The following is a 56808-nucleotide window of genomic DNA, read 5'->3' on the forward strand; positions in this document are numbered from 1 at the left end:
GATACCCGCGTTCCAGTAGCCCTTACCCTGTCGCTGGCACTTTTTCCAGCCCAACGATATGAGTTCTTTTGCAATCAGTCTGTTCATCACTCCATGCCCCATCAGTAACACCGGGCCGTTTGATTCTTTTGCATACGCCACAAGGATTCTCGCCGCCTGAAAGGCACGGTGTTTCGCTACTTCCAGAGGCTCCGCGTTACGGGATATGCCCAATAGCCACATGACACGGAAAAAAGCAGCCCAGAGGGTTGGATATAATCTTAAAATGGGCATGTGAAATATCGGCAATCCCGCTTCCCTGAATACCTCATCTACGCATTCAGGCTCACGGCCCAATGCGTTCAAAGAAGAAAGTGCTCTGGGAAGATTGCTGCTTAAAATCCGATGCGCGCTGGACGCTATGGCTAAACTGGACTCTGACGGAATATCGTTGCCCGTATCAGAGAGATCATATCCTGCGATCCAATCGGCCATTTCATGGCTCGTTACTTTCGAAGAGCCAGTAAAAGCAGGCCTTCCATGACGCATTAAAATAATTTCCATGCAACGCTTCTTGTTAATAAGTCTTCAAATGCAGGCAGACTACGCTATCAAGACAGCGTGCACTACCACCCTATTTAGGGTTGACTACAGGGTTGAAATATCTCATCAAGTGAATAACGCAGAACCGATCAATTGACTCAAAGAGCGCAAAGCAACGTTAATTGCGGCTTTTGATTTTGACTTACATCCTCAAAACAATGTTAGCGAACCCTTATTTCCAGCGTTTATGTGTCAGGGCGAGAATTAACAGGAGAAGAGATACCCAAACTGATTTAAACGCAGGGACGCTTCAGGCAAAATTTGGTGGGTAATGGGGATGCTGGTCGTTTCGATACAGCACCCCGTGTGATACCTGAAACAAAGTCAGGAGGTCGTCACTGTAGACTGCAAAGAGCGAATGTTACTTTCGAGATACTGGCTGAGCGGTTTACTACACGCTTCGCTTAACCAGGTATCCACTGCGATCCGCATAGCACCCACGCCTGTCATAGCAGCGATCTTAAGCGCCTGCACTCTCTCCGTTTCTGGCCAGAGTACGCAGAGAGCAGCATGAGCGGCCTCCTCCATTTTGAGAAACTTCATCTGGTTTCCCAGACGCAACTGTTCTGTCGACTGAGTGATCCTCGCAATCAGTATCGCCACGTCAGGAGACATATTGATTGTCATCGTCATCAGGGCTTCGCTGACAAGCCCGAACGGCGTTACCGTTTTACCTCGTCTGAGAATTTCGGCATACAGGGCGTCAGGCAGACCATTCTGCCAGGCAAGAATGATCTCTTCTTTAGAGCTGAAATAGTTAAAGAATGTGCGCCGTGCGATACCCGCGTGACTGGCGATATCATCAAGGGTGGTCGCCTCAAACCCTTTTTCGGAAAACAATTTCAGCCCTGTTTCAGTCAGGTGCTGGTACATTTCCCGGCGCTTCCTCTCACGCAGGCCTTCATGCGGTGATGACGATTCTGACACGATACCTTCCCGTCCTTATTGAAATAATGCACTCAGTGCAATATATTGAATTGCACCGGGTGCAATTTTATCCCGGTCAGGCTGGCCTTAACAAGCCATAAAATTTATTCGCCACTCACCCCCTCCATGATCAGGATAATCCTATGAAAACTCACCTCGCTGACGATATTTTCACACCCACCGGAACCCGTCTTAGCCTCAGGAGGATGGGTTATGGCACCATGCAACTACCCGGGCCGCACGTATGGGGGCCGCCGCGCGATAAAGAGGCGGCAATTGCCGTGCTCAGAGAGGCGGTAGAGAGAGGGGTAAATCATATCGATACAGCCCAGTTTTATGGCCCGGACGTTGCGAATCAGCTGATACGCGAGGCACTGGCCCCCTATCCAGACAGCCTGACCCTGGTCACCAAAGTAGGTTTTGTCCGGGGAGCCGATGCCTCCTGGCAAATTGCCCGGCGTCCAGAAGAGCTTGAACGCGCAGTGTATGAGAATCTTAATACGCTGGGACTCAGTACGCTTGATATCGTCAACCTGAGACTGGGGAATGCCAACGGCCCTCAGGATGCGCCTTTCGCTGACTCACTTGAGGCGCTTGTCCGCTTACAGCAGAGAGGATTAATCCGCCATATCGGGCTGAGCAATGTGACTCACAAGCAGTTTACGGAGGCTAAAGCTATCGCTGACATTGTTTGTGTACAGAATCAGTACAACCTCGTCAGTCGCACCGATGACGCGTTTATCGACGCGCTTGCAGATGAAGGGGTGGCCTACGTACCCTTTTTCCCGCTTGGGGGGTTTACGCCGTTACAGTCCTCGCTGCTTAACGAGATTGCAGAAGAAGCCAGTGCGACACCAAAGCAGATAGCACTTGCCTGGCTGCTTCAGCGATCGCCCAATATTCTGGTTATAGCGGGCACTTCCTCGGTGGCGCACCTGCGCGAGAACCTTGCAGCAGCCAGTTTGTCGCTCTCGGCAGATCAGGTCCGTCGCCTTAACGAAATGACTGAAAATAAATAATAAAAGCCGCCGAAAGGCGGCTTTTACGTTTCAGGCTCGCAGGTGTTCTTGTGCGTCATAGTGCGCCCGGAAACGGACTCTTTACGCCTCGACGCTTTTTGATGACAGCGGTCATAAGCCATTCTGTAAAACGTCCGCTTTTCGCTCAAAGCGGACGAGTATGAAGTTGGGAGCCATCGCAGCGAGTACGGACAAACAATTCAGTGAGCAAGACTACAGTCTGTCGCCAGCTTCGTTCAGGAACATAAGCAATGGTGAAAGGTTGCGACTCACATCAACTGACGTGGCGCTGGTAAAGTGCTACTTTCTCGGCCGAGAAGGGACATATCCTGCTGACCACGCGGCGCGGCTGGGACAAGGGCAATCGCGCCTCCGTTGAATCGCTGCTGAATAAACGCTGCACTAGCCTTACGGCTCCGCCAGCTGACAGCCCTCATCCCGATTTTCTTAGTCGCGCAGCTGCTGCGCGATTGCGCTATACATCAGTGACGCCTCCAGCGGCTGGGCGCTAAACGAGGGTTCCGCCTGCGGCCAGGTCGACCATTGCACAATCACCAGCTGCTCGGCGGGGTTAACCATAATAATCTGGCCATAGATGCCCAGCGCCCAGAGCGACCCCTTCAGCGACTGCTGCGGCGTAGGCTCGACGTTTTTCGCGTTCGCCGGTACCTCGTTGTTCCACCACTGGAAGCCGTAAATGCCCTGCGGATGCGCGGCGGAAACCGAGCCCTGTGCCTGCGTCCAGCCAGAGGCGAGCTTCAGCCAGCCGTCCGGCAGCGCTTTATCGCCGTCCGGCAGTCGCCCCTCATGCCGTACAAACTCGCCGAAGCGCCCCCAGTCCTCCAGCGTGGCGTTGAAGCCGTGCGCGCCAACGTCATGTTTGCCGGGCTGATAGGCGTGCCAGACACCGTCACTCGCCATGCCGTAAGGCTGCCAGATGCTCTGCTGCAGATACGCGGCGAGCGACATGCCGGTGGCGCGCTCCAGCACGTCACCCAGCAACCAGGCGCCGCCCGACGAGTAGGACCAGTGCTGGCCTGCCGGATGCGCCTTCTTCAGGCCGGTAATCAGCCCGCGCACGCAATCATAGGTGCCAGCACGCGCCTCGCACTGGGTCAGCTGGGCAAAATCAGAGTCGGGTCTTGTGTAATCTTCATTCCACGCCACGCCGGAGGTGTGGGTAAGCAGCTGTCGCAGCGTCACGTCCTGCCAGGCGGTGCCTTTTAGCTCCGGCTCGTAATCGGTGACCTTGTCATCCAGCGAGTGGATTTTCCCCTGTTTCAGCGCCACGCCGACCAGCGTCGACACCACTGATTTACCCACCGAGCGCGAGGTCCAGAGCGTGCTGTCGTTGTTGCCGTGCGCCAGATATTTGTAGGCGATCTGGCCGTTTTTCAGGACCAACATCCCCGCCACGTTCTGACGCTGCAGGTAGTCCGCCATGCTGTAGCGGTGGCCGTTGACGCGGTAGCTAACCTCACCGAGCTGATGCTTCGCCAGCGGCAGCGGCTGGGCGGTACCGTGATGAAAAACATCGGCGGGATAGTTGCGGTAGTCGTTGCGAAAGCCCACCACGCGATCCTGTTGATCCCAGTTGAGCATGGTTTTGGGATCGGGCAGGTCGCGATCGAACGGCGTCGGACAGACGCTCAGCGGTACGCCGCCGCAAGACTCAGGCTCAGCGGCTGTTGCTGCATACGACAGCAGCGCAGCCGTCGTCAGCGATGCTGCCAGTAGCAGGTTTTTTTTACTTTTCATCACTCTGTTTCCTTCTTAGCAAGCCTTAAAATCGACGAGCCGTAGTATAGATTTGGCCTGCGCTGTGCAAAAATCAGCATATGTGGGGAAATCCCCCCAACCAGTTGCATCAGGGAGCAGATATGGCCTGTCTCAGTTTTTCCTTTGCGCAAATAGAGGCGTTTTCTACCGTCGCCGCGCTCGGCACCGTTTCGCAAGCGGCGAAACAGCTTGGCAAGGATCGCGCCACGGTCAGCGAGCTAATTGAGTTTCTGGAGGCGGCACTGGGCTATGCGCTCTTTTCGCGACAGGGCCGCACGCTGGCGCTGACGCCAGAGGGTCAGCGGCTGAAGCGACAGGCGGCGCTGCTGATGCGCCAGGCGCAGGCGTTCGACGCGGCGGCGCGCCACGTCCGTCATGATATCTCCGACGAAATCAGCCTGGTTTACGATCCCTTTGTGCCACGCCCTTTTCTCTGCCGTCTGATTGAGACGCTGGCGGAAAGCAACATCCGGGTCAGCGCCTGGAGCGCGGCCCGCGAAGAGGCGGAAGCGGCGCTCGCCTGCGGCGCGGTGCAGCTGGCGCTCTGCCAGGCGCGCAACCGCAGTCTGGGCAGCGAGATGGCGTGGCGCTCGGTGGGGGTGGTCGAACTCGATTTTTACGCCGCCGCATCGCTCTTCGCGGACGAGCAGCCGGTATCGCTATTCGAACTCGCCTCGCAGCCGCAACTGGTGATGCATCCGGCGCCCGACGGCGTGGCGGCGAAGCAAGGACGCATCGCCGATCGTACCTTCTACACCAATGACCGGGCGCTGCTGCGCCATATGCTGGAGAGCGGCCAGGGGTGGGCCTTTCTGCCGAAGCATTTTGCCGCCGCCAGCTGGCGTGACGTTAAAGCGATTGACGTGGAGGTGGGCAATCTGGCGCTGAGCCAGATGATCGTGATGCTGTGGAAGCCCGGCATGACGATAGATTTCGCCGTCAGCGAGGCGATAAAGATCATTCCCGATGTCTGGGCGGAGTCAGCCGTAACGCTTGCCGGCCATGCTGGTTAGCGGGTGGGGCTGACGACCTGGCTATATCGGGAAGCCGGAGGAGGCCCACAGGCTGTGAGATTGAATGTCCGCTTTGTGCCAGACGCGGCCACTGGCTCTTACATGATGCCCTGTCGGAATCATCCTGAGAGGCAGGCGTGCCTTTAATGGCGATTTGAGCGCGTTGCGAAGTAGACCACCGCAGCTCCGAGAGCAACGATGAGCGTATCTTCAACCAGGCCACTTTTGGTCTGCCCTATCCCTTCGATGGCTTTTTTGCGTGCCGCCAGCGTGGCATAGGCCAGTGGCACGGCGGCAGAGACAGCGATCGCTGCTCCGGCTTTTTCTTTTCCGCTGGGTGCCAACGCGGCGCCCGCAATCCCTGCACTTGCCACACGGGCTGTCAGGCCCAAAAACACGGTGCGGTCTGGCGCTGACTTCATCTTGTCGCCAAAGAGTTCACCTACCCCCATCGCTAACGCGCCGAATTTAAATAACGGACGGTCGAGCAGAAAAAGATGGCCCGTTGTGTTGCGCCCGGCAATGCGTGCTGCGGCGATGGCCGCCATCGGCGTCATGGAACGGCAGCTGGCAACAACGCCAATTAAGGCGGAATAAACAAATTGGGTTAATTTCATTCATTATCTCCCGGATAGATAAAAGTTTTTATTCTTTAAGCTTTATTGCGGTAGAAGCCAGGAACACTCTTTCTGATTAACGCACTTACACGGTCACGTTATTTACGCTTTTTCATATGAGCACGGTATGTCACTGCAACAGTCAGTATAGATGAACGGCCTGAGACAGCAGGATTGACGGGAATAGCGGGTTGAAGAATGCGGCCGCAATTATTTGCCGGGCCAAACCTCAGCGATAATCCTCCGGCAGTATGGCTTCTACGAACGGCGACGTGCTGACGCCACTAAGTGGATTATTGTTCTTCAGGAAGAACGCATGCCGATCGGTCGCTCCTCGCTTATAGCGAAACAGGCAACGGACTGTGGAGTAAGCGGACATGCTGAGCGTCACCATTAAAAATCGTTGAGCATTAACAGGGGAATGGTAAGGTTGTTGTTTGCTCACTTCCAGAAAGGCCTTCGTTATGAACAATATAATACGGAAGAATTATCCTGAGTTAGGTGAAGTAAAGGCACCTTATGTTCATTCTGTAAAACATGGCAGCACGCTCTATGTTTCAGGATTGACCGCATTTGGCACACCTGCTCAACATAAAGGCATTGTTGAGCAGGCTGAAGAAATATTCAGTCAACTCAGGAAAATTGTCAGGGTAGAAGGCGCGGATTTCTCAACCCTGATCAAAGTGACCATTTTCATTACCTCTTTTGAAGAGATCGCTGCGCTTCGTGAAGTGCTGTACCGAAATTATGGTCATCACTTACCTGCCAGTTCGCTCGTGGAAGTCAGCCGCCTTTTCTCTCCAGACCTCTCAATCGAAATTGAAGCTATTTTTGGGCTTTAATTCATTCCTGACGGCCGGGTAGTGATGGCTATTCGGTTAAATGAACGCTTTATCATTCCCGTATGTCCGCTTTGCGCTTATGGCTGGCTCTAAAGCCGAACTGCAAGCGTCACGGCCTGCGAAATAGCGGCCTGCATCTTCTCAGCCTCGCCCCTCGCCTACAAAAACCCCATTAAAATCAGGTCTTTATAGAAACATTTTTTAACACTAACTGTTTACATTGAAATGAGAATTCATATTATTCCGATAATCACTATCACCTTTAAAGGGTGATTCACGTGCGGTACGGGGCATCAACGCCTCTGACACCTTGAATAATCAGGATGATCACAACAATGAAAGCGCGTCGCTATTGGGCTTTAAACCCTTGTTTATTAATGATGTTAGCCGCTAATGCCTCGGCTGAAGGACAAAAAGAAGAGTCGCTGGTGGTCTCCGCCAGTCGTACAAATCACAGTATGACCGACATGGCACAGACCACCTGGGTCATTGAACAGGCTGACATTGAGCAGCAAGTTCAGGGCGGGAAAGAACTTAAAGAGGTACTGGCGCAGTTGATCCCCGGTATGGATGTCAGCAGCCAGGGGCGTACCAATTACGGTATGAATATGCGCGGTCGTTCCATGATGGTGATGGTTGATGGCGTGCGGTTAAACTCCTCGCGCAGCGACAGCCGTCAGCTGGACTCTATCGATCCGTTTAATATCTCCCGCATTGAAGTGATCTCCGGCGCGACCTCCCTCTACGGCGGCGGCAGTACCGGCGGCTTAATCAATATCGTCACGAAAAAGGGCCAGCCGGAAACGGAAGTCGAGTTCCAGACCGGCGTAAAGTCGGGCTTCAACAGCCATAACGATAATGACGAAAACATTGCGGCGGCAGTCAGCGGCGGCAACGACAACGCCTCGGGGCGGCTGTCAGTGGCGTATCAGCGCTTTGGCGGCTGGTATGACGGCAAGGGTAACGAGGTCAACATTGATAACACCCAGACCGGTTTGCAGTATTCAGACCGTCTGGACGTGATGGGCACCGGCACCCTGAATATCGACGATCATCAGCAGTTGCAGCTCACCACGCAGTATTACAAGAGTGAATCCGACGGTAAGCACGGCCTGTATCTTGGCGAAAACTTCTCGGCCGTGACCGGTTCCGGCAATGCGTACAATAAAAATAATCTCGACTCCGACCGTATCCCTGGCACCGAACGCCATCTTATTAACCTGCAATATTCCAACACCGATTTCTGGGGTCAGGATCTGCTCGCACAAATTTACTACCGCGATGAGAACCTGACGTACTACCCCTTCCCTACGCTTTCAGGTGGCCGGGTCACCAGCATTGGCGCATCCCAGCAAAAAACCGATTTTTATGGCGGCAAACTCACCCTCAACAGTAAACCTCTGGATGCGTTAACGCTGACATGGGGTGTGGATGCCGAGCACGAAACCTTCGATGCCAATCAGCAGTTCTTCGACCTTAACAAAGCGGCGGCCAGCGGCGGCATGAAGCTGGATAACGCCTATAACGTCGGTCGCTATCCGGGCTACAGCATCACTAACCTCGCCCCGTTCCTGCAATCGAGCTATGACTTCTCCGCCATCACCCTGAGCGGCGGCGTGCGTTATCAGTACACCGAAAACAAGGTCGACGATTTTATTGGCTACGCCCAACAACAGGGGATTGCCACGGGCCGAGCCACCTCGGCAGACGCTGTACCGGGCGGGAAAACCGACTACAACAACCTGCTCTTTAACGCCGGTATTCTGGGTCATCTGACCGAACGTCAGCAGCTCTGGTTTAACTTCTCGCAGGGCTTTGAGATCCCGGATTTGGCGAAATACTACGGCTCCGGTACTTATCAGCTGGTGAATGGCCATTACCGCCTGGTCAACAGCGTTAACGTTAACGACTCGAAACTCGACGGTATTAAGGTAGATGCCTACGAGCTGGGCTGGCGCTTTACCGGGGATAACCTGCGCACCCAGATTGCGGGATACTATTCGCTCTCCGACAAAACCATCAACATCAACAAAAGTGACATGACCATCAACGTGGAAGATGATGAGCGTCGCATCTACGGTGTTGAAGGCCAGGTGGATTACTTCTTCACTGACAGTGAGTGGAGCACCGGCACAAACTTTAACGTGATCAAATCGGAAACCCGCGTCGATGGGAAATGGGAAAAGCTAACGGTAGACAGCGCCAGCCCGTCCAAAATGAGCGCATGGGTGACCTGGGCGCCAGGCGACTGGACGCTGCGTGTGCAAAGTACGCAGACCTTTGATTTGTCTGATGAAGCGGGTAAACGCATTGAAGGCTATAACACCGTGGATCTGTTAGGCAGCTACCTTCTGCCGGTGGGCAAGCTGAGCTTTAGCGTTGAAAACGTCCTGGATGAAGACTACACCACGGCATGGGGACAGCGCGCACCGGGTCTGTACAGCCCAACCTATGGGGCGGAGAACCTGTATACCTATAAAGGCCGCGGTCGTACCTTTGGCCTGAACTACTCGGTCCTGTTCTGATAGTAACAACTACCGCCTGCAAGACGGGCGGTAGTTGACAGATATCACTGCTCCGGTAAGAATGCTGTACATTAAAACAGTGTTTTTGGAGATCTGTCATGTTCGTGGAACTGGTTTACGACAAACGAAATGTTGCGGGGCTTGCGGGCGCCAGGGAAATCATCCTGGATGAATTGACCAGACGCGTGCACCGCATCTTTCCGGACGCCGAGGTGAAGGTTAAGCCGATGCAGGCGAACGGTCTGAACAGCGATGCCAGTAAAAGTGATCGGGAAAAACTCAATCGCATGCTGGAGGAGATGTTTGACGAGGCTGATATGTGGCTGGTAGCTGAGTAAGCCTCTCACGCCCTGAGACGGAAACCGCATCTTGCCCCCAGCGTCTATACTCCACAACGCCTGAAAAAAGGGTTCATCTTTGAGGTTTCCGCTATGACGACCTTTCATCAACTTTCTGCCACCAGCTTGCGCGGCCAGCTTATCCCGATGGCCGACTATGCAGGTAAGCTGGTTCTGGTGGTTAATACCGCCAGCCACTGTGGTTTTACACCGCAATACGCCGGCCTGGAAAAGCTTTATAAAAAGTACGCCGACCAGGGGCTGGTGGTGTTGGGTTTTCCCTGCAACCAGTTCGGTAAGCAAGAACCCGGCAATGCCGACGACATCACGCAGACCTGTCAGATCAACTACGGGGTGAGCTTTCCCATATTCGAGAAAGTGGACGTTAACGGCCCAACGGCGCACCCGGTGTTTCGTTACCTGCAAGACGAATTACCCGGCGTGCTGGGTAAGCGGATCAAGTGGAATTTCACTAAGTTCCTGATCGGACGCGACGGCAAACCCATCAAGCGTTTTGCACCGCTCACCACCCCGGAAAAACTGGAAGCCTCTATTCTTGCTGCTCTCGACATCTAGCGGATGTGCCGCAACGCGCGGCAGCACATTTTGGCTGCAACACCCATCAGGAACTGGTATACTGTATATAATTACAGTACGGAGGGCGCATAATGGCTGTTGAAACAAAATTTGTTGTCGTAAGAAAAGGTGAAGAGAAAATGACATTTGCCAGTAAGAAAGAGGCTGACGCTCACGACAAACTGCTCGACCTGGCAGAAGCGTTCACCGACTGGCTGTTGCAAAGCGGTAAGCAGATGGATGAAACGCAGGCTGAAGATCTTGGGCTGTATCTCGCCGAGCAGAAAGAGGCTGTGCAGCATATTCTGCGTACCAGTAAGGTGCCCGATCGCAATGCCACCCCTGCAACAGATAACACCGAGTCAGATGCGGCTGGCAGTAAAAAAATCAGAGCGGTAAAAGCGGCCTGATAGCCAGAACACATCATCACCGATCCTGAACGCCGTAAGCAGAAAACTGCTTGCGGCGTTTTTTTATGTGGAAGTCCATAACGGCTTACTGGACGAGGCTTAAAATCCGCTGTGTGCCAGAAGCAGAGGACAGGCGCTATAGTTTAAGCCCCAGAATTAAAGAGAATCGGGATATGACAGAAACACAATACAGGAGTGCGCTGCACGATATTCTTCACTTCCACACGCAGGCGGCGGTCGAAAAGATCCGCGGCATTAAGGGCATTCTTCCCATAAAAACGCAGGCCGTTGAGGTGGGTATCCATCCCGTCCAGGATGAGGACGGGATGTTTTCAGTCATGATCCATCTCCGGGGTCCAGATTTATACGTGTTAAACAGCGCTATAGCGCCTTACCGAGAGCTTTTCGACGTAAAATTTATCGACGGTAAACTCCAGCCAGACGTGCCCATCTTCGACCCTGAAGAGGTTTCATTTTCGGTCAACGATATTATTGTTGAGGCAGCCATTGGCTGGGTTAAACAGGTCTGGGCCTTGTCCGGCGGTTTAGGCATTCCGGCATACGTATTCGGTGAGGAGTGCGACTGTACAGAAGGGCTTATTCCTCTCGACTAAGAAGATGAATTCTTCGTTTAGGGAGAGAGCCTTCCAGCCACGACGGGTGCGTTTCGCTTGCCCGTCCCACAGAAAACGTCGTGGAACAGCCATCAGCCTGCCGACCTGAGCGTTGTGCGCGGATGTTCAAAGATACCCCGCGCTTTTATCACATTGTCCGCAACCCTCGACATCTCAAAGAAACCGGTGATCGGGATATCTTGCTGGTCGCCCCCTTCCCCCACCAATATTTGCCCTAAACTCCCTGCATACCTGATGTATTGTGATTAACACAAACCACAAAGGACACCTGCGCCATGCTAAAAATCCTCGGCAAAACCACCTCCATCAACGTGCGTAAAGTGCTCTGGACCTGCGAAGAAATTGGTCTGGACTATCTCCAGGAAGATTACGGCAGCGGCTTTGCCTCGACGGAAACCGATGCCTTTCGCGCACTGAACCCGAACGCCATGGTGCCGGTGCTAATCGATGGCGATTTTGTTCTGTGGGAATCCAACGCGATCTGCCGCTATCTGGTGCGCAAAGCCGGGCGTGACGATCTGCTCCCCGGCGATCCGCAGGGGTGTGCTAACGTCGAGCGCTGGATGGACTGGCAGGCAAGCGAATTTAACAACGCCTGGCGCTATGTCTTCCCGGCGCTGGGGCGTAAAAACCCGGACTTTAACGATCCTGAACGCATTGCGGCGGGGATTAAGGAGTGGAACCACCATATCGCGATCCTTAATCAGCAGCTGCAACGCACCGGGGCATGGGTGGCGGGCGAGACCTTTACCCTGGCCGACGTGGTGCTGGGGCTGTCGGTGAACCGCTGGAAAATGACGCCCTTTGACCGCCCGTCGTTCCCTGCTATTGAGGCCTGGTTTGCACACTTAAACCAGCGTCCGGCATTTTTACGCCACGGGAATAATGGAATGCTGTGAGCATCCCGCGCCGTCTCGCGATTGCGAAACAGCAGTCGGGAGACGTTTCGCGGCCGGGTTTAAATAATCCCTTTTTTAACAAGGTTATTTTAATTAATTACTAAATCTCCCTCCACCTCCGGTGCCGTAATAATTAAGCACTATCCTGGACAACCCGTTAAAACGCTTTGCTAGCCTGATTATTCAGGCAAAGCTCAAACCGGAGGTATTCTTTGCTGATTAAACTCAAGAAAGAACGAACGCATCAGGAGGATCGTCGGCTTGCCCTGTGGCTCGCCACTTCCGCAGGATTGCTGAATGCCATTGCGCTGGGGGCATTCGGCTTTTTCCCTTCCCATATGACCGGCAACACCTCACAATTTTCCAGTGAAGTCTCCTCAACGGATCTGAATGATATTATTTTCTTTGCCACGATTATTTTAGCCTTTGTCACGGGGGCAATCGTTGCACGGATTATTGTTTTATGGGGCATTGTTCATAATGTCCGGCTCATTTTTTGTCAGGTTTTGTTTATTGAAGGGTTATTACTGGCCGGTGTGTCCCTGTATGAAATGTTTTTTCATACCTTCACCACCAACCGTGAAATTATTGTTTTTCTCTGCGGCCTGATGGGGATCCATAATTCAACCTCCACTCAACTTTCCGGTGGCCGGGTAAGATCGACTCATATTACCGGTACGTTAACCGACGCAGGCATTTCGCTGGCCTCCGTGGTAGTGGCGATGCTCCGCAGGGACTACTCCAAAGATACCGCAGGACAAAAAAATCAGCTGATAACCCATCTCACCACCCTTTTCTCGTTTATCACCGGTGGTATTGCGGGGCTGATACTGTTCAGGTGGTTTGGCTTTAATGCGATGCTGGCGCTGGGAGTCATACTGGTGCTCGTGGCCGCCTTTTCCATTGTCAGTACCTCACTGCGTGTGCGCAAGGTTCGCGCTGCGCTTAGCAAATCATAAACCACATCCTTTCATTAAGTGACGGTGTCACTTAATGAAATTATCTTTAAGACAATTCTGCCCGCCACCTGTCAGCCCTTATCCCATAAGGCATAACCCCATGTTTCCCTCACTTTCATAGGGTTACAAATTTCGCCGCTTCGCTGGAACCCTTCCCGTTCGCTTGCTATAGCTCAATGACCCCTGCCGATTCATGGCATAACAACAGGCAACCGATGGTTGCTATAACGCATGCGCACAGGGAGACACACCGCAATGCATCCACTATTCAAACGTTCGCTGCTTTTTGTCGGCGCGATTATCGTGGTCGTCGCCCTCCTCGTCTGGGGAATTGGGCTGGAGACCATCAAAGCGCGTCAGGTTGACCTGGTCTATCTCGGGCAACAGCATCTGATTTTAGTTTTCTCGTCGATGTTCTTCGCACTGCTGGTCGGTATTCCCAGCGGTATCTTGCTGAGCCGTCCGGCCGCGCGCGGTATCGCCGAATACGTCATGCAGATCTTTAACGTGGGGAATACCCTGCCGCCACTGGCCGTTCTGGCGCTGGCGATGGTGGTGATTGGTATTGGTGATACCCCTGCCATTATTGCCCTGTTCCTTGCCTCGCTGCTGCCGATTGTGCGTAACACCTACGCCGGGCTGTGCTCGGTGCCTGGCTCGTTACTGGAAGCGGCAAACGGTATCGGCATGACCAAATGGCAACGGCTGTGGCAGGTGGAGATTCCTAACGCCTGGCCGGTGATGCTCTCCGGGATCCGCATCGCTACCGCCATTAACGTCGGGACTGCGCCGCTGGCCTTCCTGATTGGTGCCAGCAGCTACGGTGAGCTGATCTTCCCGGGTATTTACCTGAATGACTTCCCAACGCTGATTTTAGGTGCCGCGGCCACCGCCCTGTTCGCCCTGATTCTGGATACGTTGCTGGCGGCGCTAGGTCGTCTGATGAGCCCGCATCTCGCACGATAATTATAATAAGGAGCTTTTATGAGACTGTTTACTGGCCTGACGGCGCTGTGCGCCGCCGCGCTCTTCTCCAGCCAGGCGCTCGCCGCGCCGCTGATTCTGGCGACCAAGAGCTTTACCGAACAGCATATTCTTTCGGCAATGACCGTGCAGTACCTGCAAAAGAAAGGGTTTCAGGTACAGCCCCAGACCAACATTGCGACGGTCATCTCCCGCAATGCCATGATCAACAAGCAAATCGATATGACCTGGGAGTACACCGGTACTTCGCTGATCATCTTTAACCACATCAACAAACGCATGTCACCGCAGGAGTCTTACGAGACGGTGAAACGCCTGGATGCGAAACACGGCCTGGTGTGGCTCCAGCCTGCTGACATGAACAATACCTACGCCTTCGCTATGCAGCGTAAGCGCGCCGAAGCAGAACATATCAACACCATGTCGGAACTGGTGGCAAAGGTTGAACAGGTGCGTAAAACCGACCCTGATAATAACTGGCTGCTCGGTCTGGACCTGGAGTTTTCCGGGCGCAGCGACGGCATGAAGCCGCTGCAGGCCGCCTACAACCTGGAGCTTGATCGCCCGCAGATCCGCCAGATGGACCCTGGTCTGGTCTATAACGCGGTGCGCGATGGCTTTGTCGACGCCGGGCTGATTTATACCACCGACGGGCGCGTGAAGGGTTTTGACCTGAAGGTACTGGAAGATGATAAAGGCTTCTTCCCGAGCTATGCGGTGACCCCGGTGGTGCGTAAGGACACCCTGGAGGCCAATCCGGGTCTGGAGGAGGCGCTGAACACCCTCTCTGCCCAGCTCAATAACGACGTTATCACCGAGCTGAATAAAAAGGTGGATATCGATCATCAGTCACCGCAGCAGGTCGCCCGTGATTTCCTGCGTAGCAAGCAGCTGCTGTAAGGAGGCGCTATGGATACGATTCACTACATGATTGATAACTGGGGTTATCTCTGCACCCTGACGCTACAACATCTGTGGCTGGTGGCGCTGGCTGTAGGCCTGGCCATCATTATCGGCGTGCCGCTGGGCATTCTGATTGTACGCCACAAATGGCTGGCAACCCCGGTGCTGGGCATTGCCACCATCGTACTGACCATCCCATCCATTGCGCTGTTTGGTCTGATGATCCCGCTCTTTTCGCTGATCGGTCAGGGTATTGGTGCCCTGCCCGCGATTACCGCGGTATTTCTCTACTCGCTGCTGCCGATTGTGCGTAACACCCACACCGCACTCGACAGCCTGCCGCCCGGCCTGCGTGAGGCGGGACGTGGCATCGGCATGACCTTCTGGCAACGTCTGCGCTGGGTAGAGATTCCCATGGCGCTGCCAGTGATTTTCGGCGGGATCCGTACCGCCGTGGTGATGAACATCGGCGTGATGGCGATTGCCGCCGTTATCGGCGCGGGCGGTCTGGGTCTGTTGCTGCTTAACGGCATCGGCGGAAGTGATATTCGTATGTTGATTGCCGGTGCGCTGATGATTTGTCTTTTAGCGATTGTGCTCGACTGGTTACTGCACCGTCTGCAGATCGTACTGACTCCAAAGGGGATTCGATAATGATAAAACTGGAAAACCTCACCAAACAATTTTCACAGAAGCAGGGCCAGACATTTAAGGCCGTAGACAACGTTAACCTGAACGTACCCGAAGGGGAAATGTGCGTCCTGCTCGGACCGTCCGGCTGCGGCAAGACGACTACCCTGAAGATGATTAACCGTCTGATTACTCCGAGCAGCGGGAAGATCCTGATTAACGGTCAGGACACCAGCGACATGGATACCGTCACCCTGCGTCGTAACATCGGCTACGTGATCCAGCAGATTGGTCTGTTCCCGAACATGACTATCGAAGAGAACATCACCGTGGTGCCGCGGATGCTGGGCTGGGACAAAGCGCGCTGTAAAACCCGCGCTGAAGAGCTGATGGATATGGTGGCGATGGACCCGCATAAGTTCCTCAACCGCTACCCACGTGAAATGTCCGGCGGTCAGCAGCAGCGTATCGGCGTGATCCGCGCCCTGGCGGCGGATCCTCCGGTACTGCTGATGGATGAGCCTTTCGGTGCAGTCGACCCAATTAACCGCGAGGTGATCCAGAACCAGTTCCTCGAGATGCAGCGCAAGCTGAAAAAGACCGTGATGCTGGTGAGCCATGATATCGACGAGGCGCTGAAGCTCGGCGACCGCATCGCCGTCTTCCGCCAGGGGAAAATCGTCCAGTGCGCCAGCCCGGACGAACTGCTGGCGAAACCGGCGAATGAGTTTGTCGGTTCGTTCGTCGGCCAGGACCGCACCCTTAAGCGTCTGCTGCTGGTCTCGGCGGGCGATGTGACTGACCAACAGCCGACGATCACCGTTCGCCCGGCCACCCCGCTGCCGGAGGCCTTCGCCACGATGGATGATAACGACATTCGCGCGGTCACCGTGGTGGACGAAAACGGTAAGCCGCTGGGCTTTGTGAAACGTCGCGAGGCGCGCCATGCCAGCGGCACCTGCGCCGATCTGATCCATCCGTTCCGTATGACCGGCAAGGCTGAAGACAACCTGCGCGTGGTGCTCTCCCGTCTGTACGAGAGCAACACCAGCTGGATGCCAATTGTCGATGAAGACGGGCGCTATAACGGCGAGATTTCGCAGGACTATATTGCGGAATATCTCAGTTCCGGTCGCACCCGCCGGGCGCTGAATATTCATAGCGAGAGTTAATGTTGTAAGCCGGGCACTGCCCGGCTCTTTACGTTGCTAACCCCACGATTTCCCCCCACAATATTGTATCTTTCCTGTTTACGTGTACCCCATGCATCGACTCCATGCTTACCCGGACATCCGCGCGATGTTTCGCCGACTGCTGATTGCCACCGTCACCGGCGTGCTGGCAGCGCTGGCCGTGGCGCTGTTTCGTCACGCCATGTATTGGCTGGAGTGGCTGCTCCTGAGTAATGAAAGCGGCAGCCTGGTGAATGCCGCCAGCAGCCTCTCACCCTGGCGACGTGCCCTGACTCCCGCCCTTGGCGGGCTGGCGGCCGGACTGTTGCTCTGGGGCTGGCAGCGGATCAACGCGCAGCGCCCTCATGCTCCCACCGACTATATGGAGGCCCTGGAAACGGGCGACGGACAGTTTGACTATGGTGCCAGTCTGGTGAAATCCCTGGCATCGTTACTGGTGGTCGCCAGCGGCAGCGCCATTGGCCGTGAAGGGGCGATGATCCTGATGGCCGCTCTCGCCGCCTCGTTTTTTGCCCAACGCTTTACGCCGAAATCCGAGTGGAAGCTGTGGATTGCCTGTGGTGCCGCCGCCGGGATGGCGAGTGCGTACCATGCGCCCTTAGCCGGCAGCCTGTTCATTGCCGAGATCTTGTTCGGCACCCTGATGCTGGCGTCGCTTGGGCCGGTGGTGATTGCCGCGGTGGTTGCGCTCCTCACTACCCGCCTGCTCAGCCCCGGTGCCAGCACGCTGTATGAGGTGCATCTCAGCGAAACGCTGACCGGGGTGGATTATTCCCTGATGGTCGGCATGGGTTTGCTGGCGGGGGTCTGCGGCCCGGCGCTGATGTGGCTGATGACCTTCACTCACGCCCTGTTCCTGCGCCTGCGGCTTTCCCCGCCGTGGCAGCTGGCATTGGGCGGGCTGATCGTCGGGCTGTTGTCACTGCTAACGCCTAAAGTGTGGGGCAATGGCTACAGCGTGGTGCAGGCGTTTCTGCTCGCGCCGCCGCTGCTGTCAGTAATTGCGGGGGTATTTATCTGTAAGCTGCTGGCGGTACTGGCCAGCAGTGGTTCGGGGGCGCCAGGCGGGGTATTTACGCCAACGTTGTTTGTCGGTATGGCAACCGGGATGCTGTTTGCTCAGATCTTTATGCTTTGGTTGCCCGGTTCTGAAACCGCAATTTTGCTGGGGCTGGCGGGAATGGCGACACTGCTTGCCGCCACGACGCACGCGCCGATCATGTCGGCGCTGATGGTCTGTGAAATGACCGGGCAGTATCTGCTGCTGCCCGGCTTGCTGATTGCCTGCGTGGTGGCGTCGGTGCTGTCGCGAACGTTACGCCACGACTCGATCTACGGACAACACACTGCCGAGAGTCGAGAGGTCGATGTAGTGCGCTAGATCGCGCTGCTCTGCGCGAGGCAGATAGGGCAGCTCGCCGACCAGCGGACCCGGCAGCTTTTTACTCAGCACCTCAATAATTTCAGCATAGTGGGCCAGGCCCGGATTGATACGGTTTGCCACCCAGCCCACCAGCGGCAGGCCGTCATTGGCGATGGCCTGTGCCGTCAGCAGGGCGTGGTTGATACAGCCTTCCTGAATGCCCACCACCATCAGCACCGGCAGTTGCTCCTGCACCACCCACTCTGATAACGGACGCAAATCATTCATCAGGCTGCGCCAGCCGCCAGTTCCTTCAACCACCACGTGGTCGACCTGATCGCTCAGGCTGGCCAGCCCGTTCGATAACAGGGTGTAATTCACCAGCCCGCTGTGCGCCACGCTGCTCTCATCTTCACTGAGGGCAATGGGGTTTACCGCATGGTAAGGCAGTTCGAGAGAGGAGACGCTTTGTAAAACCAGCGCATCTTTATTGCGCAATCCCTCTGGCGTCTCTTTACTCCCTTTTGCTACCGGTTTGTACCCTGCGACGCGCTTTCCGCTTGCCATCAAGGCTTGCAGCAAGGCGCGGGACACAACCGTCTTGCCGACAGAAGTATCAGTACCCGTTACAAAGAAACGCTTAAGCATCACTAACTCCACCGTTATGCTTTGGAAATATAAATCAAGGAAATAATTCAGTGGAGGAAGTCTAAGGCATGCGCTATCCGCTCAGTTTGAGATAGCGCAATTTTTAGTAAGACTTTAAGGATTGTTAACCCTGCAGCAGGCGGATCAGCAGGGAGCCGTTATACATCGCATCTTTCACCAGCGCCGCACCGGCCATCGTCCCCTGATTGGTAAACTGGGTGCTCTCCACCACGATATGTTTACTGTAGGCTGGCAGGGACTGCTGGCGAATTGAGTCGGCAATCGCCGGGAAGAGGACCCCTGCCGCCTGGCTCAATGGCGAACCGATCAGGATTTTTTGCGGATTGAAGAGGTTAACCATAATGGCAATGATGCGCCCGACGTTCGTGCCAACGCCGGTAATGATGTCTTTCGCCAGCAGGTCGCCCTGCTGGGCGGCCGCGCAAAGCGACTCCACCGTCAAGGGTTGACCGTGCAGAGTTGAACTCATCGACTGGCCGAGCCGCAGCTGGGCCAGCTCCAGCACACTGTCCACGCTGGCAATGGTCTCCAGACAGCCGTGGTTACCGCAGTAACAGCGTTTGCCGTAGGGATCGACCTGGGTGTGGCCAATCTCCACCAGGCTGCTGCTCCCGGCGTGCAACAGACGACCATCGGTTATCACTCCGGCACCGACGTTGTGGTCGATGACCACCTGAATCACGTCCCGCGCACCACGCGACGCGCCGAACAGGGCCTCGGCCATCGTCCATGCGCTAATATCATGCTGAATATAGACCGGCACGCCGGTATGGTTCTTCAGCACCTCGCCCAGCGGCATCTCTTTCACGTCATCGTAGAACGGCATCCGGTGAACGATACCATTTTCGGTATCAATGATACCTGGCATGGTGATCGCGATGGCGGTGAGACGCTCCAGCTTCTGCTGGTGATGAATAAAGAACCGATCGATAAGCGCGGTGATCCGCACCTCAAGCGGCAGCTCGGCTTTCAGCTCCAGCGGCAGTTGCTCTTCCACCACCAGCTTGCTGCTGAGATCGCGCAATGCAAGGTAGATTTCACCCCGGCTGATGCGCAACGAGAGGTAGTGCCAGGCTTCGGTTTCCACCACCAGCCCTACAGCCGGACGGCCGCGGCTGCCCGGCTCCTGAATTTCCGTCTCCTGCACCAGATGCGCTTCGAGCATTTCTCGTACGATCTTGGTGATACTGGCAGGTGCCAGTTGCGCAAGGCGGGAAAGATCGATGCGCGAGACCGGCCCAAGCTGATCAATCAGGCGATATACCGCACCCGCATTGGTCTGCTTAATCTGATCGATATGCCCAGGCTGACTATCAGCAACCACCACGTACTCCCTTATTTTCGAGCTTCGAAATAAACTGTGGGCTATGGTGAAGCACTTCTACAGTAATCGTCAAATTTTTACTTAGCCTTGTGATTTACAGCACATTTTTACCCGCTTTTTTTGCGGCTCAGCCGCCTGATGAGGCGTCGATCAGCAGTTTTTTGAAACGTTGTGCCGCGGCGCTAAGCTCATGATGCTTCGACCACACCAGCCACATCTCTGACACTGCGTCCGGTTCGGCTATCGCCACCCAACGCATCTCGTTCAGTTGGAGTCGCTTAAACGAGGCCGGCAGAATCGACACACCCAGCCCCGCCGCCACCAGCCCGATAATAGTCATCGCCTCGCCCACCTCCTGAGTGATGACCGGCGTGACCCCGTAGCGACGCAGTAATCCCAGAATGTCGTCATACAGACCGGTACCTACCCGCGGATCAAAAAAGACAAACGGCTCCTGGGCCAGCTCCGTAAGAGAAACCACAGCTTTTGCCGCCAGGGGGTGATCCCGATGAATCATCGCCAGCAGCGGCTCCCGCAGCACCTGCTGCCACGCCAGGGTATCCGGCAGTTGGGTATTACGCATCAGACCAAGATCGAGAGAGCCTTCGCTCAGCGGCACGATCTGCTCCCGGGTGTTGATCTCCCGGGTCTGGATATGGACATCTGGTGAGAGGCGGCGAAACGTCGAGAGCGTATGCGAGATGGCGCGGATAAAAGGCGCAGAGGAGGTAAAGCCAAGACGTAGCTCTCCGGTTTCGCCGTGGTGCAGCCGTTCCGCCCGGGCTGCCGCCTCGTCCACCAGGCTTAGGATCTGACGGCTGTCGGCCAGAAATTGACGTCCTGCCGCCGTCAGCCCCACGCTGCGGTTGGTCCGCGCCAGCAGACGCGCCCCCACCTGCTGCTCCAGCGCCTGAATTTGCTGACTCAGCGGCGGCTGGGAGATATTCAGCCGCGCCGCCGCGCGACCAAAATGCAGCTCCTCAGCGACGGCCACAAAGTAGCGCAGATGACGCAGTTCAATATTCATATTTTTAACGTATCATTTGAGATTATTAATATATTAGACAGAATATTTACATTTTCCTACCCTGATCCTTGTGGTCATACCCGTCACCAGAAATCACGGGGATGTTGAAGCAAGGAACTTACGTGAGTCGTACAACAACGGCTGATATCGCCCCGACAGATGATATCGATCTTTTACCCACCCAACCGCGGCCGGTCCAGTTCATCAAACGCGGTACCCCGCAGTTTATGCGCGTCACCCTGGCGCTCTTCTCCGCCGGACTGGCGACTTTCGCCCTGCTCTACTGCGTGCAGCCGATCCTGCCGGTGTTGTCCCAGGAGTTTGGGGTGACGCCTGCCAGCAGCAGTATTTCGCTCTCGATTTCCACCGGGATGCTGGCGATTGGTCTACTTTTTACCGGCCCGCTGTCAGACGCCATCGGGCGTAAACCTGTGATGGTCACCGCCCTGCTGCTGGCCTCGGTCTGTACGTTGCTGTCCACGATGATGACCAGCTGGCACGGAATTTTGATCATGCGCGCGCTGATCGGCCTTTCTCTCAGCGGCGTGGCGGCGGTGGGTATGACCTACCTCAGCGAGGAGATCCACCCCAGCTTTGTCGCCTTCTCCATGGGGCTTTATATCAGCGGTAACTCCATTGGCGGGATGAGCGGACGACTCCTGAGCGGGGTCTTCACCGACTTTTTCAACTGGCGGATTGCGCTGGCAGCGATCGGCTGTTTTGCGCTGGCCTCAGCACTGATGTTCTGGAAAATTCTGCCGGAATCGCGCCACTTTCGCCCTACCGCTTTACGGCCAAAAACGCTGCTGATTAACTTCCGCCTGCACTGGCGCGATAGGGGCCTGCCCCTGCTGTTCCTGACCGGTTTTCTGTTGATGGGGTCGTTTGTTACCCTGTTTAACTACATCGGCTACCGGCTAATGCTTTCGCCCTGGCATTTAAGCCAGGCGCTGGTTGGCCTGCTGTCGGTGGCTTATCTCACCGGCACCTGGAGTTCGCCAAAAGCCGGGGCGATGACCACCCGCTTTGGCCGTGGCCCGGTGATGCTGGCCTCGACGGGTATCATGCTGGCAGGCGTGCTGATGACCCTGTTCGCTAACCTGGGGGTGATTTTCGCCGGGATGCTGCTCTTCTCCGCGGGCTTTTTTGCCGCCCATTCGGTCGCCAGCAGCTGGATCGGCCCGCGCGCCCGCCGCGCCAAAGGCCAGGCATCATCGTTATATCTGTTCAGCTACTACCTGGGTTCCAGCATCGCCGGGACGCTGGGTGGCGTCTTCTGGCATCAGTACGGCTGGAACGGCGTGGGAGGATTTATCGCGTTGATGCTGTGCGGGGCGCTGCTGGTGGGTGTTAACCTGCATAAACGGTTACATTAATGTTGCGTGGCCTCGTGTTTCGCTTCACTGGATGGTACTTTTAACCATCAGTTGATGCAGACACGAGGTCTTAATGGAAAAGAATAATTATCAGCAACTCACCCGTACCTTCCAGCGTCTCTCCCGCTTCTCTCACCTCTCCGCCATTGCCAGTTGGGACATGTTTACCATGATGCCCGCAGGCGGCAGTGCCGCGCGAGGCGAAGCGCTGGCAGAGTTGAGCGTCCTGCAACACCAAATCCTGACCGATGCAAAGGTGGCCGACTGGCTGCGTAATGCCGAAAGCGAAGATCTGAATGACGTCGAACAGGCCAACCTGCGGGAGATGACCCGCCACTACCAGCAGGCCGCGCTGCTGCCGGAGTCGCTGGTGGAAGCCAAATCCCTGGCGGGCAGTAAATGCGAGCATGCCTGGCGCACCCAGCGTCCAGCGAATGACTGGCAGGGCTTTGCTGCCAACCTGAAAGAGGTGGTGAAGCTGAGCCGGGAAGAGGCCCGCCTGCGTGCCGACGCCAAAGGCTGCACCCCTTACGATGCGCTGCTGGATATTTTTGAGCCGGACATGACCAGCGCCCGGCTGGACGACCTGTTTGGCGATCTTAAATCCTGGCTGCCGGGCCTGCTGAATCAGGTTGTCGAGAAGCAGGCACAGCAGTCATTTGTGCCGCCACAGGGGCCATTCCCGACGGCAATCCAGCGCGAGCTGGGACTGGAGGCGATGAAGACCCTCGGGTTTGACTTTAACGCCGGTCGGCTGGACGTCAGCGCTCACCCGTTCTGTGGCGGCGTGCCGGAAGACGTACGCATTACGACCCGTTACGACGAAGACGAACTGCTCAGCGCCCTGTTTGGGGTGATCCATGAAACCGGACACGCCCGTTATGAACAGAACCTGCCGCGCAACTGGCTTGGACAGCCTATCGCTCTGGCCCGCTCTACCGCTATCCATGAGTCACAAAGCCTGTTCTTTGAGATGCAACTTGGGCGTAGCACGGCGTTTCTCAACCATCTGCTCCCCGCGGTGCATGAGCGCTTCGGCAGCCAGGCGGCCTTCTCGCCGGAGAACTTTGTCGCCTGGAACCAGCGCGTCAAGCCCGGCTATATCCGTGTGGATGCGGACGAAGTCAGCTATCCGGCGCACGTGGTGCTGCGCTACGAGATTGAGCGGGCGCTGATCAACGGTGACATTGAAGTCGACGACATTCCCGCGCTGTGGGACGAAAAGATGCAGGCGTGGCTGGGCTTATCCACCAAAGATAACTACCGCAACGGCTGTATGCAGGACATCCACTGGACAGACGGCGGCTTCGGTTACTTCCCGTCCTACACCCTTGGGGCGATGTATGCCGCCCAGCTGTTCGCTGCTGCTAAAAAAGCCCTGCCTGGGCTGGATGCCGCCATCGCCGTCGGGGATTTCAGCGCCCTGTTCGACTGGCTGCGCCAGAACATCTGGCAACACGGCAGCCGTTTCACCACCGCCCAGTTGATTGAGCAGGCCACCGGAGAAGATCTCAACAGCCGTTACTTCCGCGATCACCTCACCTCGCGTTATCTGTAACCCTCCGCGCCGGGTATCGTACCCGGCGCTGTACAATCCGTTACACGTCGTCACCAATCACTCACGGAAGCCCCGTAATTTCAGGGATATAGTTCTTTCAACGGCCCCGCAGTGGGGTTAAATGAAAAAACCAATTCGAGGGTAGGATGATGAATAAAGTATTAGCTCTGGTTGTTGCCGCTGCAATGGGTCTCTCTTCTGCTGCATTCGCTGCTGACACCGTCGCCAACACCGCTGCACCGGCAGCCACCGCGACTACCACCACCGCAGCGCCGGCTGCGAAGACTGTGCACCACAAAAAACACAAAAAAGCGGCCGTGCAGAAAGCGCAGGCTGCGAAAAAGCACCATAAAAAAGCAGTGAAAAAAGAAGAAGCAGCGCCGGTTGCCCAGAAAGCGCAGGCAGCCAAAAAGGTTCATAAAAAAGAAGTGAAAAAAGCGGAAGCGGCACCGGTTGCCCAGAAAGCTCAGGCAGCCAAAAAACACCACAAAAAAGCCGTTAAACACCAGGCTGCGACCCCTGCAGCGCAACCCGCTGCGTAAGCCTGCTTACCTTAACGTGCCCTGACGGGCACGTTGGTCCCGGCGCTGAACCGGCAAGGTTCCAGCGCCGTTTTTCTGTGCGGAGGGCGTTATGTTTCAGCGCTATCGGTTTGAGTTGATTCTTACCACGCTTATTTTATGCGCTCTTATTGCGAGTATGTTTTATATTTCCTGAGTGTAGCACGCTGATTTTACTCCCACTTTCGCGCGGTCCCGTCTATAGTTAATAAGCAGGGTTCATATTTAATAATCATAATTATCCCCCTTCAGAGTGTGATATGCGTAAATCTGTTGTGGTTGTACTGGGAACGTTTTTTCTCTTTTCTGGGCTGAGTCATGCGGACGAAGGCAGCAACGACGCTGCGAACCTCAAAAAAGAGGTACAAACGCTGTTTTTTGGTCATGACGACCGTACGCGTGTCACCGATCCTACCCACTCTCCGTGGGATGCCATTGGCCAGCTGGAAACCGCCAGCGGGAATCTGTGTACCGCGACCCTCATTACCCCCCAGCTGGCGCTGACCGCCGGCCACTGCCTGTTGGTGCCCCCGAATGGTAAACCCGATACCGCCGTTGCCCTGCGCTTTGTCTCGTTAAAAGGCAGCTGGCGCTATGAGATCCACGGCATTGAAGGACGCGTCCCCGCATCTCTGGGACGTCGGCTGAAAGCCGATGGCGACGGCTGGATCGTACCGCCATCTGCTGCCTCGTGGGATTTTGGTCTGGTGGTGCTGCGCAATCCGCCATCGGGGATCACGCCGCTGCCGCTGTTTACCGGTGACAAAGATGCCCTTACCGCCGCGCTGAAAGCGGCTGACCGTAAGGTGAACCAGGCGGGCTACCCGGAAGATCATCTCGACGTGCTCTATACCCATCAGGACTGCATTGTTACCGGCTGGGCGCAAACCGGCGTGCTGTCGCATCAGTGCGATACCCTGCCCGGCGACAGCGGCTCGCCGCTGATGTTAAAAACCGCCGATGGCTGGCAGGTTATCGGGGTACAAAGCTCGGCTCCGGCTGCGAAAGATCGCTGGCGGGCCGATAACCGCGCCCTGTCCATTACCGGCTTTCGTGACAAGCTGGAAGAGCTGGCCCGGCAGTGATCTAACACTGCCGCTTCTGGCGTAACGCCATAATCTCTTTTATCGGCATCGGCTGGCTGTACCAGAAGCCCTGCAACTGATCGCAGCCCGCCAGCCGCAGCATTTTCATCTGCTTCTCGTTCTCCACCCCTTCGGCCACCACGGTCATCCCGAGGGCGCTGGCAATGCGCACGGTGCCGCTGACCAGGGCCGAAGCCTGTTCGTCATGATCCACCAGCCCGGCCAGGGATTTGTCGATTTTGAGGGTGTCGAAGTTAAAGCGGCGTAGATAGCCGATGCTTGAGTAGCCGGTGCCAAAATCATCCAGCGCCACGGCGATCCCCTGGGCTTTAAGGTTGCTGATGGCTGAACGGGCGCGCTCGGGATTTTCCAGAACGTAGGTTTCTGTGACTTCCAGCTGCAGGCGCGTGGCCGGGAAACGGCTGATTGCCAGCGCCCCTTCGACTTTGGCCTCGAATTCCGGGTCGCGAAACTGCGCAGGTGAGATATTGACCGACAATTTTAAATCCGCGAAAGGCTCCAGATCCTGACAGGCCCGGCGCAATACGAACTGCCCCAGGCCGTAAATCAGGCCGCTGGTTTCTGCAATGTTGATAAATGCATCTGGCGGCAGCGGCCCCTCCGGGCGACGCGGCCAGCGAACCAGCGCCTCCACGCTGACCATTTTCTGGCTACGCGCATCGATGATCGGTTGATACCAGACGTCAAACTCCTCGCGCTCAAGGCCGCTGCGGATCTGGCTCTCAATCGCCACCTGCCGCTCACGGGCGCTGTTCAGCTCCGTATCGTAGTGCGTCACCCGCCCTTTGCCGGTGGTTTTGGAGTGGTACATGGCGATATCGGCGCGACGGAACAGCTCTGAACTGGTGCACTCCACCAGGCTACCGCTGGCAATGCCGATGCTGGCGCCAATATGGATGGTGCGCTCCCCGATGCGGATCGCATTATGCAGATAATCGAGAACAAAGCCCGCAAACGCCGAGGCCAGCGCTTCGGCATTGTCCCCGCCAATGGTCATCGCAAACTCATCGCCGCCCATGCGGGCCAGCATGCCGTCCTTCGGTACGTTGTCGCGTAACGCGCCAGCAATGATGACGATCAGCTCATCGCCCACCTCATGCCCGTAGATATCATTCACGTCTTTAAAGCCGTCGAGGTCGATAAAGACCACGCTTTTACGATCGGTATCGCCGCGCAGGCTTACCCGCTCCAGCTCTTCAATCAGCGCCCGGCGGTTAGGTAAATGACTCAGCCAGTCGGTACGGGCCACCGTTCGCGCAAGATTTTCCCCACGCGCCAGTTTATACAGCCCCACGCAGCTGAAAAGAATGAACAGCAAAATCAGCGCCAGGATGAACAGTACAATGCGGGTGATGTCCAGCGAGGCGGCTTTCGCCGCAGCGGCCCCCGGCAGTCGTGGCTTCCAGGAGAGATACCCCAGCACCTCGCCTGAAGCGCTTTTTAGCGGGACGCTCATGTCGTTGACCTGCTCTGAAGTGAGACTCAGATCGTCGATCTGAAAAGTATCCCCCAGTTCACGCAGAATTTGTGGATTGAGGTGGCGAGTCATCACCAAAAAGCGGCGGGTATTATCCGCCACCTGAAGGCTTCCAACCGTCGGCCGGATCAGGCCGATGCCCACAAAGGCAATCCCCGCGCGGGTGCGGGTGACGCCGGTGAAGATGTTTTTATCTGTTTTCAGGGCGTTGGCGTGCATCTGGATCAGCGACGTCAGGCCTTCGCCAAAAAAATCGAGGTTCTTTTCCGTAAAGGGCTGGCTTCTGAACGATCCCCACAGCACCCGGAAACGTTCGTCGAGTACAAAGGTGCCGTCGTAGAGGTTATTCACCTTATAGCCTGCTCCCCAGGTGTTGTAGAGCCAGTCCACATCCAGCGCCGGGCGATACGCTTCGCGCACCGCGTCATCCCAGACGGCATTATCAATCACCAGCGACCAGACCCGGTTAATCGAGGTCTGCACGGCGCCCTGTACGGAGAGAGCCGTGCGCTGTTCGTCGATTTCATTGGCTTTACTGCTGATGAGGTTCAGGGAGAGGTAAAGCAGGGTCATTATCGAGAAGATTAAGCCCAGCCCTGCCATAAAAATCATGACAAAAAGGTTTTTTGCAGAAGGGATCTTACGCCAGCTTAAAGGGGTATGCATTCATTCTTCGTCCTTTTCAAAGCCCTCAGTCTAAGCGTAATACACGAGTTGGATTTCGCTGCCTGTAATGACAGGCAGCAAGATTATCAGGCCAGTTTTATCATGATCATCCCGGCGAGAAGCAGAAGCAGGCCAATCCACCCTTTTCTGTTCAGCCGTTGACCAAACAGGATCCATCCCGCCGCCAGGGTTGCCGCGATGCCAAACCCGCCCCACAGCGCATAGGCCACCGACAGATCTATACCTTTAACCGCCTGCGACAGGGCGCTGAACGCGCCGAGAACCGCTGCAATCGACAGCAGGCCGTACACTTTACGGCGAAAACCGTCGGAGAACTTCAGCAAAACGTTAGCGGCAATTTCCAGTACGATCGCCAGCGCCAGCCAGGCACCATGAACCCACTCAAACTGTTGCATGGTTCGCCTCCTTACGCTGTTTTACCGGTTTTCGGGTGCCGGATTTAATAAATATTATGCCCGCCACCAGCGTCGTCAGACCGGCCAGTTTCATCAGCGACAGCGACTCATCAAACAATAAAACGCTAAAAAGGGTAATTAAGAAAATACCTACCCCTTCCCATAATGCATACGCCACGCCCAATGCGATTTTTTTAACCGCAAAAGACAAGAAAATATAGGACAGGGTAATCATCGACAGCATTAAAATATAGCCGGTGTGACCACCGCTGAGGCTGGCCCATTTCATCGACAGCGTGCCGGTTATTTCAGCAACGATAGCCAGGGCTAAGAGGATCCAGTAAAACATGTTTTTCTCCTGCTTGAGAATATAATCCTTCGCGGCTCGCCATGGAGGGCAGCCGGGTAAAAACGAATGAATTTTTGGCCGGACGCAAAGCGCCAGCTCAGGCAGAGAGAGGGTCTACAGCGCGTTGCGCCAGTGTTGCTCGCCAGACGGCAGGCAAAAAGAGGAGAGTAATGCAGAGAGGTTTGAAAAATGCGTCCTGAACAGATTGTCCATAAAATTACAATTATCTGCGGTGTTGCTTCTCGTCAGTGCAGATGAAAATTGTCTCCGGTAGTTAAACACAGCTGATTTTTACCATAAGCCAGGAATTTACTCAAAGCCTTTTCATTTCTTTACCCTCACTGTTTGTGTTTGGTTAATTTTTTCATCGCGCCGCATCGGTAGAATAAATAAAAAGGACAGGATCAGGAGCCATTATGGCCAAACCCATTATTACCCTCAACGGATTAAAAATAGTCATCATGCTCGGCATGCTGGTGATTGTGCTGACGGGGATCCGCGTTGCGGCGGATATTATTGTGCCCTTTATTCTGGCGCTGTTTATCGCCGTGGTGCTGCATCCGCTGGTGCGGCGACTGGTGCGCCTGCGTCTCCCTCGGGTGCTGGCGATCACCCTGCCGATCCTGCTTATCGTGGTCGCTATGGCATTGCTGGTGGCCTATCTGGGCACTTCACTGAATGAGCTGGCGCGCACCCTGCCACATTACCGTTCTTCGCTGGCCGTGCCTTTGCTGCATCTTGAGCCCTGGCTACAGCGGGCAGGGATAGAAGTGTCGATGGAGGAGCTGCTGAAGTATATCGACCCCAATGCGGCCATGACGCTGGTGACAGCCCTGCTGGCGCAGCTCTCCAGCGCCATGACCGCCATCTTTTTACTGCTGCTTACCGTGGTATTTATGCTGCTGGAGGTGCCGCAACTGCCAGCAAAGCTTCAGCCACTGATGTCCCGCCCGGTGGAGGGGATGGCGGCGATCCAGCGCGCCCTCGACAGCGTTTCGCACTATCTGGTGCTGAAGACCGCCATCAGTCTGGTGACCGGGCTGGTGGTCTGGGGGATGCTGGCGGCGCTGGAGGTTCGGTTCGCCTTTGTCTGGGCGCTGCTGGCCTTTGCCCTGAACTATATCCCTAACATCGGATCGGTGCTGGCCGCTATCCCCCCGATCGCGCAGGTGCTGGTATTCAGCGGCTTTTACCCGGCCCTTGTACTGCTGGCGGGGTATCTGATCATCAACCTGATCTTTGGCAACATTCTGGAGCCTCGCTTGATGGGACGTGGACTGGGCCTCTCTACGCTGGTGGTGTTTTTGTCGCTGATCTTCTGGGGCTGGCTGTTGGGGCCGGTGGGGATGCTGCTGTCGGTGCCCCTGACCATTATCGTGAAAATTGCGCTGGAGCAGACTCACGGCGGTAAAACCATTGCGCTGCTGCTCAGTGATATGAGCAAGGCAAGCTAAGGGTTAAGCCCGGTAAAATCCAGCAGCGGCTTATGGGTTCGCCCCGCCTGTCGGTAGTCGGCCAGTGCCGACTGCCAGTTGTTAAACGGCAGTAGCCGGGCGTCGCTGTACTGGCTCTCTGCCAACAGGGGCCAGATTTCGGTAAACGCCGCCTGCCATGCCTGCGGGCTAAAGCTATCGAAAGTGTTGCGGATATGGAACCAGTGCATCGGCGGAAAGGGACGTTGTAACGCGAAGGGCTGGCCTGAAAGCAGACCGTAGCAGATAAACTGCCCGCTGTTGCGCATCGCGCTGAGGAGGGTCAGCGCCAGTTCTCCACCCGTGGCATCAAAGACGATATCGCTGGCCGCAGCGACGGCGCGCACGGTATCGCTCTCCTGTTGCGCAATCGGGACGATCCCCATCGCCCGTAGCCGGTCTGCATGGACCGCTGAACGGTGGATGCCATACACCTCCGTGGCCCCTCGCCGCTGCGCCCACTGCCCCAGCAGAATGGCACAGTCCGATCCGGCCGCCGTCAGGAGCACCCGTTTACCCTGCACAGGATACAGGTTGAGCATCAGCCAGGCCGCCAGCGGGTTGATGAACGCCCGCGCCGCCAGGGGGGTCTCAATGGTAGCGGGGACCGGGATCGCCAGCCCCGCCGGGCAATCGACTATTTGCTGCCAGGTACCTTCGCCGCGCAAGGGCAATACCCGCTGACCCAGCAAAGAGGCGGCATCGTCCGGGGCGGCAATCACCCGTCCCACGCCTTCATATCCGGCGATGGCGGGCAAGGTAATACGATGCCGGTAGGCCCCGGTGATGGGGATCAGATCCGAAGCGTTGACCGGCGACAGCAGCATTTGCACCCGGAGCATTTCCGGCTGCAGCGGTGCTTTAGCCGCAGTCTCCTGCTGCAATACAGATTCAGGCTCACCAAACTGGCGGTAGCATAAGGCGGTGTTATCCATGATTTAGCGGCTGCGTTTAGCCAGTCGCTCACGGGTTTCGAGCTTCGCTTCGCTGGATTTGCGCAGCGCGACATAACAGGCACCGCTGCCGCCGTGGTGCGGCTGGGTCACACAAAAGGCCTGCACCGCCTCGAACTCCGTCAGCCAGCGCGCCAGATAGCTGCGCACAATATTGGCATGGGACTTATCGTCGCGTCCCTTGCCGTGAATGATGATCAGATTACGTAAGCCGTCGCGCTCCGCCTGGCGGATAAAGGTATACAGCTGCTGGCGGCACTGCTCAACGGGCTGACGCAATAAGGTCAGGCTCGCCTGGCGGGGATATTTTCCTAAGCGCAGCTTATCAATCACCCCGAGTTGCACCCCTTCCCGCTGGAATGCCAGCGGCTCTGCCAGGGGTATCACATCCAGAAAGCCGGTGGTGAGAAAGTTATCCAGCTGGCTGGTGTCCACAGGCTGGCGGGTGCGCGGGGTTGAGGCGGGCTGCCAGTGGACGTCGGCACAGCGTCTGAGCGGCTGAACATCCTCCATCGCGTCGAGAAAAAGCGATTTATCTTCTGGGTTCATGACATCCTCCTGCTTGACTGACAGAGTACTATACCTGCCCCTGTCATGTGGCTCAATGCGGCGCTGCAACTCCCGTTGATTATTTAAAAAAGTATAATCAATTCAGTTAATTTAATTGATAATTCATTCGCTCTAAAATTAAATTTTATTTTACGTTAACATTATGACTTACATTAAATTTTTTCGATCCTGTTACGTTAGTTCCTTTATTTATGCCGAAAAGATGTTATATATGAAGTTATCTGCAGAACGGAAATAATAAGCAGAGATGCATGTGGAGCAATGCTGTGTGTACTGTGGAGTCTGTTGGATGTCGACCGGCTCCATTTTTTTATCCTTGTACTGTCTAATAAATAACCTGCCGGGCGTGACGTCTGAATTGTGTGATTAATGAAGTGGTCAGCGGCGTCTGACGAGAATCCCTTCTTTGTATAAGGTAATAGGTCGCTTTCGGTAATGGCTCTTTCACCGCCAACATTACCAGCCTGTTAGCCAGCAACGGGTCGCAGCCCAGCTCCTGCGGCAGAATGCTGAGAAAATCGCTCTGCGCAACCAGGCTAATACAGGACGAAAATGTTTCACATACCACACCAATACGGGGAATCTGATCCCGGTGGGAAAACATCTCTTCCAGCTGCTTATAATAACTGCCGCGCGGCGTAGGCATTGTCCAACTGTATTTCAACAATTCATTAATAGAATCAGCCTCTATTGCCGGATGGCCTGCCCGACAAAATATCGCAAAAGGCTTCTCAAACAATTTTTCGAACGTGAATTCATGATCATATGGCCCCTGATAATAGGTATTGATCGTAAAATCAAGTTCCCCCTGGCGTAATTCATTAATCATCGAAACTAATTGCCCTTCCATAATACGCACCTTGACCTGCGGGTGCTGTTGATGGAAACGGGAAATGACCGCTGGCATTAACAGGCGGGCAATACTGGCCCCCATGCCGATATTAATCTGCCCGGCCAGCTGCCCCTGACGCTGGCGAATATCGTCCTGCGCGCTGCGTAACTCTTCAAGGATCAGCCGGGCATGCTGATAAAAACTCTCCCCGCACTCGGTTAAGGTCACCCCTTTGCTGCGGCGGATAAACAGCTGCGCCGCGATGCCCTCTTCCAGCTCTTTAATGGATTTGGTTAACGCCGGTTGCGACAAGTTTAACACCCGACCCGCCCCACGAATGCTCCCCTGTTGGGCGACCTCCACAAAGGCCCGCAGTTGATGAATTTTTACCTGGAATGTCATGTCTGCACCGATAACCGTTGTTTATCAGAGTAAAGAAACTGTCATCTACTGTAATGGAATTGATTGTGCCAGGGTAAGCCATGAACGGTTAAATCTGTGAAAAATCGGTTAGTGATAAGTAAAAACTATCACAGTGTGAAGGAGTTCACATATTCTAATGATGACAGGAAACGATATGCATACACTGGCGCAGGACCTGCAAACCCTCTTCCCGCAACTCACCGCCTGGCGACGCGATTTCCATCACTATGCGGAATCAGGTTGGGTGGAGTTCCGCACCGCGGCAAAAGTTGCAGAGATACTGGAACAGTTGGGCTACGACCTGGCGATGGGCCGCGATGTGGTCGATGCTGACAGCCGGATGGGTCTGCCCGACGAGGCGACCCTGGCTCAGGCCTTTGCCCGCGCCCGACAGCAAGGCGCGCCGGAAAAATGGCTCAGCGCCTTTGAGGGCGGGTTTACCGGTATTGTCGCCACGCTGAATACCGGCCGTCCGGGGCCGACCCTCGCGTTTCGGGTCGATATGGACGCGCTCGATCTGGATGAATCCTCTCAGGATGACCATCTCCCTGCCCGGGAAGGCTTTGCCTCCTGCAACAGCGGCATGATGCATGCCTGCGCTCACGACGGCCACACCACCATCGGCCTCGGGCTGGCGCACCTGCTGATGCAGCACCGCGCAGAGCTAAACGGCACGATCAAACTTATCTTCCAGCCTGCTGAAGAAGGCACTCGCGGTGCCAGGGCGATGGTTGCCGCGGGCGCGCTCGATGGCGTGGACTACTTCACTGCTATCCACATCGGCACCGGTGTGCCTGCGGGTACCGTGATCTGCGGCAGCGATAACTTTATGGCCACCACCAAATTTGACGTGCGCTTCACCGGCGTGGCGGCACACGCGGGCGGCAAACCCGAAGAGGGGCGTAACGCTCTGCTGGCCGCCGCTCAGGCCGCCATTGGCCTGCACAGCATCGCCCCGCACAGCGAAGGGGCGTCGCGGGTGAACGTCGGCGTGATGCAGGCAGGCAGCGGCCGTAACGTTGTTCCCGCCAGCGCATTGCTGAAGGTAGAGACCCGCGGTGAGAGCGAAGCCATTAACCAGTACGTATTTGAACGGGCGAAAGCGGTGATCGATGGCGCGGCGGCGATGCACGGCGTCAGCACCGAGCTGCGTCTGATGGGCGCGGCGACCTCCAGCGTCCCGTCACCGGCGTGGGTGAACTATCTGCGGGAGCAAGCGGCACAGGTAGCGGGCGTAGAGAAAGCCATCGACAAGGTGAAAGCCCCTGCCGGTTCGGAGGATGCCACCCTGATGATGGCCCGGGTCCAGCAGAACGGCGGCCTCGCCTCCTATATGGTGTTTGGCACCACCCTCAGCGCCGGACACCACAACGAAAAATTCGATTTCGACGAGACGGTGATGCTGATCGCTATCGAAACCCTGGCGCGTACCGCGCTTAACTTCCCCTGGACGCGAGGTGTGTAATGCAGCGCATTTACCGTTTTGTTGAAGATGCCATCGAGACCCGATGTGAGCACTTCACCGCCATTGCCGACGAGATCTGGGATCACCCGGAGACGCGCTTTGAAGAGTTCTGGTCCGCGGAACGGCTGGCCGGCGCGCTGGAAGAGGCCGGTTTTACCCTGACTCGCGAGGCCGGTGGCGTGCCGAACGCCTTTATTGCCAGCTACGGCGAAGGGAAACCGGTGATTGCGCTTTTGGGGGAGTACGATGCTCTGGCAGGCTTAAGCCAGCAGGCACATTGCGCCACCCCGCAAACCGATACTCCGGGTGCCAACGGCCACGGCTGCGGTCATAACCTGCTCGGCACCGCCGCCCTGGCGGGTGCCGTGGCGGTGAAGAGCTGGCTGGAGCAGCACGGCGGCGGCGGCACGGTGCGCTTTTATGGCTGCCCCGGTGAAGAGGGCGGCTCGGGTAAAACCTTTATGGTCCGCGAAGGGCTGTTCGACGACGTGGACGCCGCCGTCACCTGGCACCCTGAAGCCTTCGCCGGGATGTTTAACGTCAGCACCTTAGCCAATATCCAGGCGGCGTGGCGTTTTCACGGCACCGCAGCCCATGCCGCCAACTCCCCGCATCTGGGACGCAGCGCGCTGGACGCGGTTACCCTGATGACCACCGGCACCAACTTCCTGAATGAACATATTATTGAAAAAGCCCGCGTTCACTACGCCATCACCGATACCGGCGGCATCTCTCCGAACGTCGTGCAGGCTCAGGCAGAAGTGCTGTATCTGATCCGCGCCCCGGAAATGGCCGATGCCCGGCAGATCTACGAGCGCATCGAAAAGATTGCCCAGGGCGCAGCGCTGATGACGGAAACCACCGTCGAACATCGCTTTGAAAAAGCCTGTTCCAGCTACCTGCCGAACCGCACCCTGGAGGCCGCCATGTATAGCGCCCTTCAGCATTACGGGACCCCGGCGTGGAGCGATGAGGAGCGTGCGTTTGCGGCGGAGATCCGCGCCACGCTGACCGACAACGATCTGCAAAATAGCCTGAAAAATATCGCTGCCTCCGGGGGTGACGCCGGCAAGCAGTTTGCCCGTCGGCATCAGCATACTCTGCTGGTGGATGAGGTGGCGCCGTATGCCATCACCGACAACGTACTGGCAGGCTCTACTGACGTGGGTGACGTTAGCTGGAAAATGCCGGTCGCCCAGTGTTTCAGCCCCTGCTTTACCGTGGGTACGCCGCTGCATACCTGGCAGCTTGTGGCGCAAGGACGCACCTCCATTGCCCATAAAGGGATGCTGCTGGCTGGCAAGGTGATGGGTGCAACTGCGCTGGCGCTGCTGCAGGACCCGGCCCTGCTGGCCGCCTGCCGCGAGGAGTTTACTGAACAAATAAATGAAAAACCGTACGTCTGCCCGATCCCAGAAAACGTGACACCGTCACCTTTAAAATAATAAAACATAACACAACAACACTCCCGAGGAACGCCCATGAGTATGTCATCCATACCTTCGCATTCCCCATCCGGCAAGCTCTATGGTTGGGTTGAAAGGATCGGCAATAAAGTGCCGCACCCTTTCCTGCTGTTCGTTTATTTGATTGTGATCCTGGCCGCGGCCACCGCTATATTGTCGGCGTTTAACGTCAGCGCACGTAATCCGGCCGATGGCAGCATGGTCGTGGTTAAAAATCTGCTTAGCATCGAAGGTCTGCACTGGTTTTTACCGAATGTAATCAAAAACTTCAGCGGCTTTGCCCCGCTGGGGGCGATCCTGGCCCTGGTCCTGGGTGCCGGTCTGGCCGAACGTTCCGGCCTGCTGCCTGCCCTGATGGTGAAAATGGCGTCCCACGTCAGCGCGCGTTACGCCAGCTATATGGTGCTGTTTATCGCCTTTTTCAGCCATATCTCTTCTGATGCCGCCCTGGTGATCATGCCGCCGATGGGGGCGCTGATCTTCCTCGCCGTTGGACGTCATCCGGTAGCAGGGCTGCTGGCAGCTATCGCCGGGGTTGGCTGTGGTTTTACCGCCAACCTGCTGATTGTTACCACCGACGTGCTGCTCTCCGGGATTAGCACCGAAGCGGCCAAAACCCTCGATGCTGCGATGCACGTCAGCGTGATCGACAACTGGTACTTTATGGCCAGCTCAGTGATTGTGCTGACGATTGTCGGGGGGCTGATCACCGACAGGATCGTTGAGCGGCGTCTGGGCAAGTGGCAGGGCAGCAGCGACGAGAAGCTGGATGCCTTATCGCCGGAGCAGCGCCGTGGGTTGCGCGTGGCCGGGGTCGTGTCGTTGCTTTTTATCGCCGTCATTGCCCTGATGGTGGTGCCGGATAACGGCATCCTGCGCGATCCGGTGAAGCACACCGTACTGCCCTCGCCGTTTATAAAAGGCATCGTGCCGCTGATCATTCTCTTCTTCTTCGTTGTATCGCTGGCCTACGGCATTGCCACCGGGAAGGTGCGCCGTCAGGGGGATCTACCCCAGCTGATGATCGAACCGATGAAAGAGATGGCCGGGTTTATCGTGATGGTGTTCCCGCTGGCGCAGTTTGTCGCCATGTTTAACTGGAGCAACATGGGTAAATTTATGGCGGTGGGCCTGACGGATCTGCTGGAAACCGCCGGGCTAAGCGGCGTACCCGCTTTCGTCGGTCTGGCGCTGCTCTCCTCGCTGCTGTGCATGTTTATCGCCAGCGGGTCAGCCATCTGGTCGATTCTGGCGCCTATCTTTGTGCCCATGTTCATGCTGCTGGGTTTCCACCCGGCGTTTGCGCAGATCCTGTTCCGCGTGGCGGATTCGTCGGTGATTCCCTTGGCTCCGGTGTCGCCGTTCGTACCGCTGTTCTTAGGCTTCCTCCAGCGCTATAAGCCCGAGGCGAAACTGGGTACCTACTATTCGCTGGTGCTGCCGTATCCGCTTATCTTTTTAGGAGTATGGTTGCTCATGCTTGTGGCATGGTATCTTGTCGGCCTGCCTATTGGGCCGGGAGTCTACCCGCGACTGAACTAAGGAAGAGCCTATGCTGAGATTACTCGAAGATAAAATCGCCACCCCGCTGGGGCCGCTGTGGGTGATTGCCGATGAGCAATTTAACCTGCGCGCCGTTGAGTGGGAGGAGCACAGCAACCGGATGGTGGAGCTGCTCAATATCCATTACCGGGCGCAGGGCTACGAGCGAATCAGCGCCAGTAATCCGGGTGGGTTTAGCGATAAGCTGACCGCCTGGTTCGAGGGCGATCTCAGCATTATTGATACTCTGCCCACCGCCACGGCCGGCACGCCTTTTCAGCGTGAAGTGTGGGCAGCCCTGCGTTCCATTCCCTGCGGCCAGGTGATGCATTACGGCCAGCTGGCGGCTCAACTGGGTCGCCCAGGCGCAGCGCGCGCCGTGGGTGCGGCAAATGGCTCAAATCCGGTCAGTATTGTGGTGCCCTGCCACCGCGTAATTGGCCGTAATGGCACCCTGACGGGGTACGCGGGAGGGGTTCAGCGCAAGGAGTGGTTACTGCGTCACGAAGGGTATTTATTGCTGTAGTTCCAGGCTTTTAGTGCTTAATTTTCCTTTAGTTAGTGATAAAAACCGCAGCTAATTTGTGGAATTTCAAGAAGATGCTGGCGCTTTCACGTTTCTTGTCCTGATTGATGGTTTACCAGGCTTACGCAGGGTCCAAAAAGATGTTAAAATTGACCAATATCAATTAAGGCTTGAGCAAACCTATGATCCCGGAAAAGCGAATTATTCGACGCATTCAGTCTGGCGGTTGTGCTATCCATTGTCAGGACTGCAGCATCAGCCAGCTCTGTATTCCGTTTACCCTGAATGAGCACGAGCTTGATCAGCTTGATAATATTATCGAGCGTAAAAAGCCGATTCAGAAAGGGCAGACGCTGTTTAAAGCGGGAGACGAACTGAAATCGTTGTACGCTATCCGCTCTGGCACTATCAAGAGCTATACCATCACCGAACAGGGTGACGAGCAGATTACCGGCTTCCACCTGGCGGGCGATCTGGTAGGCTTTGATGCGATCGGCACCGGTAATCACCCGAGCTTTGCTCAGGCGCTGGAAACCTCAATGGTTTGCGAAATCCCGTTCGAAACCCTGGACGATCTGTCAGGCAAAATGCCTAACCTGCGTCAGCAGATGATGCGTCTGATGAGCGGTGAGATCAAAGGCGACCAGGATATGATCCTGCTGCTGTCCAAAAAGAATGCTGAAGAGCGTCTGGCGGCCTTTATCTATAATCTGTCCCGCCGTTTCGCCGAGCGTGGTTTTTCACCGCGTGAGTTCCGTCTGACCATGACCCGTGGCGACATCGGTAACTATCTGGGTCTGACCGTGGAAACCATCAGCCGTCTGCTGGGTCGTTTTCAGAAAAGCGGTATGCTGGCGGTAAAAGGCAAATATATCACCATCGAAAACGGTGAAGCGCTGGCGGTACTGGCAGGCCACTCCCGTAACGTGGCATAACGTTCTCTGCTTTCTCTGCCAGATCGATAATTTTACGCATTTATTGATCTGGCAAAACTTCCCCCCTGTTTCATTTCAAATATATAGGTTACTCTTTTAATTACAGTCTGTGGTGACAGTAGTAAGGAGACCTGTATGGCAAAGTATCAAAACATGCTGGTGGCCATCGATCCTAATCAGGACGATCAACCGGCGTTAAGACGAGCTGTCTATTTACATCAACGGATTGGTGGCAGAATTAAAGCGTTTCTGCCGATATATGACTTCTCTTACGAAATGACCACCCTTCTGTCGCCTGACGAACGCACCGCTATGCGTCAGGGAGTGATCAGCCAGCGTACCGCCTGGATCCGCGAACAGGCAAAATTCTATCTTGAAGCCGGTGTCCCCATTGAGATCAAAGTGGTGTGGCATAACCGTCCGTTTGAAGCCATCATCCAGGAAGTGGTCAGTGGCCAACACGACCTGTTGCTGAAGATGGCCCACCAGCACGACAAGCTGGAAGCGGTGATCTTCACCCCGACCGACTGGCACCTGCTGCGTAAATGTCCGTGTCCGGTCTGGATGGTAAAAGACCAGCCGTGGCCGGAAGGCGGTAAAGCGGTAGTGGCGGTGAATCTCGCCAGCGAAGAGAACTACCACAACGCCCTGAACGAAAAGCTGGTGAAAGAGACGCTCCATCTTGCCGAGCAGGTCAACCATACCGAAGTCCACCTTGTCGGTGCCTACCCGATTACTCCCATCAACATTGCTATCGAACTGCCGGAGTTTGATCCGAGCGTGTATAACGACGCCATTCGCGGTCAGCATCTGCTGGCGATGAAAGCGCTGCGGCAAAAATTCGGTATTGATGAGAAGTTAACCCATGTCGAGAAAGGGCTGCCTGAAGAGGTGATCCCCGATTTATCAGAGCATTTGCAGGCGGGGATTGTGGTGCTGGGCACCATCGGCCGGACCGGCCTCTCTGCTGCGTTCCTTGGCAACACGGCAGAACAGGTCATCGACCACCTGCGCTGTGACCTGCTGGTCATTAAGCCGGATCAGTATCAAACCCCGGTTGAGCTGGACGACGACGAAGACGATTAACAATAAAAAAGCCCGCCGTAACGGCGGGCTTTTTTTTAGCTCTCGGTAACGGGCTGAGGTGACTGTTGCGCGCCCTCGCCCTCTTTCATCCAGGGCGCATGAAGAACCATGCTTGGCAAGGCCAGTTTTACTCCCTCATCATTCAGGCTTTCCAGAATACGGATGTTTATCTCCTGCTGGATATCCATGTACTTGTTGTAATCCGCCGTGTTGACGATATGCACCACTTCAAAGGTGAGCCTGTCCTTATCAAAACCCAGCAAATGGGCGCGGTCGAAGCGCGTTTCACCAATATCCGTGATAATCTTTTTCACGTTATCGCCAATGACCCTTAACTTTTCAGGCGGCGTATCGCTGGCCACGCCGAAGGTAAAGACGATACGACGGGTCTGCATTCGCTTGTAGTTATGCAGCGTTTGCTGGAGCAGGATCGCATTACCACACACAATCTGTTCCCCGCTCAGGCTGCGAATACGTGTCGTCTTAAGGCCGATATGCTCCACCGTCCCGGCCACGTCGTTAAACACCACAAAATCCCCGATTTCAAAGGGCTTGTCGAAACCAATCGAGAGCGAGGCGAAAACGTCGCTGAGAATGGTCTGTACCGCTAGCGCGATGGCAATCCCCCCGACCCCCAGGCTTGCCACTAGCGCGGTGATGTTGACGCCAGCGTTGGCGAGAATCGACAGCAGCATCACAGACCAGACAATCGCCCGCAGGATCAGCCCGGTGATCACCAGGGTAACGGGATTCTTATGGCTTCCCGGCGTAAGCATGACGTGCCGTAGCCAGGAGACCACCCCCTGATCCATCCACAGCGCCACCTGAATCGCCAGCACCAGGAACCAGGCATGGCTCAGCGCGCCGTAGAGCCGATCCGGCAGTTCGACAAAGCGCAGACTGAACAGAAAAGCGACCACAAACAGCAGGATCCGGCTGGTTCTGTTCAGCATTTCCGTGAGGACAAAATGCATCTTGTGGGTGGCGGGATGTTTGTCACCCCAGTTGGTGATGCCCTTATGGACAAAGGTGATGAGGCGTTTCAGTAGCCAGTAGATTAGTAGGGTTACCACCGTCACAGTAGCAAAGCCAATCCAGAATCTGGGGGTCATCATTAACGTCAAAAAGTCGAAACGTGACAAGTACTGCATTCTCCCTCCTCCCTTTACGCAAAAAAAGAAAGTATAGACAGTGAGGGCGAGCAGCCTGCATAAATGAGAAAACCGCCCAGATGGGCGGTTTTTTTATCGTGCGTAACGCCGTATTACAGCGCTTTCAGAATCGCATCCACGCTGGCTTTGGCATCGCCAAACAGCATGTGGGTGTTCTCTTTGAAGAACAGCGGGTTCTGCACGCCAGCGTAACCGGTATTCATGGAGCGTTTGAAGACGATAACGTTCTGCGCCTTCCACACTTCCAGCACTGGCATACCGGCGATTGGGCTTTTCGGATCGTCCTGCGCGGCCGGGTTAACGGTATCGTTAGCGCCAATTACCAGCACGGTATCGGTATCGGAGAAGTCGTCGTTGATCTCATCCATCTCCAGCACGATGTCATAAGGGACTTTCGCTTCCGCCAGCAGCACGTTCATGTGGCCCGGCAGACGCCCGGCAACCGGGTGAATACCAAAGCGCACCTTGATGCCACGGGCACGCAGGCGCTCGGTGATTTCCGCAACCGGATACTGAGCCTGCGCGACCGCCATGCCATAGCCCGGGGTGATGATCACCGTATGGGAGTTTTTCAGCATCTCAGCGGTATCTTCAGCGGTGATCTCGCGATGTTCACCCACCTCTTCGTCACCGTCGGACGTTTGCCCGTCTGAGCCAAAGCCACCGGCAATCACGCTGATAAACGAGCGGTTCATCGCCTTACACATGATGTACGAGAGGATGGCACCGCTCGACCCCACCAGCGCACCGGTCACGATCAGTAGGTCGTTGCTCAGCATAAAACCTGCCGCTGCTGCCGCCCAACCAGAGTAGGAGTTCAGCATCGAGACCACCACCGGCATATCTGCGCCACCGATGGAGGCCACCAGGTGCCAGCCGAAGGCCAGGGCGATGATCGTCATCACCAGCAGCGCCAGCACCTGCATGCCCACGCTGTCGGTGCGCACGAAGACCACCAGCAGTAAGAATGATACAACCAGCGCCGCCAGGTTCATCTTGTGACGGTTTGGCAGCATCAGCGGTTTTGAGGAGATCTTGCCGCGCAGCTTGCCGAACGCCACGATAGAACCGGTAAAGGTCACCGCACCGATGAAGATCCCGAGGAACACTTCGGTCAGGTGGATGTTCACCAGAATCGGCGCCATCCCCGGCTCGTGATACAGGTAGCTGTTAAAGCCTACCAGCACTGCCGCCAGACCCACGAAACTGTGCAGGATCGCTACCAGTTCCGGCATTTCAGTCATCTCTACACGTTTGGCAAGACGGATACCAATCGCGCCACCGATGATCATCGCCACCAGGATCCACGCTACGTTGCCGGTATCCGGCCCGAAAATCGTGGCAATCAGCGCGATCGCCATCCCGGCAATACCAAAGTTGTTACCCTGCTGCGACGTTTCATGTTTTGAAAGCCCCGCCAGGCTGAAAATAAACAGGATCGCGGCAACAATGTATGCAGCTGTAACTAATCCTCCAGACATAGGTTACCCCTTATCCCTTACGAAACATTTTCAGCATGCGCTGAGTCACGGTGAAGCCACCGAAAATATTGATACTGGCGATCAGTACCGCGATAAAGCTGAAGAAACTGATCCAGCCGCCGTGACCAATCTGCAATAACGCGCCGACCACGATGATCCCGGAGATGGCGTTGGTGACCGACATCAACGGCGTATGTAGCGCATGGGAGACATTCCAAACCACGTAGTAACCCACTACGCAGGAGAGCGCGAAGACGGTGAAGTGTCCGAGGAACTCTTTCGGTGCTACGTCTGCCAGCCAGCCAAACAGCACGATCGCCAGCGCCATAAAGGCAAACTTGCGCCACGGCGAGGCCGGTTTTTCAGGCTCTTTTGGTGCTGGTGCGGCTTTGGCTGCCGCCTGCGGCTGGGCAGAGACCTGAATCGGTGGCGCAGGCCAGGTGATTTCACCTTCGCGCACCACGGTCACACCGCGCACGACAACGTCGTCAAAATCAACGGTGATATTGCCGTCTTTTTCTTTGCACAGCAGCTTCAGCAGGTTGACCAGGTTAGTACCGTACAGCTGAGAGGACTGGGTCGGCAGACGGCCCGGCAGATCGGTATAGCCGATCACTTTAACGCCGTTAGCGGTGGTGGTCACCACGCCCGGAACGGTGTATTCGCAGTTGCCGCCGTTTTGCGACGCCAGATCGACAATCACGCTCCCGGCCTTCATGGAATCGACCATTTCACGGGTGATCAGCTTCGGCGCCGGTTTACCCGGGATCAACGCGGTGGTGACAATAATGTCCACCTCTTTCGCCTGGGCGGCAAAGAGTGCCATTTCGGCTTTGATAAAGGCCTCGGACATCACTTTGGCGTAGCCGTCGCCGCTACCAGCCTCTTCTTTGAAGTCCAGCTCAAGGAACTCGGCGCCCATACTCTGCACCTGTTCTTTAACTTCAGGACGGGTATCAAAGGCACGGACGATAGCGCCCAGGCTGTTCGCTGCGCCAATGGCAGCCAGACCGGCGACGCCTGCCCCAATCACCATCACCTTTGCCGGAGGGACTTTACCCGCTGCGGTGATCTGCCCGGTAAAGAAGCGACCAAACTCATGCGCGGCTTCGACAATGGCACGGTAGCCCGCGATATTCGCCATCGAACTCAGGGCATCCAGCGACTGCGCACGCGAGATACGCGGTACGGAGTCCATCGCCATTACGGTGACGCCACGCGCCGCCAGTGTCTCCATCAGCTCCGGGTTTTGTGCGGGCCAGACAAAGCTCACCAGCGTCGTGCCCGGATTGAGCAGCGCGATTTCACCCTCTTCCGGTGCATTTACCTTCAGAATAATGTCCGAATGCCAGACGTTCTCGCCGTCTACAATTTCCGCGCCAGCCTGATTGAAGGCCTCGTCATCGAAACTTGCCAGTTTGCCTGCGCCGCTTTCAACCGCGACGGTAAAACCCAATTTGAGCAGCTGCTCCACCGTTTTTGGTGTCGCCGCTACGCGGGTTTCATTGGCAAACCGTTCTCTTGGTACCCCAATACGCATAGTAATCCCTTCCATCGGTTTTTGATGATGGTTTGTCGAACGTTCATAACGGGCAGACGATAACCGCGGCATGACTTAACTTGCCACTTACGCTTACCCGCAGAAAATAAAACAGTAACAAACTTTCTATAACCTACTGAAAATACCGCCTGTGATCCACAGCAAGAAAACACTATTTATGACTTTAACTGTCAAAAATAAGCGATCGCCGTCTCAGACAGGCATATCTGCCGCTATTTCCCCGCCAGGGCCGATGTTTAGCACAGGCGAAGCGACAAAAACACGATATAGCCCCACCCAGAAACAACTTATTAACATTAAATTAACTTGTGAAAGTCATATGCTTTATTAGTTTTACTGGTCAAACGGGTGTTTTTTCAACATATCAGTAAAGGTTATCTATTTTGATGACTTACTCCGCACCGGTCGTAAAAAATCGCGCAGACAGCGATGGGTGTTAAATGCAATAATCGTCAACGTTTTCAAATTAACAACAACACCAGTATCTGGTTTGCGTAAGGCGAAGGATTATTTTTATGAAGCTTAAGAACTCTCTCCTGGCGTCCGCACTCCTTGCTGCGACCGCCCTGTCTGCCAATGCCGCGACAGAGTTAACGCCGGAGCAAGCGGCTGCAACGAAACCTTACGATCGCGTTATGATCGTAGGTCGTTTTAACGCAATTGGCGATGCAGTGGCTGCCGCCTCTAAACGCGCCGATAAAGAGGGCGCCGCCGCATTTTACGTCGTGGATAACTCCGATGTCGGCGACAGCGGTAACCAGCGCGTGATTGTGGCGCTGTATAAAGACAACGCCCCAAAAGCAGATGAGCCAAAAAACCGCGTGATCAACGGCGTGATGGAGTTGCCGAAAGAACAGGCCGTTCTGCTTGAACCCTATGATACCGTCACCATTCAGGGCTTCTACCGCAGCCAGCCAGAAGTGAACGACGCTATCGCCAAAGCCGCAAAAGCGAAAGACGCAGACTCCTTCTACATCGTTCGCCAGATTGATGCTAACCAGGGCGGCAACCAGCGCATCACTGCATATATCTACAAAAAAGACGCCAAAAAACGTGTTCTGCAAAGCCCGGATGCCATCCCGGCAAACTCTGAGGCTGGCCGCGCGGCCATCGCCAAAGGCGGCGAAGAAGCGAAGAAAGTCGAAATCCCTGGCGTAGCAACCAGCGCTACACCTGGCGCTTCCGCTGCCGGTGTGGGTCGTTTCTTTGAAACCCAGACCACCAAAGGTGGCCGTTACAGCGTAACGCTGAATGACGGGACCAAAATTGAAGAGCTGAACAATGCCACTGCCGCGCAGATGGTGCCTTTCGACAGCATCAAATTCACCGGCAACTACGCCAGCATGACCGAAGTCTCCTACCAGGTGGCGAAGCGTGCGGCGAAGAAAGGGGCGAAGTATTACCACATCACCCGCCAGTGGCAGGAACGCGGTAATAACATGACCATCAGCGCCGACCTGTACAAATAAGTAAACCTATCCCCAGAGGCGGCGTAATGCCGCCTTTTTTTTGCTTTTTACGCAGAATTCCACCCTTCCTGATTGCATGCCTTCCCGACACTCCGTAGAATTCCGCGCCTTAGTGTGATCCACCATTTTTATGCGCTTCGACGAAATAATTATTCTGGATCTGACCCTTTTTAAAAAGGAAGCCAATGGAAAAGAAACTTGGCCTGAGCGCTTTAACTGCGCTTGTTTTAAGCTCCATGCTCGGCGCAGGTGTATTCAGTCTGCCGCAGAATATGGCTGCCGTAGCCAGCCCGTCAGCATTGCTTATCGGCTGGGGGATCACCGGTGCCGGGATCCTGCTACTGGCCTTCGCCATGCTGCTGCTGACGCGCATCCGTCCCGACCTCGACGGCGGCATTTTCACCTATGCCCGCGAAGGCTTTGGTGAGCTGGTGGGTTTCTGTTCCGCATGGGGATACTGGCTGTGCGCGGTGATCGCCAACGTCTCTTATCTGGTGATCGTCTTTTCTGCGCTGAGTTTCTTTACCGACACGCCTGAACTGCGCCTGTTTGGCGATGGTAATACCTGGCAATCGATCGTTGGCTCCTCGGTGCTGCTGTGGTTCGTCCATTTCCTGGTGCTGCGCGGCGTGCAGACTGCGGCGAGCATCAACCTGGTCGCCACCCTGGCGAAGCTGGTGCCGCTTGGGCTGTTTGTCGTGCTGGCGATTATCGCGTTTCGTCTCGATGTGTTTAGCATGGATTTTTCCGGCGTGGCGCTGGGCGTCCCGGTCTGGGAGCAGGTGAAAAACACCATGCTTATCACCCTGTGGGTGTTCATCGGGGTGGAAGGCGCGGTTGTGGTCTCGGCCCGGGCACGTAATAAGCAGGATGTTGGTCGCGCCACCCTGCTCGCGGTGCTGGCCGCGCTGGGGGTTTATCTGCTGGTCACGTTGCTCTCACTGGGTGTGGTCGCCCGTCCTGAGCTGGCGGAGATGCGTAACCCGTCGATGGCGGGCCTGATGGTCAAAATGATGGGTTCCTGGGGCGAAGTGGTGATTGCCGCCGGGCTGATCGTGTCGGTGTGCGGAGCTTATCTGAGCTGGACCATCATGGCGGCAGAGGTGCCGTTCCTGGCCGCAACGCATCAAGCGTTTCCCCGTCTGTTTGCCCGTCAGAACAAAAACAGTGCGCCTTCCGCCTCGCTGTGGTTGACCAACGTCAGCGTGCAGATTTGTCTGGTGCTGATCTGGCTCACAGGTTCGGACTATAACACGCTGTTAACCATCGCCTCTGAAATGATTCTGGTACCCTATTTCCTGGTGGGTGCATATTTGTTAAAAATAGCTACCCGCCCGATGCACACCGTTGTGGGGATGGGAGCCTGCATTTATGGCTTATGGCTGTTGTATGCGTCTGGTCCGATGCATCTGCTGCTTTCCGTGGTACTTTATGCGCCTGGGCTGCTGGTGTTTATTTACGCCCGTCGTACCCACCAGCTGCAACACGCGCTTAAACGCCGTGAAATGGTGTTGATTGGAATGATACTGGTTGCCGCATTACCGGCAACGTGGATGCTGATGGGATAAGCGACTTTTCCCATCGTCGACTGGATAAGGAGAATACGATGGGACACGCAAAGCCGCTCCCGATCCTGATTACTGGCGGAGGCCGTCGCATCGGCCTCTCGCTTGCGCACCACTTTCTGAATCTTCACCAGCCGGTGATTGTAAGCTACCGGACGAAATATCCCGCTATCGCCACCCTGTGCGAGGCGGGCGCGACCTGCATTCAGGCCGATTTTGCCACCGACGACGGGATTCTGGCCTTTGCCGAGCGCGTGAAAGCCGAAACCCCTGGGTTACGCGCTATCATTCACAACGCCAGCGCGTGGATGCCAGAGTCGCCGGAGACCTCGCTCAGCGAAACCCTCTCCTGCATGCTACAGATCCACGTTCACGCCCCCTACCTGCTGAACCATGCTCTGCAGGATCTGCTGCGCGGGCACGGCCATGCTTCCAGCGACATTATCCATTTCACCGATTACGTGGTGGAGCGTGGCAGCGATAAGCACATTGCCTATGCCGCCAGCAAAGCCGCGCTGGATAACATGACCCGCTCGTTTGCCCGCAAGCTGGCGCCGGAAGTGAAAGTCAACGCCATCGCCCCGTCGCTGATCATGTTTAATGAGCATGATGATGCCGACTATCGTCAGCAGGCGCTGAATAAATCGCTCATGAAGATCGCGCCTGGTGAAAAAGAGGTGATCGACTTAATCGACTACATCCTGACCAGCTGTTACGTCACTGGCCGGTCGTTTGGCGTTGACGGCGGGCGGCCGTTACGTTAGTGAAAACGGCTCCAGCAGAAGATTAACACCCAGGCGCTGAAGCACCAGCAAACCACCGCCCCGCCCAGCGCCAGGGGCAGACGCATCATGCCGATGAAGTACCACAGCGACAGCAGATAGAGGAAGTACGGAATAATCGCCCACATGCCAAAAATGATGGTGGTGCGCAGCGCCTCGATGCCGCGCTCTGAAGCCACGATATAATGGGCGATCAGGGCAAAGGTCGGGAACAACGGCAGCAACCCGGCGATGTAATAATTCTTCGTTTTTGCCAGTATCCCAATGATTAAAACCACCAGTGCGCCTATCGCCGCTTTAATAAACAACCCCATCCCTTTTCCCTTAACAACTAAATAACAATGACGGGCAGCATAACGGAACGGCAACTTTTTGCGAATGATTAATGCAAGGTTAAGGTTTTGCGGTGTATGTTGGTTTTTTTCGCAGACTCAGACTGGTTATGAATAAGATCGTATACGTTGAGGATGACCCTGAAGTCGGCCAGCTGATTGCCGCTTATCTGGGTAAACATGATATGGACGTCATCGTCGAACCGCGCGGCGACCATGCTGAAGAGGTAGTGGCGCGGGAAAAACCCGATCTGGTGCTGCTGGATATCATGTTACCCGGCAAAGATGGGATGACCCTGTGCCGGGATCTGCGCGCCCGCTGGCAAGGCCCCATTGTATTGCTGACCTCCCTCGACAGCGATATGAACCACATTTTGTCGTTAGAAATGGGCGCCAACGACTATATCCTGAAAACCACTCCACCGGCGGTGCTGCTCGCGCGCCTGCGCCTGCATCTGCGCCAGCACGTCACGGCCTTCAGCGATGCCTCCTCCCCGCAGTTAACGCCCCATAAAGCCCTGCGTTTTGGCACGTTATCCATCGATCCGGTGAATCGTCAGGTGCTGCTGTCCGGTGAGCAGGTGGCGCTTTCCACGGCAGATTTTGATCTGCTGTGGGAGCTGGCGACCCATGCCGGACAGATTATGGACCGGGATGCGTTGCTGAAAAACCTGCGCGGCGTCAGCTACGATGGGATGGACCGCAGCGTGGATGTCGCAATCTCCCGCCTGCGCAAAAAACTGCTGGATAACGCCACCGAACCTTTCCGCATCAAAACCGTGCGTAATAAAGGCTATCTCTTCGCGCCACACGCCTGGGATATCTGACCCCCTCAGCCCGCATCGCCAGAATACCTTTCCCGGCAATGCGGGCTGCTTCCTGCTGTTGAAATCCCCCCTGCTGATTAAACTTTTGCGCCTGCCTGCATAATATGTATTATGTTATAACATAACAATTATGAGGATGGGATTGTGTTAATCAAAAAGTTGGTGCTGGCGTCTGTTCTTGCGACCCTCGCAAATTCGGTTTTTGCCGCACAGGTTTATCCGCTGACGGTAGAAAACTGTGGGATTAAAGAGACATTTACCCGCGCGCCGCAACGGGTGGTGACTGTTGGGCAACACGAGACGGAATTACTGCTGGCGCTGGGGCTGGAGAAGAAAATCAGTGCCACGTCGGTCTGGTTTGGTCCACTACCGGATGCGGTAGCGGAACGCGGTAAAGGATTAAAAAAACTGGCAGATAACGCCCCTTCCTTTGAGGCTGTCACCGCCCAGAATCCCGATCTGGTGCTGGCGCAATATCACTGGCATATCGGGCCGCAGGGAGAAACCGGCACCCGCGAGCAGTTTGCAACGCTTGGCATTCCGACCTGGATCTCTCCCGCCGACTGCATCGGCAAAAGCGTAACCGACAGTTCAAATGGCGACGGGGCGCGCAGCACCCCTTTCACCATTGAGGAAATCAAACGTGAAATCGATGCGCTGGCTGCCATATTCGATGTTCAGCCGCAGGGGGAGCAGCTCAACGAGGCGCTGACCCGACGTATTCAGAAGGCTCAGGCGCGCGCGGCGTCGCAGCACTCGCGCCCTTTGAAAGTGGTGTTCTGGTTCTCCAGTAGCCGTCTGAAAGGCGATCCCTGGGTGGCGGGCGATTACGGCGCACCGGGCTGGATCAGCAACGCGCTGGGACTGAAAAATATTATTGATTCCCATGATGAATGGCCGGCCGTGACCTGGGAACACATTGCTCAGGCGCAGCCTGACATTATTGTGATTGCAGAGATGTCCCGGCGACTTTACCCCGCTGATGATGTGGCGGTTAAAAAAGCCTTTTTGCACGACGACCCCGTCACCCGAAATATGCCTGCTGTTAAAAAAGGCCACATCATTGTCGTGCCTGCAATGTCACTGAACCCCTCAATACGTAATGTCGATGCCGTTGAGATGATAAGTGACCAGCTCGCGACCTGGCAGACTGCACAATGAGCCTACTGACTTTGCGTGTTCCCTTCAGAATGCCACGCTGGAGACCGCGAAGCCTGATGGTCCTCGGATTGCTGACCCTGCCGTTAACACTGGTTTTCGCCGCAACCGTGGGTGATATGCCGGTGTCGTATACGACGGCAGGAAAAGCGATCCTGAACGGCCTTGGGCTGGGTACCTGGCCCCTCCCACAGATTGAGGAAGGGATTATCTGGGAATACCGCATGAGCCGGGCGCTGATGGCGGCCTGCAGCGGAGGGGGACTGGCGCTTTGCGGCCTGGTGATGCAGTCCATTCTGCGTAATCCGCTGGCTGAACCCTATCTTCTGGGGATCTCCTCCGGCGCTTCACTTGGCGCGGTCTGCGTTATGCTGCTGGGGGTGGGTGGCAGCACGCTGGGCATCAGCGGCGGTGCCTTTATGGGCGCATGCTGCGCGTTTGGGCTTATCATGCTGATCACGCACGGGATGACCGACAGCCCGCCGCGCATATTGTTAGCGGGCATCGCCGGGACGCAACTGTTTAACGCCATGACGGCGTACATTGTCAGCACCTCCGCGAATGCGGAGCAGTCGCGCAGCGTGATGTTCTGGCTGCTGGGTAGTCTGAGCGGCGTTCGCTGGCCGGATGCCATCCTGGCCCTGGCGGTGGTAATGGCCGGGTTGATGGTGGTTTTCGCATTTTCACGTTCGCTTGATACCTTCACCTTTGGTGATGAAGTCTCGACTACGCTGGGCGTGCCGGTCACCCTGGTACGTATGATGCTGCTGCTCACCTGTGCGCTGGTGACGGCGGTGATGGTCAGTATCATCGGTGCGGTGGGGTTTGTTGGGCTGGTGATCCCGCACATTACACGCCTGTTATGTGGCCCCGGGCATCGCCGCGCCATTCCGCTGACCTTTCTGATCGGCAGTCACTTTATGATCCTCGCCGATGTGGTTTCTCGTACCCTGATTACTCATCAGGTTCTTCCCATAGGCGTGGTCACCGCACTGGTGGGTGCGCCTGCATTTGTGGTTCTGCTGTATCGCAGCCGGGAGAAAAAATAATGACCCTTTCCTTGAAAGGATTGCAGCTGACCCTGCAGTCGCGAAAAGTGCTGCACGACATCAATCTGGAGCTGGCTACCGGGGAAGTTATTGGCCTGCTGGGGCCGAATGGTTCCGGTAAATCAACACTGCTGCGTTGCCTGGCGGGGTTGTTCCCGCACCAGGCGCATCATATCCGCCTTGATGGAACTCCGCTCAACGCGATCCCCCTGCGGGAGCGGGCAAAAAAACTGGCGTTTGTTCCCCAGCATGCCGACGTCGACGGCGATCTTTGCGTGGAGCAAATCGTCCGTCTGGGCCGCACGCCGCACCGCAGGGGGCTTTTTAGCTGGAACAGTACCGACGACATCGCCGTGGAGGATGCCATCCGTCTGATGAAACTTTCCAGCCTGCGACACCGCCTCTGGCGACAACTTTCCGGCGGGGAACGGCAGCGCGCTCAAATCGCCCGCGCCCTCGCCCAACGGCCGGGCCTACTGATCCTCGATGAACCCACCAACCACCTGGATATTGAGTACCAACTGGAATTAATGACGTTAATCACCAAACTGCCGGTTACGGTGGTGGTGGCGTTGCATGATCTCAATCTCGCCGCCAACTACTGCCAGCGGCTGGTGCTGCTGAAATCCGGGTCAGTGATTGCCAGTGGACCACCGGATGCCGTGCTGACCCCTGCGCTGATCGAAAATGCCTGGCATGTGAAAGCAAACGTGATAAAGCAAGGCGAGACGTTAAATATTCGCTATGCCATGAGGCAGCCCATTGCGTAAAGTGTGCCATGTCCCGCCAGAGAGTGTGAACCGTCTGGTCGGGCCGCATCATTAACGCGTGGTATTTGGGTGATACGTAATGAAAAAGCTGTTCGTGCAGTTTTACCTCCTGCTGTTTGTCTGCTTCCTGGTAATGGCCATGCTGGTCGGGCTGGTCTACAAATTCACCGCCGAGCGCGCGGGCAGGCAATCGCTGGATGACCTGATGAAAAGCTCGCTCTATCTGATGCGTAGCGAACTGCGTGAGATCCCTCCTCACGACTGGGCGCGCACCATTAAGGAGCTGGATCTGAATTTGTCCTTCAAACTGCGCATCGAACCGTTGAAAAAGTACGACCTGGATGCCCCGACCATGCAGCGCCTTCGTGGGGGTGACATCGTGGCGCTGGACGATCAATACACCTTTATCCAGCGTATCCCGCGCAGCCACTATGTGCTGGCGGTTGGCCCGGTGCCCTACCTCTATTTCCTGCACCAGATGCGCCTGCTTGATCTCGTCCTGCTGGCCTTTATCGCCATTTCGCTGGCCTTCCCGGTCTTTATCTGGATGCGTCCCCACTGGCAGGACATGCTCCGCCTTGAGGCCGCTGCCCAGCGCTTTGGCGACGGCCACCTGACAGAACGGATCCATTTCGACAGCGCCTCCAGCTTTGAGCGTCTGGGCGTGGCCTTTAACCAGATGGCCGACAACATCAATGCGCTGATCGCCAGCAAAAAGCAGCTGATCGACGGTATCGCCCACGAGCTGCGTACCCCGCTGGTGCGGTTGCGTTACCGGCTGGAGATGAGTGAGAACCTGACCGCGGCGGAATCACAGGCGCTGAATCGCGATATCGGCCAACTTGAGGCGCTGATTGAGGAGCTGCTGACCTATGCCCGGCTCGATCGTCCGCAGAACGAACTTAAACTCACCACCCCGGATCTGCCCGCCTGGTTGCGCAGCTATGTTGAAGACGTGCAGAGCGTTAACCCCCATCGCACGCTGCTGATTGACAGCATGGGCGGCGATTACGGCGCGCTGGATATGCGTTTGATGGAGCGGGTGCTGGATAATCTGGTCAATAACGCCCTGCGCTACAGCGATAACACCCTGCGAATTTCACTGCACCTGAGCGGCAGCCGCGCCACGCTGTCGGTGGAGGATGACGGCCCGGGCATTGCACCAGAGGCGCGTCAGCGGGTGTTTGAACCCTTTGTCCGACTCGACCCGAGCCGCGACCGCGCCACCGGCGGCTGCGGCCTGGGGCTGGCTATCGTCCACTCCATCGCTCAGGCGCTGGGCGGCGATGTCAGCTGCGAAGCAAGCGATCTCGGTGGCGCCAGGTTCTGCTTTAACTGGCCCATCTGGCATCATATCGCCCTTCCCATCCCTGACTGACCGAAACCGCACGCTGGTCTGACCGGGCGTGCTGTGCTATACAATAAGTATGTTGTAACTAATGTGGTGTATTATGGCGACTTACGATCTGCTCGAACGCTTAAACTCAACTTTTCGCCAGATGGAACACGAGCTGGCGCAACTCACCCACGATCTCCAATCCTGCCGCTTGCTGGCGGGCCGCGTCTTCTCCCTGCCGGACGTTGCCAAAGGCGCGGAACACGATCCGCTTAACGCCATCGCGGTGAAGCAGCACATCGGCCAGGAAGCCCTGACCATGGCGCTGCAACACTATCGCCATCTGTTTATCCAGCAGCAGTCGGAAACCCGCAGCAGCAAGGCCGCCGTGCGCCTGCCAGGGGTGATCTGCCTGCAGAGCGATGCCGCCCACCGGATGCAGCTTACGGAACAGATCGCGAGCATTAACGCCTTAAAAGCGGACTTTGAAAAAATCGTCACCGAGGAGTCTGGCCTGGCTCCTGCTGCCCGCTTTGAGTGGGTGCATCACCAGTTGCCAGGGTTGATCACGCTCAACGCCTATCGCACGTTAACGGTGATCAATCACCCCGCCACGCTGCGCTTCGGCTGGGCCAATAAGCACATCATCAAGAATTTCACCCGCGATGAGGTGCTGGAGATGCTGGAAAAAAGCCTGAAGTCTCCGCGCGCCGTGGCGCCCTGGTCCAGAGATCAGTGGGTGGAGCGGCTGGAGTCAGAATATACCGCCATCCATGCGCTGCCTGTGCAGGCGCGGCTGAAGATCAAACGGCCGGTAAAGGTGCAGCCTATCGCCCGCGTCTGGTATGCCGGACAGCAAAAGCAGGTGCAGTACGCCTGCCCAACGCCGTTGATTGCCTTGTACGACGCCGACCAGGGCGCGGTGATCCCGGATATCGGCGAGTTGCTGAATTACGATGCTGACAACGTTCAGCATCGCTATAAGCCCCAGGCGCAGCCGCTACGCTTAATCATTCCGCGGCTGCACCTGTATGTTGCGGAGTAGCTATTTCAGGCTGCCGACCATCTCTTCCGGGCGAACCCAGCTGTCGAACTCGGCCTCAGTGAGATAGCCCAGCGCCAGCGCGGCGGCTTTGAGCGTCAGTCCCTCTTTATGGGCTTTTTTCGCGATCTCAGCCGCCTTGTCGTAGCCAATATGGGTGTTGAGCGCCGTCACCAGCATGAGCGACTCATTGAGCAGCTGGCTGATGCGCTCACGATTAGGCTCAATGCCCACCGCGCAGTGTTCGTTAAAGCTCTCCATTCCATCGGCCAGCAGACGCACCGACTGCAGGAAGTTATGGATCACCATCGGACGATAGACGTTCAGTTCAAAGTTGCCGGACGCCCCGCCCATGTTGACCGCCACATCGTTGCCCATCACCTGGCAGCAGAGCATGGTCATGGCTTCACACTGGGTTGGGTTCACCTTGCCCGGCATGATGGAGCTGCCCGGCTCGTTCTCAGGAATACTGATCTCACCAATGCCGCAGCGCGGCCCGGAGGCCAGCCAGCGCACGTCGTTGGCGATTTTCATCAGCGATGCCGCCAGCCCTTTCAGCGCCCCGTGGGCATGCACCAGCGCATCGCAGGTGGCCAGCGCTTCAAACTTGTTCGGCGCGGTGACAAAAGGCTGCCCGGTGATGGTCGCCAGCTCCTCAGCCACGCGTACCGCGTATTCAGGATGGGTGTTAAGCCCGGTGCCCACCGCGGTGCCCCCCAGTGCCAGCTCCGCCAGGTGCGGCAGGCTGTGGTCGATATGGCGCAGATTGTGCTCGAGCATCGCTACCCAGCCGGAGATCTCCTGGCCGAGAGTCAGCGGCGTGGCATCCTGCAGATGGGTTCGGCCAATTTTGACGATATCGGCGAACGCCTGAGCTTTATCATTGAGGGTCTGCTTGAGCATGTTCAGCTGTGGAATCAGCTGCTCCCGCAGGGCAATCAGCGCCGCCACATGCATCGCCGTCGGGAAGACGTCGTTGGAACTCTGGCTTTTGTTAACGTCATCGTTGGGGTGGATTTTGCGCTCCATGCCGCGCACGCCGCCGAGCAACTCGCTGCCACGGTTTGCCAGCACCTCGTTCATGTTCATGTTGCTCTGGGTACCGGAGCCGGTCTGCCAGATGGCGAGGGGGAACTCATCGGGATGTTTGCCCGCCAGCACTTCATCGGCGGCGTTGATAATGGCGGTGGCTTTTTCTGCCGCCAGCAGGCCTAAATCCTGGTTTACTTTGGCTGCCGCACGTTTAGTCAGCGCCAGGGCCTGGATCAGCGAGACCGGCATTTTTTCAGTGGAAATACGGAAATGTTCCAGCGAACGCTGGGTTTGTGCGCCCCAGAGTTTGTCCTGCGGGACGTCGATGGCGCCCATCGAATCTTTCTCACTGCGTGAGGTCATTACTTTCTCCTTGATAACACTGAAGTGGATTGCTCACAGCTCAAAGAAATAAGTATTGATGAGATCGGGGAAACGGTATGGCGCTTTGTGCGCTCTTTTTGTTGTCCGGCGGCACTGCGCTTATCCGGCCTACCTTACTGGCAGGCCGGATAAGGCGTTTTAGATCACTTCACACAGGCCGAACACTGTGAAGACTGGATCTGTTTGAAGAAGTCGTTGCCTTTGTCATCCACGAGGATAAACGCCGGGAAGTCTTCCACTTCAATTTTCCAGATGGCTTCCATCCCCAGTTCCGGGTATTCCACGCACTCGAGGCTCTTGATGCTGCCCTGCGCCAGCACCGCGGCCGGGCCGCCGATACTGCCGAGGTAGAAACCACCGTGCTTGTGGCAGGCGTCGGTCACCTGCTGGCTGCGGTTGCCCTTCGCCAGCATGATCATGCTACCGCCGTTGGCCTGGAGCTGATCTACGTAAGAATCCATACGCCCTGCCGTGGTTGGCCCCAGGGAACCGGAAGCATAGCCATCTGGGGTTTTCGCCGGACCCGCGTAATAGATCGGGTGATCCTTGATGTACTGCGGCAGCCCTTCGCCGTTATCCAGACGCTCCTGCAGCTTCGCGTGGGCGATATCACGGCCCACGATGATGGTGCCGTTCAGCGACAGACGGGTGGAGACCGGGTACTGCGAAAGCTGGGCCAGGATCTCGCTCATCGGACGGTTCAGGTCAACGCGCACCGCCTCGCCCTCGCCCGCTTTACGCAGCTCTTCCGGGATGTATTTCCCTGGGTTGTTTTCCAGTTTTTCGATCCAGATACCGTCGCGGTTGATTTTGGCCTTGATGTTACGGTCAGCGGAGCAGGAGACGCCCATACCCA

55 protein-coding genes and 1 pseudogene (2 of these 56 running past the window's edge) are annotated in these 56808 nt (G+C 56.1%); 36 read left to right on the forward strand and 20 right to left on the reverse strand.

Annotated elements, in window-relative coordinates; translation table 11 throughout:
* Nucleotides 1-543, reverse strand: the 5' portion of a protein-coding gene (locus tag ABIE02_RS00800; RefSeq protein ID WP_233211672.1) for a histidine phosphatase family protein. It extends 15 nt beyond the left edge of the window; the window shows 543 of its 558 coding nt (coding positions 1-543); the start codon lies at nt 541-543; its stop codon lies beyond the left edge, outside the window.
* 363 nt (nt 544-906) lie between these two features.
* Nucleotides 907-1509 (reverse strand): TetR/AcrR family transcriptional regulator, encoded by a 603-nt coding sequence (locus tag ABIE02_RS00805; protein WP_032617913.1) that lies wholly within the window; start codon nt 1507-1509, stop codon nt 907-909.
* A gap of 143 nt (nt 1510-1652) precedes the next feature.
* Between ABIE02_RS00805 and ABIE02_RS00810 the strand changes: the two genes are divergently transcribed.
* Nucleotides 1653-2528: an oxidoreductase gene (locus tag ABIE02_RS00810; protein WP_077226693.1), complete on the forward strand. Its 876-nt coding sequence runs from the start codon at nt 1653-1655 to the stop codon at nt 2526-2528.
* Nucleotides 2529-2830: 302 nt separating this feature from the next.
* Nucleotides 2831-3040: pseudogene (locus tag ABIE02_RS00815) on the forward strand (hypothetical protein); the annotation flags it as partial.
* On the opposite strand, the gene ABIE02_RS00820 reads toward ABIE02_RS00815, so the two are convergent.
* Nucleotides 2976-4286: a serine hydrolase domain-containing protein gene (locus tag ABIE02_RS00820; protein ID WP_155167636.1), complete on the reverse strand. Its 1311-nt coding sequence runs from the start codon at nt 4284-4286 to the stop codon at nt 2976-2978. The pseudogene ABIE02_RS00815 and the gene ABIE02_RS00820 overlap by 65 nt on opposite strands.
* 122 nt (nt 4287-4408) lie before the next feature.
* Between ABIE02_RS00820 and ABIE02_RS00825 the strand changes: the two genes are divergently transcribed.
* On the forward strand, nt 4409-5320 hold the full coding sequence (locus ABIE02_RS00825) for a LysR family transcriptional regulator (protein WP_032617911.1): 912 nt from the start codon (nt 4409-4411) through the stop codon (nt 5318-5320).
* Nucleotides 5321-5463: 143 nt separating this feature from the next.
* On the opposite strand, the gene ABIE02_RS00830 is transcribed toward ABIE02_RS00825, so the two are convergent.
* Entirely contained in the window at nt 5464-5937 is a 474-nt protein-coding gene (locus tag ABIE02_RS00830) for a hypothetical protein (protein WP_059308026.1), read from the reverse strand.
* A 464-nt stretch (nt 5938-6401) separates the two neighbouring features.
* On the opposite strand from ABIE02_RS00830, the gene ABIE02_RS00835 reads away from it, so the two are divergent.
* From ABIE02_RS00835 to clcB, 13 genes are all read left to right on the forward strand, one after another.
* Nucleotides 6402-6779 carry a RidA family protein gene (locus ABIE02_RS00835; protein WP_103793221.1) on the forward strand — a complete coding sequence of 126 codons (378 nt, stop codon included), beginning with the start codon at nt 6402-6404 and terminating at the stop codon, nt 6777-6779.
* Between the two features lie 335 nt (nt 6780-7114).
* Nucleotides 7115-9304, forward strand: a complete 2190-nt coding sequence (locus ABIE02_RS00840) for a TonB-dependent siderophore receptor (RefSeq protein WP_103793220.1) — start codon at nt 7115-7117, stop codon at nt 9302-9304.
* A 98-nt stretch (nt 9305-9402) separates the two neighbouring features.
* On the forward strand, nt 9403-9642 hold the full coding sequence (locus tag ABIE02_RS00845; RefSeq protein ID WP_032617907.1) for a DinI family protein: 240 nt from the start codon (nt 9403-9405) through the stop codon (nt 9640-9642).
* 93 nt (nt 9643-9735) lie between these two features.
* Entirely contained in the window at nt 9736-10218 is a 483-nt protein-coding gene (locus ABIE02_RS00850; protein ID WP_032617906.1) for a glutathione peroxidase, read from the forward strand.
* A 92-nt stretch (nt 10219-10310) separates the two neighbouring features.
* Nucleotides 10311-10628 (forward strand): YebG family protein, encoded by a 318-nt coding sequence (locus ABIE02_RS00855; protein WP_032617905.1) that lies wholly within the window; start codon nt 10311-10313, stop codon nt 10626-10628.
* A gap of 173 nt (nt 10629-10801) precedes the next feature.
* Nucleotides 10802-11242 (forward strand): DUF6389 family protein, encoded by a 441-nt coding sequence (locus ABIE02_RS00860; RefSeq protein WP_032617904.1) that lies wholly within the window; start codon nt 10802-10804, stop codon nt 11240-11242.
* A 296-nt stretch (nt 11243-11538) separates the two neighbouring features.
* Entirely contained in the window at nt 11539-12162 is a 624-nt protein-coding gene (locus ABIE02_RS00865) for a glutathione S-transferase family protein (protein WP_032617903.1), read from the forward strand.
* A gap of 212 nt (nt 12163-12374) precedes the next feature.
* Nucleotides 12375-13121 (forward strand): YoaK family protein, encoded by a 747-nt coding sequence (locus tag ABIE02_RS00870; RefSeq protein ID WP_032617902.1) that lies wholly within the window; start codon nt 12375-12377, stop codon nt 13119-13121.
* A gap of 255 nt (nt 13122-13376) precedes the next feature.
* The gene (osmY, locus tag ABIE02_RS00875; RefSeq protein ID WP_032617901.1) at nt 13377-14087 is read left to right on the forward strand and encodes an osmoprotectant ABC transporter permease OsmY; all 711 of its coding nucleotides are present in this window, start codon (nt 13377-13379) and stop codon (nt 14085-14087) included.
* Between the two features lie 18 nt (nt 14088-14105).
* Nucleotides 14106-15005 (forward strand): osmoprotectant ABC transporter substrate-binding protein OsmX, encoded by a 900-nt coding sequence (gene osmX, locus ABIE02_RS00880; protein WP_032617900.1) that lies wholly within the window; start codon nt 14106-14108, stop codon nt 15003-15005.
* Between the two features lie 9 nt (nt 15006-15014).
* Complete coding sequence (gene osmW / locus ABIE02_RS00885) at nt 15015-15662, forward strand: osmoprotectant ABC transporter permease OsmW (protein WP_032617899.1); 648 nt, start codon at nt 15015-15017, stop codon at nt 15660-15662.
* Nucleotides 15662-16810 (forward strand): osmoprotectant ABC transporter ATP-binding protein OsmV, encoded by a 1149-nt coding sequence (gene osmV, locus ABIE02_RS00890; RefSeq protein ID WP_059308032.1) that lies wholly within the window; start codon nt 15662-15664, stop codon nt 16808-16810. The genes osmW and osmV overlap by 1 nt, the downstream gene beginning before the upstream one ends.
* 91 nt (nt 16811-16901) lie before the next feature.
* On the forward strand, nt 16902-18212 hold the full coding sequence (gene clcB, locus ABIE02_RS00895; RefSeq protein ID WP_032617897.1) for a voltage-gated ClC-type chloride channel ClcB: 1311 nt from the start codon (nt 16902-16904) through the stop codon (nt 18210-18212).
* Here clcB and bioD read toward each other — a convergent pair.
* From bioD to ABIE02_RS00910, 3 genes are all read right to left on the reverse strand, one after another.
* Nucleotides 18147-18842, reverse strand: a complete 696-nt coding sequence (bioD, locus tag ABIE02_RS00900; RefSeq protein WP_032617896.1) for a dethiobiotin synthase — start codon at nt 18840-18842, stop codon at nt 18147-18149. The genes clcB and bioD overlap by 66 nt on opposite strands.
* Nucleotides 18843-18966: 124 nt before the next feature.
* Entirely contained in the window at nt 18967-20187 is a 1221-nt protein-coding gene (gene mlc, locus ABIE02_RS00905) for a sugar metabolism global transcriptional regulator Mlc (RefSeq protein WP_032617895.1), read from the reverse strand.
* A gap of 127 nt (nt 20188-20314) precedes the next feature.
* Nucleotides 20315-21214: a LysR family transcriptional regulator gene (locus tag ABIE02_RS00910; RefSeq protein WP_144837774.1), complete on the reverse strand. Its 900-nt coding sequence runs from the start codon at nt 21212-21214 to the stop codon at nt 20315-20317.
* A gap of 122 nt (nt 21215-21336) precedes the next feature.
* Here ABIE02_RS00910 and ABIE02_RS00915 point away from each other — a divergent pair, with 122 nt between their 5' ends.
* The 4 genes from ABIE02_RS00915 (at nt 21337) to ABIE02_RS00930 (ending at nt 25793) form a co-directional block, all read left to right on the forward strand.
* Complete coding sequence (locus ABIE02_RS00915; RefSeq protein WP_032617893.1) at nt 21337-22590, forward strand: MFS transporter; 1254 nt, start codon at nt 21337-21339, stop codon at nt 22588-22590.
* A 73-nt stretch (nt 22591-22663) separates the two neighbouring features.
* Nucleotides 22664-24148 (forward strand): carboxypeptidase M32, encoded by a 1485-nt coding sequence (locus ABIE02_RS00920; RefSeq protein ID WP_032617892.1) that lies wholly within the window; start codon nt 22664-22666, stop codon nt 24146-24148.
* Between the two features lie 149 nt (nt 24149-24297).
* The gene (gene asr / locus ABIE02_RS00925) at nt 24298-24690 is read left to right on the forward strand and encodes an acid resistance repetitive basic protein Asr (protein WP_032617891.1); all 393 of its coding nucleotides are present in this window, start codon (nt 24298-24300) and stop codon (nt 24688-24690) included.
* 278 nt (nt 24691-24968) lie between these two features.
* Entirely contained in the window at nt 24969-25793 is an 825-nt protein-coding gene (locus ABIE02_RS00930; protein ID WP_032617890.1) for a trypsin-like serine peptidase, read from the forward strand.
* A gap of 1 nt (nt 25794) precedes the next feature.
* Here ABIE02_RS00930 and ABIE02_RS00935 read toward each other — a convergent pair whose 3' ends face one another.
* The 4 genes from ABIE02_RS00935 to ABIE02_RS00950 all read right to left on the reverse strand — a co-directional run bounded on the left by ABIE02_RS00935 (nt 25795) and on the right by ABIE02_RS00950 (nt 29004).
* On the reverse strand, nt 25795-27957 hold the full coding sequence (locus ABIE02_RS00935) for a bifunctional diguanylate cyclase/phosphodiesterase (RefSeq protein WP_204230973.1): 2163 nt from the start codon (nt 27955-27957) through the stop codon (nt 25795-25797).
* Between the two features lie 86 nt (nt 27958-28043).
* Entirely contained in the window at nt 28044-28373 is a 330-nt protein-coding gene (gene mdtI, locus ABIE02_RS00940) for a multidrug/spermidine efflux SMR transporter subunit MdtI (RefSeq protein ID WP_032617889.1), read from the reverse strand.
* Nucleotides 28360-28722, reverse strand: coding sequence for a multidrug/spermidine efflux SMR transporter subunit MdtJ (gene mdtJ / locus ABIE02_RS00945; RefSeq protein WP_059308037.1), 363 nt, complete (start codon nt 28720-28722; stop codon nt 28360-28362). The genes mdtI and mdtJ overlap by 14 nt, the downstream gene beginning before the upstream one ends.
* Nucleotides 28723-28836: 114 nt before the next feature.
* Entirely contained in the window at nt 28837-29004 is a 168-nt protein-coding gene (locus ABIE02_RS00950) for a hypothetical protein (protein WP_098946237.1), read from the reverse strand.
* A 134-nt stretch (nt 29005-29138) separates the two neighbouring features.
* Here ABIE02_RS00950 and ABIE02_RS00955 point away from each other — a divergent pair, with 134 nt between their 5' ends.
* Complete coding sequence (locus ABIE02_RS00955; protein WP_032617887.1) at nt 29139-30176, forward strand: AI-2E family transporter; 1038 nt, start codon at nt 29139-29141, stop codon at nt 30174-30176.
* Here ABIE02_RS00955 and ABIE02_RS00960 read toward each other — a convergent pair.
* The 3 genes from ABIE02_RS00960 to ABIE02_RS00970 all read right to left on the reverse strand — a co-directional run bounded on the left by ABIE02_RS00960 (nt 30173) and on the right by ABIE02_RS00970 (nt 32951).
* Nucleotides 30173-31129, reverse strand: coding sequence for a zinc-dependent alcohol dehydrogenase family protein (locus tag ABIE02_RS00960; RefSeq protein ID WP_164540272.1), 957 nt, complete (start codon nt 31127-31129; stop codon nt 30173-30175). The genes ABIE02_RS00955 and ABIE02_RS00960 overlap by 4 nt on opposite strands.
* Nucleotides 31130-31132: 3 nt before the next feature.
* Nucleotides 31133-31696, reverse strand: a complete 564-nt coding sequence (gene smrA, locus ABIE02_RS00965) for a DNA endonuclease SmrA (protein WP_164540271.1) — start codon at nt 31694-31696, stop codon at nt 31133-31135.
* A 346-nt stretch (nt 31697-32042) separates the two neighbouring features.
* Nucleotides 32043-32951 (reverse strand): LysR family transcriptional regulator, encoded by a 909-nt coding sequence (locus tag ABIE02_RS00970; RefSeq protein ID WP_059308039.1) that lies wholly within the window; start codon nt 32949-32951, stop codon nt 32043-32045.
* A gap of 175 nt (nt 32952-33126) precedes the next feature.
* Here ABIE02_RS00970 and ABIE02_RS00975 point away from each other — a divergent pair, with 175 nt between their 5' ends.
* The 6 genes from ABIE02_RS00975 (at nt 33127) to uspE (ending at nt 39992) form a co-directional block, all read left to right on the forward strand.
* Nucleotides 33127-34437, forward strand: coding sequence for a M20 family metallo-hydrolase (locus ABIE02_RS00975; RefSeq protein WP_130588933.1), 1311 nt, complete (start codon nt 33127-33129; stop codon nt 34435-34437).
* Nucleotides 34437-35882, forward strand: coding sequence for a M20 family metallopeptidase (locus ABIE02_RS00980; RefSeq protein WP_336994640.1), 1446 nt, complete (start codon nt 34437-34439; stop codon nt 35880-35882). The genes ABIE02_RS00975 and ABIE02_RS00980 overlap by 1 nt, the downstream gene beginning before the upstream one ends.
* Nucleotides 35883-35918: 36 nt before the next feature.
* Entirely contained in the window at nt 35919-37445 is a 1527-nt protein-coding gene (gene abgT, locus ABIE02_RS00985) for a p-aminobenzoyl-glutamate transporter (protein ID WP_336994641.1), read from the forward strand.
* A 10-nt stretch (nt 37446-37455) separates the two neighbouring features.
* A complete protein-coding gene (ogt, locus tag ABIE02_RS00990) occupies nt 37456-37971 on the forward strand; it encodes a methylated-DNA--[protein]-cysteine S-methyltransferase (RefSeq protein WP_155166661.1) in 516 nt (171 codons plus the stop codon).
* A gap of 182 nt (nt 37972-38153) precedes the next feature.
* A complete protein-coding gene (fnr, locus tag ABIE02_RS00995; protein ID WP_032617879.1) occupies nt 38154-38906 on the forward strand; it encodes a fumarate/nitrate reduction transcriptional regulator Fnr in 753 nt (250 codons plus the stop codon).
* A 135-nt stretch (nt 38907-39041) separates the two neighbouring features.
* A complete protein-coding gene (gene uspE, locus ABIE02_RS01000; protein WP_032617878.1) occupies nt 39042-39992 on the forward strand; it encodes a universal stress protein UspE in 951 nt (316 codons plus the stop codon).
* A 35-nt stretch (nt 39993-40027) separates the two neighbouring features.
* On the opposite strand, the gene ABIE02_RS01005 is transcribed toward uspE, so the two are convergent.
* The 3 genes from ABIE02_RS01005 to pntA all read right to left on the reverse strand — a co-directional run bounded on the left by ABIE02_RS01005 (nt 40028) and on the right by pntA (nt 44185).
* Nucleotides 40028-41143 carry a mechanosensitive ion channel family protein gene (locus ABIE02_RS01005; protein ID WP_032617877.1) on the reverse strand — a complete coding sequence of 372 codons (1116 nt, stop codon included), beginning with the start codon at nt 41141-41143 and terminating at the stop codon, nt 40028-40030.
* A gap of 113 nt (nt 41144-41256) precedes the next feature.
* Nucleotides 41257-42645, reverse strand: coding sequence for a Re/Si-specific NAD(P)(+) transhydrogenase subunit beta (gene pntB, locus ABIE02_RS01010; RefSeq protein ID WP_032617876.1), 1389 nt, complete (start codon nt 42643-42645; stop codon nt 41257-41259).
* 10 nt (nt 42646-42655) lie between these two features.
* On the reverse strand, nt 42656-44185 hold the full coding sequence (pntA, locus tag ABIE02_RS01015) for a Re/Si-specific NAD(P)(+) transhydrogenase subunit alpha (RefSeq protein WP_032617875.1): 1530 nt from the start codon (nt 44183-44185) through the stop codon (nt 42656-42658).
* A 536-nt stretch (nt 44186-44721) separates the two neighbouring features.
* Here pntA and ydgH point away from each other — a divergent pair.
* The 3 genes from ydgH (at nt 44722) to folM (ending at nt 48004) form a co-directional block, all read left to right on the forward strand.
* On the forward strand, nt 44722-45675 hold the full coding sequence (gene ydgH / locus ABIE02_RS01020; protein ID WP_059308042.1) for a DUF1471 family protein YdgH: 954 nt from the start codon (nt 44722-44724) through the stop codon (nt 45673-45675).
* A 185-nt stretch (nt 45676-45860) separates the two neighbouring features.
* A complete protein-coding gene (locus tag ABIE02_RS01025; RefSeq protein WP_059308043.1) occupies nt 45861-47243 on the forward strand; it encodes an amino acid permease in 1383 nt (460 codons plus the stop codon).
* A gap of 38 nt (nt 47244-47281) precedes the next feature.
* The gene (folM, locus tag ABIE02_RS01030) at nt 47282-48004 is read left to right on the forward strand and encodes a dihydromonapterin reductase (RefSeq protein ID WP_059308044.1); all 723 of its coding nucleotides are present in this window, start codon (nt 47282-47284) and stop codon (nt 48002-48004) included.
* Here folM and ABIE02_RS01035 read toward each other — a convergent pair.
* Nucleotides 48001-48336, reverse strand: a complete 336-nt coding sequence (locus ABIE02_RS01035; protein WP_032617871.1) for a GlpM family protein — start codon at nt 48334-48336, stop codon at nt 48001-48003. The two genes, folM and ABIE02_RS01035, sit on opposite strands and share 4 nt — an antisense overlap.
* Nucleotides 48337-48464: 128 nt before the next feature.
* On the opposite strand from ABIE02_RS01035, the gene rstA reads away from it, so the two are divergent.
* The 6 genes from rstA to tus all read left to right on the forward strand — a co-directional run bounded on the left by rstA (nt 48465) and on the right by tus (nt 54539).
* The gene (rstA, locus tag ABIE02_RS01040; RefSeq protein ID WP_200142132.1) at nt 48465-49181 is read left to right on the forward strand and encodes a two-component system response regulator RstA; all 717 of its coding nucleotides are present in this window, start codon (nt 48465-48467) and stop codon (nt 49179-49181) included.
* Between the two features lie 144 nt (nt 49182-49325).
* A complete protein-coding gene (locus ABIE02_RS01045) occupies nt 49326-50342 on the forward strand; it encodes an ABC transporter substrate-binding protein (protein WP_336994642.1) in 1017 nt (338 codons plus the stop codon).
* A 56-nt stretch (nt 50343-50398) separates the two neighbouring features.
* On the forward strand, nt 50399-51388 hold the full coding sequence (locus ABIE02_RS01050; RefSeq protein ID WP_336994643.1) for a FecCD family ABC transporter permease: 990 nt from the start codon (nt 50399-50401) through the stop codon (nt 51386-51388).
* Complete coding sequence (locus tag ABIE02_RS01055; RefSeq protein ID WP_032617867.1) at nt 51388-52158, forward strand: ABC transporter ATP-binding protein; 771 nt, start codon at nt 51388-51390, stop codon at nt 52156-52158. Before ABIE02_RS01050 ends, ABIE02_RS01055 begins: the two co-directional genes overlap by 1 nt.
* Before the next feature lie 79 nt (nt 52159-52237).
* A complete protein-coding gene (gene rstB / locus ABIE02_RS01060; protein ID WP_336994644.1) occupies nt 52238-53536 on the forward strand; it encodes a two-component system sensor histidine kinase RstB in 1299 nt (432 codons plus the stop codon).
* A 73-nt stretch (nt 53537-53609) separates the two neighbouring features.
* Nucleotides 53610-54539 (forward strand): DNA replication terminus site-binding protein, encoded by a 930-nt coding sequence (tus, locus tag ABIE02_RS01065; RefSeq protein ID WP_336994645.1) that lies wholly within the window; start codon nt 53610-53612, stop codon nt 54537-54539.
* On the opposite strand, the gene fumC is transcribed toward tus, so the two are convergent.
* On the reverse strand, nt 54540-55931 hold the full coding sequence (gene fumC, locus ABIE02_RS01070) for a class II fumarate hydratase (RefSeq protein ID WP_059308049.1): 1392 nt from the start codon (nt 55929-55931) through the stop codon (nt 54540-54542).
* A gap of 164 nt (nt 55932-56095) precedes the next feature.
* Nucleotides 56096-56808 carry the final stretch of a class I fumarate hydratase FumA gene (fumA, locus tag ABIE02_RS01075; RefSeq protein ID WP_032617863.1) on the reverse strand. It continues 934 nt past the right edge of the window, so the window shows 713 of its 1647 coding nt (coding positions 935-1647); the start codon falls outside the window, past its right edge; it ends in the stop codon at nt 56096-56098.

Origin of the sequence: Leclercia sp. 1548 (assembly GCF_050435045.1) — a bacterium.
GTDB lineage: Bacteria > Pseudomonadota > Gammaproteobacteria > Enterobacterales > Enterobacteriaceae > Enterobacter > Enterobacter adecarboxylatus.

What these genes read in the sequence shown, in the direction of transcription:
- mdtI (WP_032617889.1), bottom strand. Translation starts at nt 28,373, where the DNA reads ATGCAACAGTTTGAGTGGGTTCATGGTGCCTGGCTGGCGCTGGCGATC.
- rstA (WP_200142132.1), top strand. Translation starts at nt 48,465, where the DNA reads ATGAATAAGATCGTATACGTTGAGGATGACCCTGAAGTCGGCCAGCTG.
- uspE (WP_032617878.1), top strand. Translation starts at nt 39,042, where the DNA reads ATGGCAAAGTATCAAAACATGCTGGTGGCCATCGATCCTAATCAGGAC.
- pntA (WP_032617875.1), bottom strand. Translation starts at nt 44,185, where the DNA reads ATGCGTATTGGGGTACCAAGAGAACGGTTTGCCAATGAAACCCGCGTA.
- ABIE02_RS01025 (WP_059308043.1), top strand. Translation starts at nt 45,861, where the DNA reads ATGGAAAAGAAACTTGGCCTGAGCGCTTTAACTGCGCTTGTTTTAAGC.
- asr (WP_032617891.1), top strand. Translation starts at nt 24,298, where the DNA reads ATGAATAAAGTATTAGCTCTGGTTGTTGCCGCTGCAATGGGTCTCTCT.
- ABIE02_RS00825 (WP_032617911.1), top strand. Translation starts at nt 4,409, where the DNA reads ATGGCCTGTCTCAGTTTTTCCTTTGCGCAAATAGAGGCGTTTTCTACC.
- ABIE02_RS01005 (WP_032617877.1), bottom strand. Translation starts at nt 41,143, where the DNA reads ATGCAGTACTTGTCACGTTTCGACTTTTTGACGTTAATGATGACCCCC.
- rstB (WP_336994644.1), top strand. Translation starts at nt 52,238, where the DNA reads ATGAAAAAGCTGTTCGTGCAGTTTTACCTCCTGCTGTTTGTCTGCTTC.
- ogt (WP_155166661.1), top strand. Translation starts at nt 37,456, where the DNA reads ATGCTGAGATTACTCGAAGATAAAATCGCCACCCCGCTGGGGCCGCTG.
- ABIE02_RS00865 (WP_032617903.1), top strand. Translation starts at nt 11,539, where the DNA reads ATGCTAAAAATCCTCGGCAAAACCACCTCCATCAACGTGCGTAAAGTG.
- abgT (WP_336994641.1), top strand. Translation starts at nt 35,919, where the DNA reads ATGAGTATGTCATCCATACCTTCGCATTCCCCATCCGGCAAGCTCTAT.
- ABIE02_RS01035 (WP_032617871.1), bottom strand. Translation starts at nt 48,336, where the DNA reads ATGGGGTTGTTTATTAAAGCGGCGATAGGCGCACTGGTGGTTTTAATC.
- folM (WP_059308044.1), top strand. Translation starts at nt 47,282, where the DNA reads ATGGGACACGCAAAGCCGCTCCCGATCCTGATTACTGGCGGAGGCCGT.
- ABIE02_RS00980 (WP_336994640.1), top strand. Translation starts at nt 34,437, where the DNA reads ATGCAGCGCATTTACCGTTTTGTTGAAGATGCCATCGAGACCCGATGT.
- osmW (WP_032617899.1), top strand. Translation starts at nt 15,015, where the DNA reads ATGGATACGATTCACTACATGATTGATAACTGGGGTTATCTCTGCACC.
- ydgH (WP_059308042.1), top strand. Translation starts at nt 44,722, where the DNA reads ATGAAGCTTAAGAACTCTCTCCTGGCGTCCGCACTCCTTGCTGCGACC.
- ABIE02_RS00975 (WP_130588933.1), top strand. Translation starts at nt 33,127, where the DNA reads ATGCATACACTGGCGCAGGACCTGCAAACCCTCTTCCCGCAACTCACC.
- fnr (WP_032617879.1), top strand. Translation starts at nt 38,154, where the DNA reads ATGATCCCGGAAAAGCGAATTATTCGACGCATTCAGTCTGGCGGTTGT.
- tus (WP_336994645.1), top strand. Translation starts at nt 53,610, where the DNA reads ATGGCGACTTACGATCTGCTCGAACGCTTAAACTCAACTTTTCGCCAG.
- ABIE02_RS00935 (WP_204230973.1), bottom strand. Translation starts at nt 27,957, where the DNA reads ATGCATACCCCTTTAAGCTGGCGTAAGATCCCTTCTGCAAAAAACCTT.
- mdtJ (WP_059308037.1), bottom strand. Translation starts at nt 28,722, where the DNA reads ATGTTTTACTGGATCCTCTTAGCCCTGGCTATCGTTGCTGAAATAACC.
- ABIE02_RS01050 (WP_336994643.1), top strand. Translation starts at nt 50,399, where the DNA reads ATGGTCCTCGGATTGCTGACCCTGCCGTTAACACTGGTTTTCGCCGCA.
- ABIE02_RS00840 (WP_103793220.1), top strand. Translation starts at nt 7,115, where the DNA reads ATGAAAGCGCGTCGCTATTGGGCTTTAAACCCTTGTTTATTAATGATG.
- ABIE02_RS00820 (WP_155167636.1), bottom strand. Translation starts at nt 4,286, where the DNA reads ATGAAAAGTAAAAAAAACCTGCTACTGGCAGCATCGCTGACGACGGCT.
- ABIE02_RS00835 (WP_103793221.1), top strand. Translation starts at nt 6,402, where the DNA reads ATGAACAATATAATACGGAAGAATTATCCTGAGTTAGGTGAAGTAAAG.
- ABIE02_RS00960 (WP_164540272.1), bottom strand. Translation starts at nt 31,129, where the DNA reads ATGGATAACACCGCCTTATGCTACCGCCAGTTTGGTGAGCCTGAATCT.
- ABIE02_RS00910 (WP_144837774.1), bottom strand. Translation starts at nt 21,214, where the DNA reads ATGAATATTGAACTGCGTCATCTGCGCTACTTTGTGGCCGTCGCTGAG.
- ABIE02_RS00920 (WP_032617892.1), top strand. Translation starts at nt 22,664, where the DNA reads ATGGAAAAGAATAATTATCAGCAACTCACCCGTACCTTCCAGCGTCTC.
- ABIE02_RS00955 (WP_032617887.1), top strand. Translation starts at nt 29,139, where the DNA reads ATGGCCAAACCCATTATTACCCTCAACGGATTAAAAATAGTCATCATG.
- ABIE02_RS00830 (WP_059308026.1), bottom strand. Translation starts at nt 5,937, where the DNA reads ATGAAATTAACCCAATTTGTTTATTCCGCCTTAATTGGCGTTGTTGCC.
- pntB (WP_032617876.1), bottom strand. Translation starts at nt 42,645, where the DNA reads ATGTCTGGAGGATTAGTTACAGCTGCATACATTGTTGCCGCGATCCTG.
- ABIE02_RS00810 (WP_077226693.1), top strand. Translation starts at nt 1,653, where the DNA reads ATGAAAACTCACCTCGCTGACGATATTTTCACACCCACCGGAACCCGT.
- osmY (WP_032617901.1), top strand. Translation starts at nt 13,377, where the DNA reads ATGCATCCACTATTCAAACGTTCGCTGCTTTTTGTCGGCGCGATTATC.
- ABIE02_RS00845 (WP_032617907.1), top strand. Translation starts at nt 9,403, where the DNA reads ATGTTCGTGGAACTGGTTTACGACAAACGAAATGTTGCGGGGCTTGCG.
- ABIE02_RS00855 (WP_032617905.1), top strand. Translation starts at nt 10,311, where the DNA reads ATGGCTGTTGAAACAAAATTTGTTGTCGTAAGAAAAGGTGAAGAGAAA.
- osmX (WP_032617900.1), top strand. Translation starts at nt 14,106, where the DNA reads ATGAGACTGTTTACTGGCCTGACGGCGCTGTGCGCCGCCGCGCTCTTC.
- smrA (WP_164540271.1), bottom strand. Translation starts at nt 31,696, where the DNA reads ATGAACCCAGAAGATAAATCGCTTTTTCTCGACGCGATGGAGGATGTT.
- clcB (WP_032617897.1), top strand. Translation starts at nt 16,902, where the DNA reads ATGCATCGACTCCATGCTTACCCGGACATCCGCGCGATGTTTCGCCGA.
- ABIE02_RS00970 (WP_059308039.1), bottom strand. Translation starts at nt 32,951, where the DNA reads ATGACATTCCAGGTAAAAATTCATCAACTGCGGGCCTTTGTGGAGGTC.
- bioD (WP_032617896.1), bottom strand. Translation starts at nt 18,842, where the DNA reads ATGCTTAAGCGTTTCTTTGTAACGGGTACTGATACTTCTGTCGGCAAG.
- ABIE02_RS00850 (WP_032617906.1), top strand. Translation starts at nt 9,736, where the DNA reads ATGACGACCTTTCATCAACTTTCTGCCACCAGCTTGCGCGGCCAGCTT.
- osmV (WP_059308032.1), top strand. Translation starts at nt 15,662, where the DNA reads ATGATAAAACTGGAAAACCTCACCAAACAATTTTCACAGAAGCAGGGC.
- ABIE02_RS00930 (WP_032617890.1), top strand. Translation starts at nt 24,969, where the DNA reads ATGCGTAAATCTGTTGTGGTTGTACTGGGAACGTTTTTTCTCTTTTCT.
- fumC (WP_059308049.1), bottom strand. Translation starts at nt 55,931, where the DNA reads ATGACCTCACGCAGTGAGAAAGATTCGATGGGCGCCATCGACGTCCCG.
- ABIE02_RS01055 (WP_032617867.1), top strand. Translation starts at nt 51,388, where the DNA reads ATGACCCTTTCCTTGAAAGGATTGCAGCTGACCCTGCAGTCGCGAAAA.
- ABIE02_RS00860 (WP_032617904.1), top strand. Translation starts at nt 10,802, where the DNA reads ATGACAGAAACACAATACAGGAGTGCGCTGCACGATATTCTTCACTTC.